Here is a 57671-nt window from a genome sequence, read left to right on the forward strand (position 1 = left end):
GATAATTCCATTAGCGCTAAAAATACTTTTGCTTGCTTCATTTTCTCTCGCAGTGTAAATCGATGATTACGAATTGTTGATGTACTCCCGCCATCCAACTCTTTTACAATTTCTTTATCATTCAGTCCCGTATAGAAAAACTGAACCATTTTCTTTTGTAAATCCGTTAATCCAGTAAATTTCTTATCCATATTTAGCAAATAATCAAACATAGACGTATGCTCATTTTGAATATGCAATTGGACGAACTTCTCTGCTTCATACAAAACTTGATTATCTTGATAAATAACACCTTTAATAAATGTTTCACCACAAGCTAAGCAAATGTACCCCTCTTTTTCTTCATCAAACACATACCCTTTCTTTAATTCCTCTATTGACGCATCCCAAAACTTCTCTGAAATATCGCTCATACTAAACACTCCTTCAAAATGTTTATTTAAAAACCAAACAAATCACTATATCGTTTATTATCACTTCATCATCTTATCACAACACAAACAAACATTTCAACGTTTCGTTTGCCCATTTTATAAACTTTTATAAAAACATCTATCGAAAGGATTTAATACAACGAAAAGCGAATATGTTTAGACAAATTCATTTTATAGGATGTAAAATAGAACATGAATATTCTTCAAGACCTATGGTTTACCGTTAAGTAAATTGCACAGAATACATATGCGATTAGTGAATATGAAACCGGTATTCACTCATTCCAAAACTTCAGTATTCAATTTTAACTACAAAAAAGATGTTTCCGTATAAGAAAACACCTTTTACTTTTTATTCCGCTATTTACCGGGCAGTAAGCCTCCCACTGATTAACGTTTCACTTTATATATTCTATTTACAGTCTCTACTAAAACCTTACTTGCTTGTACAAATGTATGCTTTCGATTTCTATCTTCAACAAATTTATTAGCACAACTACTCATAATCATCATACAACTAATTATGACTAACGCTATCTTTCTATTCTTGTAAGTCACTTTATGCCACTCCACTATTACAAAACTTCTTTTGAATTTATCCCATCAAGAAATTTTACATGAATAATAAAATGTATGAATATGCAATTCTGCATATTCACACGTTTTATCACAATGTTATGATTTAATTTAGTTAAAGGACAAGTATACTGAGGTGACTAACTTGAAGTTTAAAGCGAAAAAAAATCCATTCCACGTCATTTTCATTACATTATTTATAATTATTTTTTTCATTTCGCTATTCTTCCAAAATGAAAATTCTATTTTTTTCACCCTCATGATGCTATTAAACATCGTGAATCTTTCTTCATTCTATTTCTCTCACTACAACATAACGGAATCATCTCTTGTTGTAAAACACGGTTTCATTTTTCATACTGAAATTCCATTTGAAGATATTCGTCACGTTAAATACTCTGGTAAAAAACTTCATTCAAAAAAATGGACTAGACAACAATTAGAAATCCATTACAATTTATTTGACTCAGTGACCACTTTCGTACCACTAGAAGAAGAAAAATTCATTTCACTCTTAAAAGAGAACTGCCCACAGATGAAAGTAATGAATACGCCTGCTAACAAATAATATATTTTGAAGCTTGTAGTATTGCAAGTAGATGAAACATAAAAATGAACATCAAAAAAGCCAAGATTCTATACTAAGAACCTTGGCTTTCTCTATTACTCTTTTGGAGCAATCATTTTCTTCGGATCTACAATTTCATCAAATTGCTCTTCTGTTAGTAGCCCAGATTGCAATGCTGCTTCTTTTAAAGTTAACCCTTCTTTATGAGCATGCTTCGCAATTTTCGCTGCATTTTCATATCCGATATGTGGGTTTAGCGCTGTTACAAGCATTAGTGAACGATTCACATTTTCATTAATTACTTCTTCATCTGCTTCAATACCAACTGCACAATTGTCATTAAAAGAAACAATTGCATCCGCTAATAAGTGAGCTGATTGTAAGAAGTTATAAGCAATAACAGGTTTAAATACATTTAACTCAAAGTTACCTTGGCTCGCAGCAAATCCGATTGTTGCATCATTCCCCATCACTTGCGCTACAACCATCGTTAATGCTTCACTTTGCGTTGGATTTACTTTCCCTGGCATAATAGAGCTTCCCGGTTCATTTGCTGGAATAATAATTTCTCCAAGACCACTACGTGGACCACTTGCAAGCCAACGTACATCGTTAGCGATTTTCATTAAATCCGCAGCTAATGCTTTTAATGCACCGTGAGTATATACAACTTCATCATGGCTCGTTAATGCATGGAACTTATTTGGTGCAGAAACAAATTGTTTACCTGTAAATTGACTAATTTCCTCTGATACCATCTCACCAAATTTAGGATGAGCATTGATACCTGTTCCAACCGCAGTTCCACCAATTGCTAACTCTTTCATATATGTATTGCTCTCTGCAATCATACGCTCTGTTTTTTCAAGCATACGGTGCCATCCGCTAATTTCTTGCCCTAAAGTTAACGGCGTTGCATCTTGTAAATGTGTACGACCAATTTTTATAATATGTTCAAATGCAGTTACTTTTTCTGCTAAAGTTTCTTTTAATTTCGTAATTGCTGGTAATACGTGATTTTCTACTGCGATTACACAAGCTACATGAAGCGCCGTTGGAAATGTATCATTTGAACTTTGTGACATGTTCACATCATCATTCGGATGAATATGTACGTCAGATCCCTTCTCTTTCAAAATTTGATTCCCACGATTTGCAATTACTTCATTCACATTCATGTTTGACTGTGTACCACTACCTGTTTGCCATACGACAAGCGGAAAATGTTCATTCCATTTCCCTGCAATCACTTCATCCGCAGCTTCTACAATTGCTTCTGCTTTTTCTTCTGATAGCTTTCCTAATTTTTGATTGCTAAGCGCTGCACTCTTCTTTAAAATTGCAAATGCTTTTACAATTTCAAGTGGCATTTGCTCTGTTCCAATTGGAAAGTTTTCTTTACTACGTTGTGTTTGTGCTGCCCATAATTTATCAGCTGGAACTTTTATTTCTCCTAATGTATCTCTTTCAATTCTGTACTCCATGTTTTCATCCCCTTGAAAATATAATACCTACATCTCTTATAATAACAGACTTTCTCTTAAATGATAAGAATTCTCACTCTTATATATAGATATTCTATATTTATTTTTAAAAATTCCTCTTGACCTAAACTTAAGTTTAGGCTGTATCCTTTCCATTGTAACCTACTATAACACTACTGGAGGAATTCAATATGAAAAAATATGCTTTTATAACAGGTGCAAATAAAGGAATTGGATATGAACTTGTTCGTCAATTAGCAGAAAAAGATTATCACGTATTTTTAGGTGCTCGTAATGAACAACTTGGACAACAAGCAGTAGAATCTTTAAATGTTTCAAACGTTTCCTATATTCAAGTAGATATTTCAAATTCACAATCCATTCAAGAAGCAATAAAGAAAATTTACGAAATGACTGACCACTTACATTTATTAATTAATAACGCAGGCATAGCGCTAGACTTCAATACACTACCTAGTGAATTAAATATTGAAACTTTACGCCAAGGATTTGAAGTTAATTTTTTTGGAACTTTCCAAATGATGCAAGCCTTTTTACCATTATTAAAGAATTCAAGCAACAGTAAAATAATAAATGTAACAACTGACATGGCCTCACTAACAATGTTTGCTAATGGTGAAACACATCCAATTAATACACTAGGATATAATTCTTCCAAAACAGCTATTAATGCTTTAACATTAGCTTTTAGTAAAGAATTTTCCACTAACGGTCCCGAAGTATTTGGGGTAACTCCTGGTTTTACAACTACGGATCTTAATGGAAATTCCCCCGGTGGCCATACAACCACTGAAAGTGCTAAAATTATTATTAAATATGCATTAAGTGAAACAAACTATAATGGTAAAATACTTAACAAAGATGGCATTATACCTTGGTAATAAAAGGATGAATGATATGTATTATACAATTGGGCAAGTCGCCAAAATGCAACATTTAACTATTTCTCAAATACGTTATTACGATAAACAAGGACTGTTTCCTTTTCTGCAAAGAAACGAAAAAGGAGATCGAGTTTTTGATGAAGAAGCACTGAAATATTTAGAAATGATTTTGTGTTTAAAAAACACCAGTATGCCAATTCAAAAAATAAAACAATTTATCGACTGGTCTATGGAAGGAGAATCTACCATCCTTCAAAGGTTAGAATTAATGAAACAACAGGAGACCAATGTCTTACAGCTCATGCAAGACACCGAAAAAAACTTAAAAAAGATACAACAAAAAATTGCTAAATATGAGAATGAAATAACTTCAGCAAATGCTATTAAAAAATAAAAAAATCACCTTCTACATATTGTAGAAGGTGATTTTTATTTTATGATGCTTGCTTTCCTTTATCTGCATCATCTACATACCAGATGAATTTGCCTGTATATCCGTAAATAACTGCTAAAATTAACGATACGAAGCTTAACCACATAAACGGAACGTATGAGAACGTTGCTACACCTAAAATACCAGCCATAAAAATACCATTATCAGACCATGGAACCATACCTGAAGTTAACGTTCCACCTACTTCTGAGTTACGCGCTAATACACGACGGTCTATTTTTAATTTATCATAGCTATCTTCCATAATTTTTGGTGTTAAAATTAGTGATACATACATCGCACAACCAAATATATTAGCTAAGAATGCCACGATTAATGTAGACAATGTTACATTACCTGCAGAATTTAATTTCTTCTCAAATTTTGATACGATTACTTTTAAAACACCTAGTTTTTCAAGTAATCCACCAAATCCTAAACCGAAAATAATAACGGCTACTGAGCCAAGCATGCCGTTAATTCCACCACGGTTTAATAACTTGTCAACAAACTCAACACCAGATTGAATTGAGAATCCGTTATAAGCTGTTCCAATCGCCTCTCCAAAGTTCATCCCTTGGAAAAGAGTTGCCCAAATTGCACCAATTAAAGCTCCCATTGCAATTGTTGGCATAGACGGTTTCTTCATCGCTAATAGAACGATAACAATGACCGCCGGAACAAGCATCCATATTTTAATATCAAATTGCTTTAATAAAGCTTCTTTTAAAAATTCTACTCGATTCAAATCTACATTATCGCCGCCATACATCCAACCAGCTACAGTAAACATAATACTAGTAATAATATAAGCTGGAACATCTAATACGAGCATAGCTCGAACGTGAGCAATAACATCTACTTTCGCCATAGAAGCTGCAAGAACTGTGCTATCAGAAAGTGGTGATAATTTGTCGCCGAAATAAGCTCCTGAAAGAACTGCACCAGCAACAAGCGGAAGTGGTAAACCAAGTCCTTCACCAATCGCCATCATAGCAATACCTGCTGTTCCCACTGTTCCCCAAGACGTTCCTGTTGCGATAGAAGTTATAGAACAAATAATTAATGTTGCTAATAGGAATATGCTAGGGTGAATAAATTCTAATCCATAATAGATTAATGTTGGTACTACCCCACCAGCAATCCATGTTCCAATTAAAGCACCTACTGCAACTAAAATCAGTATCGCTTCTAATCCGTTAGAAATCCCTTTCGTAATTGCATCTTGCAATTCTTGATAACGAAATCCTAATCTTAATCCAAGCGCAATTACTAAAAACCATGAAATAAATAGCGCTAATTGAATTGGGAGATCAAAAATCGTTTGGAAGGAAAAGACAACAGCAAGAAATAGTAATAAAAGAACTATGATTTCTAGCATCGATGGTAATCTTACACTTTTCATTTTTTTCTCTCCTTACAAGTCGATAACATGACGTATGTCGTCTTACATGTATGTAATATACAATTAGCGAAGACAAAACAAAATTTTCATATTATTTCGATTTATTTTTCCAGTATAATATATTCACAACCCTTTCTATTGTAAAAGTAGATTACGTTTTTCGCAATGAAAAATATAAAAAATGTTGTATTTTTATTTATCCCGATATTTTCGGCCAATAAGACCTCCGCCTTAAAATTCAGTAAGTGCAAAGCACTTGGGTAAGAAATTAACTACTGTAAAATTCCGAATCGATATGAACATATTAAAGCTTCACTTTATTTACAAGGTACAATCCCATACTAACTTTTTTAATATTTGTTGCAACAAAACTTTTTACAACTATCTTCACTTTTTAATTAACACCATTATTTTCCACATAAAGATAGGGCACACATCCTTAAAATGATGTGTGCCCTATCTTTATTTATACATATTTTGTATTTCTTCTTTATTTTTAATTATTTCCTCAAACTTATCACTACAACCCTTCGGAAATAACACTCCCAGTCCATATGAATGCGCAAATTGAAAATGAGGGCACTTCGCTTTTACCTCATCCCAAAACTTATACACGCCGAAATCACCACTTCTAACTTCAATATCATGAAATAATACAATACCGTTTTTCGCGACTTTCGGTAGCCATGTATTATAATCGTGAGAAACAGCTTCATACGTATGATAGCCATCAATATGCAACAGATTTATCGTTTCATCTTGAAACCGGTCTACAGCATCATCAAAAGTAGATCGAATTAAATTTCCTATATTAAGGTAGTTATCGCTCACTACTTTTTCTACTATTTGAAAAACCCCTTCTCCATATGGACCTGTATGCCCATCTCCAGCCCAAGTATCTACTGCAAAGCATTTAGTCGATAACCCTCCATCTTTTACTCCTTGACAAAAACTGAAGAAAGAAGCACCTAGATGTGTACCTAACTCAACTAAAGTTTCTGGTTTTTCAAATCGTACTAAGTCATATGCAAAATCTAAATGTCCACTCCACGCAGATTGTGACCGAATAATAGGACTAAATGTTTCAAATTCAAATGATGGTTTATGAGTAACCCAGTTCATCGCATAACTCCTTCTGCACATATTTTTAACAAACCAAATTACTCTTATCTTTATTTTTTTATTGCCATGATTATGATTCTATTTCATGAAAATATGAAGAATTTATTCTTTTCTATTGAGGTAAAGCATCATATACATATGGGTCAGTTGGCTTATTAATTTTCTCGATTTTGTTTACTTTTACAAGTGGAAAGACTGTTCCTTTATATGTCGTTTCATCTAATAATCCTGTTATTTTCACCCATGTTTCTTCTGGAATTTTTTCAACATTTTTCCCGGTAACAATCATCCCCCAGACTGATGCATCCGCAATACAACAAGTTATACCATATCGAGCCACTACTGCTTTATTACCCGTCACATCTTTATCCTTATATATAAACCCTAAGAATGTAATTTCTTTCCCTTTAAACCAATTGACATTTTGACCAATTACATTCATTGTTTGAACATAATCCTTATCCTTTACTTGTAGTTTACGCTGTCCTAACATACTTTTTACTACTTGCTCTTCCGTTTTATAAGTCGTTGCTAAATTTGATGTTTCTTCTGGATCAACTGATACTTCTCGCCCATCAAACTTAACCTGTTTCCCCTCTTTTTCGTTCCTTTCCAGACTTCTCGCCTGTACACTTTGATTCATACCCCTTTTTCCTGCTAAACTTCCATCAATTGTTACACTTCCAAAGAGAAAAGCACTAACTATCGGAACAACAAATAAAACATATACAAAGAAACTTTTTATCCCTGATTTTGATGTTGTATGATGTTTACAACAATTACAATCATGCTGTTTTTCTCTTCCATCTCCCCAAACTTGTACAATACCAAAAATTAAAATTACTACAAAAGCTATATACGTAAATTTGATCATTTTTGGAGCAATAAAATTATAAATATTCCCTGTTACAAGTAGTTTAAATAAGAGCATTGCTAAACCAATTAAAATAATGCCACGAATATAGCAATGATATGCCTTCTGCTCCTCGTTCCCCATTCTTTCTCACCTCCTATAACATTATGATTTGCAGGATGGTATACACAGATACAATGACAATTCCCATCAAAAAGAATACAAATCTCTTTTGAAAATACGCAAATAGCATTAACGTATTTTTCATATCAAGCATAGGCCCAAACACAAGAAATGCAAGAAGTGCCTTTACCGAGAAAACATGTCCAAAAGATGCCGCTATAAAAGCATCGGCTGCAGAGCAAATTGATAAAACATAACCAAATCCCATCATAATAAAGGGGGCAATTACTTCGTTATGTGCTACTGCATCCAGTATATTCCGATCAAAAAACGTTTGAAATACACTTGCTAAAAAAGCACCAATCAATAAATACTTACCAGTATCAAAAAACTCATCTACAATGTGATTCATAACATCTTTCCAACTCTTTTTTTTGCTTGTTTGAACTGAAACCTCTACGTCTTTTAAAATATTTCTTTCGCGATAGCAATAATACACAATTAGACCTATAAATAGAGCAACTAGAATTGTTATCCCAAAGCGTGCATATACAACGTAATCATTTTTTGGAAACGCATATACAGTAGATAAAAGAACAACTGGATTCATAATGGGTGCACTCATTAAAATAACAATGCCTACATGAAGTGGTAACCCCTTTTGAATGAGCCTTCTTACAATTGGTATAATGACACATTCACACATTGGAAAAAGAACTCCCACAAATACTGCTGGAATCATTGCAACAATTGGAGATTTCGGCATTACTTTTTGAATCATATCTTCCGTCACAAACACTTGAATACATGAAGAAACAATGACCCCTAATAAAATAAAAGGTATTGCTTCAAAAATGATACTTAAAAATACCGTATTCACATTCAACCATTCCTGCGGCATATTTTTATGCAAATTTACTAGACTTGTAAAATCTACAAAAAATAATAAAAAGAGAAACATAGCGATAAGAGCTATGCCTACTACTTCTTTTGAAACTCTATTAAAGACCAAGCTTCCCGCCTCCATTTTATTTATATGTAAACATGTGCTTGTCCAAATGCTTCATACTACAGCACAAATTTTATAGTCTATTTCTATTCTTAAATCGTAATCATTATGATTTATTATTGATTTTTCTTTTCCCATCGTTTAATATAAAACGTAATCATTACGATTTAAAGGAGAGATCATTTCATGAAAAAAGTACCTATCACTGTATTAAGTGGTTTTTTAGGATCTGGAAAAACTACCTTACTACATCACATTTTGACTAATAAGAATAACTTAAAAGTAGCTGTTATCGTTAATGATATGAGCGAAGTAAACATTGATGCATCTCTTATAAAAAAGGGTGGTTTTTCACGTACGGAGGAAAAACTAGTAGAAATTCAAAATGGCTGTATTTGTTGTACACTACGAGAAGATTTAATGATAGAAGTGAATCGTCTTGTGGAAAATGGTGATATTGACTATATTATTATTGAATCTTCTGGTATAAGTGAGCCTATTCCAGTTGCTCAAACGTTTACTTATACAGACGAAGTTCTTAACATTGATTTAACGAAAAATTGTCGCCTCGATACGATGGTTACAGTTGTAGATGCAAATAGATTTTGGGATGATTTTGCAGATGGAGAAAGTTTATTAGACCGAAAACAAGCAATCGATGAGAATGATACCCGGGAAGTTATTGATTTATTAATAGATCAAATTGAGTTTGCAAACGTAATTATTCTTAATAAGATAGATTTGCTAGAAAAAGAAGATGTGATAGAGCTTCATCATTTACTAAAAAAATTAAATCCTAATGCAAAAGTTCTTGAATCTTCGTTTAGCAAAGTACCATTACAAGAAATTTTAAACACAAATCTATTTAATTATGAAGAAGCCAGTCAATCGGCCGGCTGGATACAAGAATTAAATAGTGACCATCATACACCGGAAACGGAAGAATACGGTATCAATTCCTTTGTTTACCGTCGCAAATATCCTTTCCATCCCAAGCGCCTTATGAATTGGCTAGAAAAATGGCCTTTAGATGTTGTAAGAGCGAAAGGATTCTTCTGGCTGGCATCTCGTAATAATATGATAGGGCTTCTATCTCAAGCAGGTTCCTCTATTACAATTCAAGGAGCCGGTGAGTGGATAGCGGCATTACCTGAAACTGAAAGAAATCAAATGATTACAGAAGAACCAGAAGTATTGAAAAACTGGGATAAACAATATGGAGATCGAATAACCGAACTCGTATTTATCGGAATTGATATGAACCGTTCTTTAATTGAACAATCATTAGATAGTTGTCTACTAACAGAGAAAGAAATGAAACAAAACTGGAATACATTTATTGATCCTATCCCGGCTTTTACTTATACTTCATAACAATTAATAAAAGGCTTCAGTAGAATGAAGCCTTTTTACTTTATAGCACTCTTATTTAATAGGTTTGCTTTAATTATAAATACAATTGTACCTAAAACAATTAATATAGCATATACGATACCAACTACCCCCCCTATTTTTTCTAAGCCAAGCGGTAATATTATAGTAGCAACTCCAACTATATAAGAAAATGCTCCTGAAAGCTTCGCTAATTTATTTTTATCTCCAACAAACGTTTCTTCTTGATATCCTGCTAACAAAAATAACCTCTTTTTCACATGTATTTGATACCCTAAAAAAATGATAAGTAACCCAACAAATAAACAAACTAAAAATCCAGCTAACATATCCTCCCCCTCCTCTACAATATTTTACTATACATAAAAAAAAATAAAATTAGAAATTTCAGTTTATTAACGAGTCATTCTGTGATATATTGCATATTGTATTCAATTTGTATTTTTAGAAAGGAGAACTTTAGATCATATGGATTCAAATCGATTAAAAGGAATTATAATGGTCATAATCGGTGCTTGTTTATGGGGCTTGTCTGGTACAGCTGCACAACAACTTTTTCAATATGACAATGTTTCAACCGAATGGTTAGTTACGATCCGTTTACTTATATCTGGAATTATTTTGCTCATTATTTCCTCATTCGGAACGAGAAAAAAAGAGATATTTGGCATTTGGAAACAAAAATCTGATGCTATTAAAATGATTTTGTTTGGTCTATTCGGTATGCTTGCTGTACAGTATACGTATTTCGCTTCAATTAAAGAAGGAAATGCTGCCGTGGCAACATTATTACAATATTTAGCTCCTATATTCATCACTGTATACTTACTTTTCAAATGGAACGTTCGTCCATCAAAAATTGATTTCATTTCAATTACCCTTTCATTAGTAGGTACTTTTCTCTTACTAACAAACGGGTCTATTCATAACTTGGCTGTTTCTACACCGGCTATTATTTGGGGGATTTTATCTGGATTATCTCTCGCTTTTTATAGTCTATATTCAAAGGGATTACTAGAAAGATGGTCTTCCTCTGTTATCGTTGGATGGGGCATGATTATTGGGGGTATTGGGGTAACGATTCTACACTTTATTACTACAAATGAATTCATTTTATTATCAACTATGAAATATGTAAAACTAAGTACCCTACCGCTCATCACATTTGTCGTCATTTTCGGGACACTTATTGCCTTTTATTTATACTTAGACAGCATACGATACCTGACTCCGAAAGAAACAACATTATTTGGTTGCACAGAACCACTCGCAGCTATTATTTCTTCTGTACTTATATTGCACGTGCCATTTCAATCTTTTCAGTTATTAGGCGCTTTTTGTGTCATTGTAATGGTGCTCATCTTAAGCCAAAAGCCGGATGAAGGGAAACAAAAATTAAAGCTTGTTCATGCAAAAAAGGAAAATATACAATGAAAGGATTGAATTCACTATGCCTGTCCCTCAAAATTATAAAAAACCAGGAAGAATTTCAGCAAAATCACTCGTTTTAAATCAACTACAAAATTGGATTATTGAAGGTGTACTGAAGCCCAATGAAAAAATTAATGATGGGGAATTGGCTGAGGCACTAGGAGTAAGCAGAACACCTGTAAGAGAAGCACTTCAAATATTAGAGCTTTCTGGATTAGTGGAAATGGTACCAGGGCAAAAAACGAAAATTGCTCCTATTAAGTTAGACGACGTATCTATCATTTATGAAACGATGGCTGGTCTTCACTCTATTATAGGAAAGCAAGCTCTTCACAACATTACAGACGCTGATATTCAACTACTTTCTGAAATAAATGATCATTTTCAGCACTCTATAGAGAAAAAAAACGCAAAACAAGCTTTAGAATTAGATATACAATTCCACAATACAATTTCTTCTATTGCTAAAAACCAATATATTGAACCCTTTTTAGAAAATATGCAACTTCACGTTTTACGTCTTGAATATTTGTTTTTCCAAAACTTTGTTCCAGCAAGACAATCTATTGAAGAACATCACTCTATCATTCAAGCATTACAGAAGCAGGACGAAAAACAAATGGAACAAATAATGACCCAAAACTGGCTCCGTCCCATGAAAGAAATACAAAAAATAATTTCTACGAAATAAAAGGAGAGCTGGTTACACAAAATCGTAACCAGCTCTCCTTTGACTAATCTATATAGCTATGCCTGAACATTTGCATAATCTTCCATATCTTCGTACTCTTTTTCCAATTCCTCTAAAGACAGCTCGTATAATTGTCGGTCGCGAATCTTAAACACACCTGCCCCAATTAACTCATCAATTAAATGCCTCTTACGATTTTCAACAGCAAAACGGAGTTGACTACTCATCTTTTAAAAAACTCCTTTCTACGATCATTGAAAATGATAATCTCTATCAATTACCACTTTTGATTATAAAAGATGACTCTTTATAAGTAAAGTAATTTCATGAAATATTTACCTTGCAAAGTATTTGTGGCCACATTATATATATGTATGCCGTGCGAAAAATGTTATGACACTTTTTCTTATCCTTTTTCTTTCATACTTTGCAAGTTGTCTCATCGTGATGAAATTCACCATCTATTTCTACTTGAATGGTGACATGTTCTACATGAAATTTCTCCTTTAATACATACGTAGCCTCTTTTAATACACTTTGCGTTTCATTCCCTTTAATAATAAGATGACATGTTAATACTTGAAAATCTGATGTGACAGACCATATGTGCAAATCATGAACTTCTTTGACAATCGGAATATTTAATAACGTACTTTTTACCTCTTCAACATTTATGTGCTGTGGTGCACCTTCCATTAATATATGAACCGTATCACGTGTTACACGCCATCCACTAATAATGACTAAAATAGACACAAGAATACTAGCAATCGCATCTGCAGCAGTCCATCCGAAAAATTTAATAAGTAACGCAGCAATGATTGCTCCGACGGAACCCAATAGATCGCCTAGTACGTGCAGGAAAGCACTTCTTAAATTCAAATTACCTTTCACATCTCCGCCTCTCATTAATATCCAAGCTGATAAAATATTAATAAGCAGACCAAGGACTGCAATAATGAGCATCCCATTACTAGCAATCTCAACTGGTTCTTTAAAACGACGGATTGCTTCAATAAAAATGTATACCGAAATGACAATAAGAACGACACCGTTACATAATGCTGCTAACATTTCGACCCGCTTATACCCGTATGTTTTCACAGTTGTTGCTATTTTTTCTCCGAGCTTAAACGCAAGTAAACTTAAAGCTAAAGATACTGCATCACTTAGCATATGCCCCGCGTCAGATAGTAGTGCTAAGCTATTTGTTACAAATCCACCAACAACTTCTGCAATCATAAAACTTGTTGTTAGTAGGAAGGCAATTAGTAACGCCTTTTTATTTTTTGAATGACCATGATCATGCGAATGTCCCATACTTATACTCCTTTAAGTACAATATCTGTATGTTAGTATGAAACAAACTCCCCGTGTTTATCCCGAATTAACGCCCATAAACGTCCGCTTCCTCTATCTATACATTTCGCTATTTTTCAAACAAGTCCTTTTTCTCAATAAAAAATAAGACTACTTCTTTTTCAGCTTCATATTGTTTACTAATGAAAGAAATTTGAAGGAGGTTATGGAATTGAAACGACTATTTCTCTGTATGGAACGTGAACTTATTGTTGTAAAAGAACGCTACGGTAACTATGAAGCTTCCTATCACTTACAAAATATGCAACCTACCTGTATTGCTGTTGATCCATTTCAAAAGAATCGTGTATATTGCGGAACATTTGGACGAGGTCTATGGTTAAGTGACGATAGTGGGGATTCATGGAGACCAATTGGAGATTCTTATCGTTACTTTGATTTCCCTAAAGAAGATGGTATTTTGCACTCCTCTATCACTTCCATAACAATAAGCTCAAATGAACAAGTTAACGGATATGGTGTCGTTTATGTCGGCACAGAACCAAGCGCTTTATTTCGCTCTGAAAATGGTGGTGAAACGTGGACTGAACTTAAAAATATGAAATCATTATTATCTTCTTATACGTGGGCATTTCCGCCTAGACCTTTTACCCATCACGTACGCTGGATTACAGTTGACCCAAACAACCCTAATACAATACACGTTTCAATCGAAGCTGGTGCTGTTATTCAAAGTAACGATAAAGGGCATACATGGATTGATAAAAAATTCGGTGCTCCTATCGATGCTCATCAATTACTTATGCATCCTGAAGCACCAAATCGCCTTTATGCATCATGTGGTGACGGATTTATGGGCGGACCTGATCGTGCATACCTTGAAAGTTATAACAATGGAAACAGCTGGATCTCATGTAGTGAAGGACTTGAACATCATTATTTATACAGCATGGCAATTGATCCAGCTGATTGTGATACGATTCTCGTTTCTGCCGCGCCAAGTGCTGATCTCGCTCATCATCGTATCCCTTATGAATCTTATATTTATCGAAAAACGAAAGATACTCCGTTCCAGCAAGTACAACAAGGACTACCATCTGCAATCGGTACAGTCATTTCGATGTTTGCTACAAACAAGTTAGAACCACATACGTTTTACACGTTAAATAACAATGGCGTCTTTCAATCCAATGATAGCGGCGAATCGTGGGAACAACTAAACATTCCGTGGAAAGATGAATATAAAACGCAGCATCCGCATGCATTGCTCGTTACTAGTTCTTAACGAAAAAAGACTGCCTAAATGATTTTAGGCAGTCTCTCTTTTATTTCTTTAAATCAATGACAATATCATCTAATACAATATCTTTACTCTTCGCTTCTTTTTTCGGCACTTCTATTTTCTTCTCTTTTCCATTCACATACTCCACTCCACCATGATTTTCAGGTGTATGAACTCGCAAGTGTACACGAGGTGTAACGATAAGCTTTGTTGCATTTTCGTTTAGTTTTTGGAATGTAGCACTCCAACTACTTTTATGCGGTTCTGCTACTGTACTAGTTCCGCCATTTCCTTCACCTGCATATTTATTTCCTAAATCATCTTTTATTTCTAATTCCACATCAGCGCTATCCCATATACTTCGTAATGCCTTAGATTCTTCCTGATTGTAAAAAACGATAAAGGACATCGGGTTTACTTCCATTTTGTCTATATTTACTTTTATTAATTCATTTTCAGAAACCCCATTAACCTTTATTTCCTTACTATTCATTGCCTTTAAACTAAGTGCGAAATTCCAATTCCCCTTAATTGAATTACCTTTATAATCCATCTCAATTTCTTCCATATCCCACCAAACATTTGCAACATCTAACCTTTTACTACTATTCCCACTCATCGTAGTCATACCTACGTACTTTTTCTCTCCAACTTTTGTTACTTGAGAGCTTCCTCCCCCGCCATTAAACCCCATCACCTGCGGATACCCAAATATATTTGGCTTCTCCCCTAAATCTTTATCACTCTCAATAGAATATGTGATTGTAATTGTTCTACCATCGAACACCGCATCATTAATGGTAACCTTAACCCCATTACTCTCTCTCGTCATATTCAATTCAGTCGAAAACTCTTTATAATTTTCATATAACCCTGTTCTACCATTATCTAAAAATCGGAATATGTCCCCTACAATTGGCAATCCCCCGGCATATGTAGGAAAACCGATACCAAGAGTTGCAACTGATAATCCTACTAAAATAGATGCAGCAGCGACACCTTTTTTCCAACTTTTCATCTTTTTCTTCGTACGTATCGATTGTTTTACATTTCGTTTTACTTTTTCCTTTTCAATTTCAGAAGCCTCAATTTCTTCTAGTTCTTTTTCGTCTATATCAATATCATTTAATAGTTCATAAATGTCTTTCATATTGCACTACCTCCAAAACTAATATTCGTAGCATTTTGTTGTAGTTTCTTTTTCCCCCGGTACACTCGATTATCAATTGCTGCCCGAGTTAATCCTAACTTGTCACCTATTTCCTCTGTCTTCATACCAAGTAAATATTTCATAATGAACACCTTTTGATCTAGCGGTTCTAATTGATTAATGAGCTTCAATAATTCTTCCCTATCTTCCATAACGATTAATTCGTCTTCTGCTGATTTTTCTGTACTGATATGAAGCTCATCTGAAATGATTTCTACTGTTTTAGTAGATTTCCGGTAATAATCAATTGCTTTAAACTTTGCAATCGCTGCAATCCACTTTTTAAAATCACTCGGCTCTCCATGAAATTTATTTGCGTTATTCCAAATGGAAAGAAATATATCGTTTATACATTCCTCTATGAGTCCATCATTTTGAATGGGAAGTAGAACTTTATGCGTGATCCCCTTTATGAGTGGTAAGTATGTATCGACAACAAATTCTAACGCGTCTTCTTTTTGCCGCTGTAATCTTTTTATAAAATTTTTCTCATTTGATTTCATGTAGCGATTCCCCTTATTGTTTTGTAAAAGCTTTTACACCCTATATAACGTCTGAGAAAATTTTTTCTCTCATCTTTTTTATTTTTTGTATGTAATGGAATACTTTCCCTTAGCCATTGTCTCATATAACTATGCGTTCAAAGAAAATTTTCTCAAGTCTGTAATTTAATTCATGTAGTACACTATTTATATAGTCATTTTTTAACTTGGTGTACATTTTATTTCGTTAATCTACTATTTTAATTTAGGAGATGAGATGTGTATGTGTGGAATTACAGGTTGGGTAGATTGGAAGGAAGACCTTTCAAATCAACATGTTATTTTAAAAAAGATGGCAAATAGTATTCAGCATCGTGGTCCAGATGCTGAAGGATTTTGGTTTTCACCTCATGCGGCCTTTGCACACCGGCGTTTAATTGTAATTGATCCAGAAGGCGGTACACAGCCGAAGACATTCCGTGCTGGTGATTATACGTATGCTCTTACTTATAATGGAGAAATTTATAATTTCCGTGAACTTAAAGAGCAGCTTCAAAAATGTGGGCATGCATTTGAAACCCATTCAGATACAGAAGTGTTACTACATGCTTATTTAGAATGGAAAGAAGACTGCGTGCGATATTTAAACGGAATTTTCGCTTTTGCCTTATGGGATGATCAGAAGCAACAATTATTTTTAGCGCGTGATCATTTAGGTGTAAAACCACTCTTTTTTACAGAAAGAAATGGCAGTATTATTTTCGGCTCTGAAATTAAAGCATTATTAGCGCATCCATCTGTCCCTGCTGAACTTGATGCGGGTGGAATAAATGAAATATTTGGATTAGGCTTATTTCGCACTCCAGGATGTGGCGTCTTTAAACATATTCAAGAAGTACGTGCTGGACATTCTATAACATTTACACGTCATAAAAAAGTAGTTACGAAGTATTGGAATTTAGAAAGTAAGTTCCATACAGACTCTATAGAAGATACATCTTCGCATATTTTATCTATTTTACAAGATACAGTAAAAAGACAATTAATTGCCGATGTTCCTCTCGTTTGTATGTTATCAGGCGGATTAGACTCTAGCGGTATTACTGCACTTGCTGGTAAAGAATTTGCTGCTGAAAATAAAACACTTCATACGTATTCTGTTGACTTTGTAAATAGCGCAAAAGATTTCGAACTGACATTTGCTCGCACTGGTTTAGACGCACCTTGGGTAAAACGCGTTTCTGAACATGTCGGGACAGCGCATCATGATATTATTGTGAATGCTGAAGAATTAGCAAATCACTTATTCGTTCCCCTTCATGCAAAAGATTTACCGAGTGCTGGTGAAATGGAAACTTCACTATATTTACTATTTTGCGAAATGAAAAAAGATGCGACCGTAGCTTTATCCGGCGAATCGGCTGATGAAGTATTCGGTGGATATCCTTGGTTTCATCAAGAAGAACTACTATATGTAGATAAGTTTCCTTGGCTAACAAATTGGAAAAATACATCTTCTCTTCTACTAAATGAAGTAAGCAACCAATGTAATTTAGAAGACTATATTGATACACGATTCCAAGAGGCGATACTTGAAGTACCTACCCTTGAAGGCGAAAGTAAAAAATCCGCGAAACAACGTCAAATGTTTTATTTATTTTTAACAAGATTCCTTCCTTTCTTACTTGACCGTAAAGATCGCATGAGTATGGCTGTTGGATTTGAAGTTCGTGTACCGTTTTGTGATTATAGATTAGTTGAATATTTATGGAATGTTCCTTTCAACATAAAAAGTATTGATAATATTGAAAAAGGCATTTTACGTAGAGCACTACAACCAGCTTTACCTGACGATGTACGCAATAGAAGAAAAAGCGCTTATCCAACTTCACAAGATCCACTCTACTTACAAACAATCCGTAATTTAACACTTGATATGTGTAACAATAAAAACAATCCTATTTTCTCACTTATTAACCATTCCATCTTACTTTCAATTGCTGATCAAAGTAATAAAGAGATTAACAATTTTGAAGCAAGAAGTGCCATGGAGTATATGCTACAAGTAAATGAATGGTTAAAAACATATCACATCCATATTGCTTAACAAAAAGGAGTTCAAGGATAAAAACCTTGAACTCCTTTTATATTAATTAGCACATTGTTTATTATCAGTATCAATAGACCATCCAATAATCGTGGCACAGTCTCTACCTTTCCACTGCAGTACATTTGTTAATACAGGCTCAATCTGCAAGCTATTTCCGTCGTGTAATATTTCTACTAAAGATTGATCATCATCAAATCTTCGTTTGTCACACTCTAAAATACCGTCCGTTGCCATTACAATGTGATTCATTCCTTTTTCTAATCCTCTTACACCTGACGTAAAGCAAGGTGTATTTGCTGCAAAAATATTTTTCCTGCCAATATATTCGTAATTTTTCCGTTTATTTAATCGTCCTTTTCCATTTTTCGTTTTCTCAGAATGGAATAAATACGCGAAACAATCACCAACTGATAACCAATATAAAAATTCGCCTTTTCGTAAACAAATTAAGCAAGCGAGTTCCTCATCATCTTGATCACACTTTTTAATAAATAACTCATCTGTAAATAACGCTAATAAGTACATATGTGTATGATGAAAAGCTAAATGTATTGGATATGAGAATAACTCTTTTAGTTTTTCTTTTCTTTCCGAAATCGCTTCTATTATATAATCTATATTTTTTGTTTTGTGATGTGTATCAAAAATCATAACAAATTCAAATTGTAATTCAGGATCCCACCAAGCCAGCACCGCATCTCCTCGTTCATATGCATCACTCTCTTGATTTCCCCCATATACGCCGACTGAAAGAGGACCACATTTTTCAACATGTATTTCATCTACATACATCTGTTCATGACTAATCCATTTGAATGTATTCACAGCTATCATCCTCTCTCTTGCTAAATGTATACCTTTACACATAGATTACCTTATATTTCAATAAAAATAAACTTTTTCAACATTTTTTATCCAAATAAAAGGGTTTTATTTCTAAAATGACGAATATATCTTACTATACGATATAAAAAGGAGATTTATTATTATGAACAACATTAATCAACATTGGGAGAGCATTTATTATCACTTACGATACGAATACGAGGACAACCTTTCCCACCAAGCAATTCGTATTTTACAAATCGTTTCTCGTGAGAAAGATATAACAATTGGAAAAGTCGCTACTGAGCTTAGTCTTTCTCATAACACAGCATCTGAACATATAAAACGCCTTATTCAAAAGGGTTTCATCGTTAAAGAGAGAAATAAAAAAGATGAAAGAGTGGTAAACCTTACATTAACAATTGAAGGAATTGGAGTATTAGAAAAACATACTTTACTAGATAAAGAAAAGATAAAAATATTAGAATCACAGTTATCAAAAGAAGAACAACAATTAATTGAAAAAGCATTTTCCTTATTAGCGAAGGAGGCAAAATATGCATTTCCTCGTTAAAGTAATCGTTTCGGCACTTATTATCGGCGTTATCACTGAAGTCGCTAAACATTACAGTACGATAGGTGGCTTTATTGCTGCCCTTCCTCTCCTGAGTTTACTTAGTCTATTTTGGATTTCATTCGAAGGCGGGAATAAACAAGAATTGAGTCAATTTGCTTTAGGGGTATTATATGGATTCCCCGCATCAGCACTACTATTATTTATTGTCTATATTGGTTTAAAAAATTCATTTACACTTAGTACATCTGTCCTACTCGGTATAGGTGTTTGGTGTATCGTTTTTGCTTGTCAAAAATTATTTCAAGCTTAGGAGGAATTAACATTCATAAATTTGTAGAAATAATGGGGCAAAATATAGAAGTACATATAAAAGGAGATGGTAAACAAACTGTAGTCATTGAAACCGGAATGACTTGCTCATTTTATGATTGGTTTCCTATTATAGAAAAGCTTTCAGAGCACTTTACAGTTGTTTCATACCATCGCCCAGGTTACGGAAAAAGTGATTTAGGCAATCAGCCGCGTACAATAAGGCAAGTTACAAAAGAGCTACATATGTTACTAAACAAACTAGCTATTCAAGAACCATTTATTCTAATCGGTCATTCCTATGGAGGATTATGTGCACAACATTTTGCGATGTTACATGAAGATAAGCTGCAAGCACTTATTTTAGTTGATTCTACTTCGATGAACTTACACCGTTTAGATGAACTTCATTTACCAATTTCTGATCAAACTGATTCTGATGATGTTTGGTTTCACAAATATAATATATATTCCAAAATGGATGTAGACACACTTTATAATGAACTAAAACCTATTCTCACCGATCAATCAAAACAGCAAATTGAATTCTCTACCTCGCCTTCATTATATAAAGCGACAGCTTCTGAACTATCGGCGTGGAAAAACTGTGCTCTCTCACTAAAAGAGCTATGTAAAACATTAGAAATACCATTAATCGTTATCGGTAGAGATCCTCAATATTCTATTACTCAATTGACTAATGGTGGCATGCCAAAAGAGGAAGCAACACAACTTGAAGCAATGTGGCAAGAGCTAATTCACGAACAATTACACCTCTCAACTAACAGCCAATATATTCTTGCCAAACATGCTAGTCACGGTATAGAAAATGATCGACCAGATATTATTATTGAGGCGATTCATTTCTTACAAATAAAAAAAGGAAGCAACTAAAGCTGCTTCCTTACTTATCTATTCATAATCTTCTTCATCATCGATTTCTTCGTAATATGAACTTCCATTACTTACATATATAGGGCCATTCGCAACATCAATACGTAGTACCCACGCCCACGGCACAGCTAAACGTTTATGTATCGCTCGCCAAAAGCTCATTGATTTTCTTTCGTACTCCTGGAACTCCTGAAGTAACTCTTTGTAGGAGGAACCGTCTAACTGAATATTTGCTTCTAACAAACGAGAATGGGCATAGTACTGTAACTCTAGTTCAGCAGCAATTTCCATTTCTTCTTCCGTTGCCATACCAATGATTGTTCCATCTTCTGGTGCAATTTCATATACGTTTTGAACTTCAATAAGCCCTTCTTTCTCTTTCTCAAACATGTAAACAGCCTCCTTTAACATATATTTTTTATGTTACAAAGTCATACTTCTACAATAACTTCTCTCTTTCCTCTTTTTTTGATAAACTTTTACAAAATATTTAACCGATGACCTGTTTTCTCTATTCTTTCAGCAGAAATGAAACGATTTTTATCAAAATTTAATTTATACACATCAGGCATATGAAGTGTTTTCCAAAACTCAAAATCATATTTCGAATTAAAATAATTCATGAGTAATACCATAATATTTCCATGCGTACCTATTACAATATTCTTACCTTCATATTGTTTTAATATATTTTGCATACATATTACAGCGCGCCTTTGTGCGATATCATTCGATTCTCCGCCTTCGTATGCAAAACTCCAATCCTCCCACACATTCTCGATAGCATCATTAAAATTTGATACTGGCTCTGTGCTCAATAATCTTTCACGCAAATCTTCTTCTGTTTGTATTGATAATTTATATGTATTCGCAATTCCTTGTACAGTTTGGATTGCTCTTTTGTACGGACTAGAAATAACAACATCAATATGTTTATCTTTTAATAAATGTGTTACATTCTCTGCATCACAGTGCCCTTTTTCAGATAAAGGTCGTTCCCGTTCTTCTTTTGTATATGTAGAATGGGCATGGCGAACGAAATATATTGTTGTCATTTTTCAACCTCCTTTCTTATTTTCAATTTATATTCAATAATAAGATTGGAAAATCCTGTATTACAAAAGAGCACTTTTCATAAGTGCCCCTTTGTTTACATAATAAAATTATTTCATTATAATTTATTTCTGAATTCCTCACTTATGACAATATCTCGAATAAAGTAATCCATATTACTTAGAAGCTTTTCAAATGCTTTTTCACTCAAATTGTTCATCATAAAGACAATCTCAATCTTATTCCCTTTTTTATCAGTACCATAGAAACTATTTGTTAATACAAATGCAGTAGAACCACCTTTCTGTCCAGCAAATTCGAACATACCCTCTCCTACGGTTCCTTTAAATATATTCTCAATCTCACCTTGCATTTGTGGTGTAAAATAATTTCTGCTATTTATCTTTTCCAGTAAACTCATGTAATCCTTCGCATTTGCACCTATAAACCGATCTGACCAAATACGCTGAAAGTCCATATCGGCTTTTAAAGATATCTCGCGTTTTGTCCATTCTTTCTCGTCTTTCATCCATTCATGTATTTGCCATACATGCTTAACATATTCATCATTAGACATATTACGTAGCTTGTCCAATGCTTTATTTTGAGGAATATGCAGTTCTTTTTCAACATAGCCCCTCATATATAATGCCCCTGTATACGTTGGATAAAATTCATCGTGACTATTTAAGCCTAACTCTTTCAAACTTTCATTTATCCGCGCTGCTCCAAGCTTGTCTAATAAATATGATGCATTCGCATTCGAACTATAATGGATCATTCCTTTCACTACTTCTTCTAAAGAAGTTTGACCACCCTTCACTAACTCTTTAACTTTTACATCATCTAGCCATGCAGGGTGTGCACCACCATCAGTATTTTTCACATAGTATTTTTCTAATTCTTTCAATGAAATTTGCTCGTCTTTTCTTATTTTCCCTTCAGCTACTTGCTTAGCATATTCAATTGCTATAACGATTTTCGACATACTTGCTAGCGGTAGTTTTTCTTTTTCATTTATTGATGTCAATGTTTCACCATTTCTTTTAACAATTAAAGAAGTTGTTTTATCATCCTTATGTTCTTTTATGTAATTTAGCACATAATTAGAGTTTTCTTTGGAATTGACATATTCCTTCACTGAAAAGAAAGCTATACAGCCTACTATAGTAATTCCAGCTATAATTCCAACAACTTTTAATCCCCTCATGATACTCCCCCTAAAATAAACATATTATATATTATACTAAATAAATTTCCCTTTTTAAGTAATAATTAGATTATTTATACAAAAATACTTTTTTTCTTAAACAACAAAAAAACATGCCTTCATTAGGAAAGCATGTTTTGTGATATCCTTCACATTGTTTAGTTAAAAAATAAATGTTTACTTACCATGATGTAACATTAAATCACTAAGTTCTTCTTCAATGTGATTTAATTTCGCAACGCCTTCTTTCCATTTATGAATATAACGTGAAACCCCAACAAAAAACAAAACAATAATTGTGGAAAGAATAATACCATATACGATTGCTACAGTACTCATAGTTACACTTCCTTATAATTAGTAATGTGGTTATTAGTTATATTTTTATTATAAACCTTTTTCTTTTAAAATACTTCGATTTCAACTTTTTGTAACAAAATTGATTTTTCTAACATTTTGTTCGTGAAAATGGCATATTTTTCACAAATTATACAAAACTTCACCATATGTACTATTACCATATGAGTTATATTATTAAATAGAATAAAGGGGATGATATACTATGACGACTTGGTTTATTGTAATGTTAGTTGTATTTGGAGCATTTAAAATTATCGTTTCTAGCCTTCCTAACTCTGTTATTGAATCCATTATTAGTCGCTTTGAAACACATCCACAACTCGAAGAAGAGAATGTGACTGTTACAATGAACGGAAATAACTTAGTAGGCGAAAAGAAATCAAAAATTATTCATGATTTTAACGAAGGTTTATTTTTAGATCGCTATTATGCACCACCCCATAATGAAGGCACACCTTTAATTATCAATGCAAAACGTGGTAAAAAAGATTTTACATTTTATATTTATAGTCATGAAGAGCATGTTGATGTTGTAAAACAATATAAAAAGAAGGTAGTTGCTTATAGTTTACGCTCTAAAAACCTTCAAAATAGTGATATGTTCGTGTCAGCTGATTTAGCTTAATACTCATATATAAAAAGGAATCCATGGCATATGGATTCCTTTTTACTATTTACTGAAAAATAAGCTCTGTCTTTAAACTATCTTTCGGTAACAACCAGCCTTTTTTCTCTAAACTCGCTATTAATAATTCCCTTTGTTTTGTCGCAATACTTTCTTCATTTGTTTTAAATGACACTTCTATTACGAAGTCATCTTCTAATTTCCCAGTATTACTTAATGGCCAAATTTCAATATTTGCTTTTATGTTTTCAAAATCTCCTGTATATCGCTTCATTAATACAGGACCGTAAATACGGGAATTCTTTAACATCTCTTCTCCCCAATTTGTATACAACCATTTGTTCATTTTCCCTGGTAATTTTTCTATTAACATGTTTTGAGCAGCTTTTTCGTTTGGTAAATCAAGTACTCCATATCCTTTCGCACTGTAACTTTTCTTATTTGAAATACTTAACGTTTTCTTCTCAAATCCCCAGTCTATTTCTGCCTCATAATTATCAGTTTTACTATCAAATCCATCTTTTTTAGCCAATTCTAGTGCATCTTGAATTACACCGTTTTGAATAGGGTATCTTTTTTTATATGTTAGCTCAAAATCTTTACTAAATTCTTTCTTTCGTATTCTAGCAAACCAGCCCTCATTACTTAAATTTTTATTTGCCGTATCTAAAAACTGTACTCGTATTCTTTCATAATTTGTACCAGCCTGGAAATGCTCTAGTACATCTTGCTTCATCTCTTTGTTAGGACCTAATACTTGTTCTGGCTTCAATAATAACTTTACTTCAAAACTAGGTTTCATTGGACTAGCAGCAAACCCTTCCTTAACGTTATAAAGGAAACAACAAAAGAAAATGCTTACGAATACAAATACTTTTTTCATATACCTATCCCCTTTGCATTTTAAATGACTTCTATACGTTCCATTGCAAGTGAATATACATTTTCATATCCTGCTGTACTTAGCTTTTGTTGTAATCGATCCGTATCCTCTTTCAAAGCGTGCACTAACACCGTATGTTCTGGTAATAATGTATTTAGCATCTCTTTAACGTCTCTTATACTTTGGTGAACTTTATACACAACTCGCTTCACCCTACATGTACTCCTTACATGTTCTTTCATAACTTTTTCTGCAAAACTCCCTTTCGCAATATGCCCAGTAAAAATAACGGCATTTCGCTTTTCATTCCGAAGTTGTTCATAATATAACTGCGCTCGTTTCGTTTGCATATTCGCATCACTCACTACAACTATTCCGTAACTATTTTGCATACTAATGTCATTATCCATCACTATTATGTTTCTTTTTAAACTCTCCATAATCCATTTAAATTCTTCATTATTTTTTATCCAATCTTTATATACGAACATCTCTTCAAATCCAGCCAAAATTTCTTTATCTACTATAAGCGGAAATTCTTTATATCGTTCATATAAATACAATACTATATCTTGCGCCCTACCAAGTTGTGGAAGCGGTAATAATGCTATTCCTTTATTTTGCATAACTCGTTCAATTTCTGCACATAGTTCGTTTACACGTTCATTTTGCGAAACATCCTCTGTGTGATAAGCGGCATCCACAATTGCGATTTTTATATTGTAGCCCAATTTCTCAGGTAAATTAGCTCGTAGTATATTAGAATCTGCTGAATAGTCGCCTGAATAAAATACGTATGTATTACACATATCAACTAAAAACCAAACAGCTCCTAATACATGCCCACTATATCCCCATTGAAACCGCAATGTAGGAGTAATTTGTATCCATTCATTTGGATTACTAATCTCATCAATACATACATAATTTAAATCTTTTATATGTTGGTCGCTATAAGGTAAATTCCACCCTTGCATCACATTATAGTTTCTCCATTTTTCATAATATAACGGCAGTTGCTCCTTCGTATAACGAGTCGTCCAAATTTTTTTCTTATAGCCATACTTCGCTAATAAAGGTAAACCCATCGTATGATCTTCATGAATATGTGATAAAAATACCGCATCTAAAAATGGAACAGCTTCTCTCTCTATTTTTGGATAACTATCCTCATAAGATCGATTAATACCACAATCAAATACTATTTTCGTTTCTTTATTTTTTACGAAGTAGCAGGAGCGACCGTATTCTCCTGCTCCTCCCCATACTTCCACTCTCATCATGCTACCCCTTTTCGTTTTTGCTCCATATGTTGTAGCAGTAATAAGCATATTGTTGTAAGTCCAACAGAAACAACGGCCATCGCCATGCCTATAGATACTTCACCCTGTTCAAATTGAGCAAAAATAAACGTTGCTGACGTTTCTACTGATGGAGGTAATACGAGAAGTGATGCTACTAACTCTCTTATCGAAATTGTAAATGTCATCGCCCATCCAGCAAGAATGCCTGGGATAATAAGAGGCAATATTATTTTTCTAAAAATATAAATATAATTTCCAGAAAAAACACTTCCTGCCTGCATGAGAGAATCATCAATTTGTCCGAGTGATGATTTTACATATTGCACCGTGTAAGGTAAAAACAGCACAACATACGTTACGATAACCATGACTGGTGTATTGTAAATTGACATAGGCATATATGGTGAATTCCAAAATAGAATAAGACCTACAACCATCACTATTCCTGGTACCATATTCGGTAACATACCGCACATATCAAGCCATTTTTCAGAGGTTTTTTTCCCCTTTCGAATCATAAGTGCCAAAAAGACTCCAATCATTACCGCGATAATCGCTGTTACGAGTGAAAAAAGAAAACTATTCCATAAAGCCTCTAATCCCGGAGATCCCATTGTAAACAATGCCTCATAATGGCTTGTTGTAAAGTTATTTACATGTAAACCGCCGCCTCTTAATTTTGAAAAAGAAGCAATAAGTATAGAAAAGTATGGAATTCCAATTGATACAATTAATAAACCAATTACATACATCCATGCTACAACGCGCGTAAATATAGACAAAGTATATCTTTTAGATTTCACACCTTTTCCACTAACCATTGCATATGAATACTTTCGATTCAATACATTTTGCATATACCAAATAAGCATACAAGCACTAAGTAATAAAGAAGATAATGCTGTTGCACTACTAAAATCAATTGGCCAACTCGAAATAAATTTATGAATTTCTGATGTTAACACGTGGAATCCTATTCTACGTCCGAATGTAGCCGGTGTTCCAAATTCAGCAATCGTCTTTACGAAAATGAGTAAAGCACCCATTACATAACTTGATACTAATAACGGCAATATTATTTTTCTTAAACGATAGAAAAAACTTCCGCCATGAACTGCTGCAGCTTCTTCTTTACTACTCCCAATCTGAAGTAACGTGTTTTTCAACATGAAATAAAGGAATGGGAATAAATGCAGACTCATAATTAATACCATACCTCCTAAACTAAAAAACGATGATGAAACTGTCTTTAGCATCGGGAAAAATTGTTCAAAATAGCCGTTAGGTTGCATGAACAAAATCCAACCCATCGATCCAATATACGGCGGTGTCATAAATGGAATCATAAAAACAATATCTAACTTACTATACTTTCCTACATCTGTTTTGCTCATAATAAACGCCAATGGAAATGCAAATATTGTAGCTCCTATTACAACGAGTACACCTAGAAGCATCGAATTTAGAAAAATCCCCGCTAATCCATCACTCTGCATCACTTCAAAAGGCTTTAAAAAATTCCAACTGCTATTTTCATATACACTAGAAAATAAAATAAGAAAAAGTGGAATGACGATTAACATCGCCACAAGTAATAACGCTACCGTCATTCCAACTTGTCTTACTGATACGAATCGATTTACCATGGAATCACCATCTTATTGAAATACTTTCTTAAATTGTTTTCCTATTTTATCTTGCTCTTTCTCAACTGTTTTCCAATCAATATTTAATACTGGAATCTCTTCTACATTTGGTCTATTTTCAGCTTTTATATCTGTTCTACCAGGCAATAAATACGCTTTAGAAACTTGTTTTTGTACATCATCGGATAATAAATAATCAATAAACTCTTTTGCACCTTCAACATTTTTACTATCCTTCATAATCCCCGCTGCACGCGGACTAATAACTGTTCCGCTCTTTGGATATACGATATCAACAGGTTCACCCTTTGCTTTTGCGCTATACGTCATATAATCAACACCCGCAATGACCATATCTTTCGCACCTGTTACAACTGGGTCTAACGCTTCCTGGTTTGCTCCTGCTACTGTAACTTCATTTTTCTTAAGCTGCTCAAATAAATTCCATCCATCTTGTCCATTCTTTTTCACGTATCCTGTTACAAAGTCTAAAGCTGAACCTGAAAGTGCTGGATCTGGAAGATTCACTTTCCCTTTCCATTCTCCTTTCGTTATATCGCTCCAATCTTCAGGCGCTGTCTTCACATTTTTTGTATTGTACACAATCCCTAATGCTGAAGCACTATACCCGAAATAATGTCCTTTATCATCTGACCATTCAGAACGCAGCTTATCAGCTTGTTTCGCCTCTTTATAAGCTAACGTTTGACCCTCTTTCTTTAATCCTTCCATCGCTGGTAAGGAAGCGAGTACGACAACGTCAACGACTGGATTTTTCTTTTCAGCTTCCATTCTCGCTAAAATTTTACCAGTTGTCCCTTGAAACATTTCCACCTTTATACCAGTTTTGTTTTCAAAGTCTTTTTGAATTTTTTCTGCTAATCCTTTTGGCCCTGCACTATATACAACAATTTTCTTTTCATTCGTATTTTTACTTTTTGCATCTGCATTACCTGTCTTTGAACTACAACCCGTTACTACAGTAGAAAATAGTAAAGTACATACAAATAAAGACTTAAGCGAACTGAATTTCTTCATACGATTCTCCCCCTATATGATGAATACATTTTTTTGGTACATATAACGATACTGGTTTCCCGATGCTTAGCTTACTATTGTGATAGGCTGTCCAGATGCCTAAAGTCCCCATATTTACTTTCACTTCATAACGTTCTCCTACATATGTAACGTGCTGAATTTCACCTGTATACATTTCGCACACATCATTTTTTGTCCAACTCACATGCTCTGGACGAATCATTTTTTCACCCTCTACAAGCCAATTCGCCTTACCAACAAATTTGGCAACAAATTCATGAGACGGTTTCACATAAATATCTTCCGGTGTTCCTTTTTGTAATACTTCTCCTTGTTTCATGACAATAATTTGGTCTGACATTGACATTGCTTCTGTTTGGTCGTGAGTGACATACAGTGCAGTTAAACCAATGGAATGAACGATATCCATAAGCTCTATTCTCATTTCTTCTCGCAAAATTGCATCGAGTGCACTTAGCGGTTCATCAAACAAAATAAAATGAGGTTTTGTTACAATTGCTCTAGCGAATGCGACACGTTGTTGCTGTCCACCAGAAAGTTCGTGTGGATACCTTTTCTCCATACCTTGCAGGCGAACTCGCTTTATCGCATCTTCTACTTTTTCTCTTAAATGATTCGTTTGCTTTGTAGCTCTTAAACCAAATGCAACATTTTCAAAAACAGTCATGTGCGGCCATAAAGCAAAATCTTGAAATACCATACCGATATTCCGTTCATGAGGAGATGTCTTTATCTTTTTTGTAGCAGAATACATGCACTGGTCTCCAAAATATATTTCTCCCTTATCCGGTTCTTCAAGCCCTGCTATCATTCTAAGTAAAGTCGTTTTCCCACATCCCGAAGGTCCTAAAAGTGTAGTAAATTCCCCTTGTTTCATTACAATCTGCAACGGCTTTAACGCCTGTATTTTTCCAAATGTCTTTTCTAATCCACTAATTGTAATATCCATTGCTTCACCTCTCTCCCCTCATTCTTAACCTGCTTTCATTCTATATGGAAGATTTATACTGAATGTTAATGTACTGTAAAGATTAAATTAAAAAACTTCTAATAAACTATTTATTTCTATAGATTTTTTCTATAGTTAAAATAAAAAAGGTGGCAATTCATAATGAATCTCTTAAAATTAGAAATTGTAGTACTTATTAAGAAATACAAAAAGCTTACAATCGTTGCAGAAAAACTTGGCGTTAAACAACCAACTATTACATTTCATATAAAAAGCTTAGAAGAAGAACTCGGTGTGTCTTTATTCGAATTACGTTCTGGAAGGTATTTCTTAACAGAGGCTGGTGAGGCTTTGCACCATTATGCTTGTAAAATAGATGCGCTTATGAAAGAAGCTAGACGTGTCACGCAAGAGTTTAAAGATTTTCATAAAGGTGCTATAACAATCGGCGCTAGCTATGTACCAGCGACTTATCTTTTGCCAGAAGTCGTTCATCAATTTCAATGTGAATTTCCCAATATAAAAATAACGCTACTAGTTAAAACAGCCCCTGAAATTCGAATGATGCTACAAAATCACGAAATCGATCTTGGGATAATTTCCGCTGCTCCATTTGATGAACCTCTTTTAAAACAAACGAATATAATGCCCGATACACTTGTTCTTGCCTTTTCCAAAGAACATCATTTTTCAAAGAAAGACAATGTATCGTTACAAAATATCGAAAAGGAACGCATACTATTGCATCGTAATCCATCTACAACGAGAGATTTACTTACACAATGGACGTTGGCGCACAACATTACATTCCAATCTGAAATTGAATTAGACTCATTAGAAACGATGAAACAAATTTTAAAATATGGTAATGGAATTGCCTTTATTTCTAAACTTGCTATCGAGCAAGAAATACAACGAAATGAGCTATGCTATATACCAATCCCTGAATTTGAATTTCAGCGTAATATTTATACGATTCATCATGAGGACAGATGGAATTCTAAAATCATTTCTTTTTTACTACAGAGCATCACTTCATTTACAACAAAAAATTAAAAGGCTGTCGTTATGCACGACAGCCTTTTAAACTATAAATCTATTTATTTTTCTTTGCCTCAATTTTTGCTTGCGCCTCTTCAGCCTTATCTAATGCTTCTGATACTTTCTTCTCTTTTTCTTTCACTTCATCTATACTATCGACAGCTTTAATAAGTTTATCGATTCCTTCTTCTTCTACCTTTCTACGCTTTGCCACTCTTTCATTTACTTTCTCTTCCACATCTTTTGCTTTTTGAAGCATATTCTCTGCATTTGATGTTACAGCTTTTTCAAGTTCATCATCTTTTTTCTTTTGTAACACTTCATTTGCAATGTCTTTCGCTTCTAAATACTTACCGTCTTTTAATGCTGTTGCTCCGTGATCCATTTTCTCAGCAACTTCTTTATATGATTTCGCTTCGTTTCCTGATTTCTCTTTTTCTGCTTTTTCGAACCACATTGTTGCATCACTATACTTTTCATCTTTCAATGATTGCATACCTGTTTCAATATATGTGTCATAATTGCTACATCCAGCCATTACGACTAATAGAAAAAGCATAACAAAACTTAATTTTTTCATGCTGTTGTCTCCTTTTCTTTGCAAGCTCACTTTACTTTAACATACATGAAAAAGAGTTTCAAAAACTAAAATACTAATTCGGTCATTTTTATAATGATAAGTCGAATTTTCATTATTTTCTTATTTTTAAGCGGACACATCTACTTGTTTTTTCACCATATGTTGCTTTACTCCAACTAATACAACTAACAATAAACCTCCGCCTATTGTCATCATAACAATGCTAGTTGGCAACATATCTAATAGTAGTCCATATACAATCATACCAAGTGGTGCGATTGCAGTCGCAATTGTTTCAAGTAGGCCAAACACACGCCCTAGGTAGCTCGGATCTGTCGTTTTTTGCATATGTACTTGCATTGGAATGTTTACAATCATAATTGCTATACCAGTTAACATCATAAAAGCAATATAGTAAATAAAACTTGCTACTTTTGGAATGATAACTAACAACGGAAAGACTGTACATAAACTTAAACCTGCAAACAAAAACAGTCCAGTATAAATAGAACGAAACGGAGTATTCACTTCTTTACGCACTGATAAAGCAATCGCTCCCATTAGCATCCCGACTGCTAACATTCCTTCTACAGTACCGAGTTGCTTTGAAGATAAATGCAATGTATGGACGATAATGTAAGGAAGTGCAACTGTTAGACCACACGCAAAAAAGTTTACCCACAATGCTATTTTCATTAAACCATATATTTCATGTTGTCTTTTTACATATAAAAAACCTTCTTTTATACTCGTCAAGAAATGCTCTGTACTCTCAGCCACTTCTTTTTTATATAAATCAAATACGATAAATAATTGCAAAATAACCGCTAAAAAGAACGTAATACTATTTAATAGGAAAAACGATTTAATTGAAAAGAAACCATATACAACTCCGCCAATAATCGGTCCTAAAATATTTGATAAAGAAGCCGCCGTTTGATTTAAAGCACTCGCTTTTTGAATACGTCCTTCATCTACTAAACTCGGAATAGACGAAGTTAATGCAACAGAATAAAAACTTGCACAAATTGATAATAATGCTGCTGAAATATAAATAAAAAGAAGTGATGGTCCAAATATAGTAGCAAGAATAAACATACTAAGCATCGTTAAACTACTTAATAAATCAGTACCAATGACAAGCCATTTTCGATTCACACGGTCTGCTACAGCACCAGCAATTGGGCCACAGATCATTCTTGGAAGTGATCCGCAAACGAGCGTAGTTGCAAACCCCATCCCTGAACCAGTAGTCTTTAATACATATAACCCCATTGCGAACGTATAAATACCTGCGCCTAATAAAGACGTCATTTTTCCAATCATCATTAAAATGATATTTCTCGTTGCAATCTTCATTCTTGAATCATGTTGTCCTATACTTATATCTTCCATTTTTGACTCTCTCCCCTTAAAAGTTAAATTGTGTTAAACTTATTATATAATCAACTTTCCAATTTTCACAACAAAAAGTTAAATACAATTAAACTTTTTAAATATAAAGGAGCAACAATATGGCAACTCTCGGCGAAAAAATTAAAGCATTACGAAAAGAAAAAAAGCTTACGCAAACAGCACTGGCAGGTTCGGAACTGACAAAAAGTATGCTTAGTCAAATTGAAAATGGAAAAGCTACACCTTCTATGAAAACATTACAATATATTGCGGAAAAACTTGAATGTGAAACGAGCTTTTTATTAGAAGAAGATGAAGGAGAAATTGTAGAACTCATTCAAAAAATGGAGCAACTAATAAAGGCAAATAAATGCGATGAAGTATACAAGACTTTACTACCTATCGTTCAAACAGAGCTACCTTCTACTTTAAATACAGCTCGCTTATATAAACAGTTCCTAACAGGAGCAACTATTATGAACGATTATCATATTCAATATTACGTTGAAACTGCTGTTTCTATATTTGAAAAATATACTTTATATCGAGAAAGCACTGAAACGAAACTACTGTTTTACTATATGCTCTTCAAACGTAAAAAATATAAAGAATGTTTACAGATGATTGCTACAATTCGTGATGAATATAAAGCGAAGAATTTAGAAATGGATCTCATTACACATATACAATTATACTTAAAAGAAGCCATTATTTTACTCGCATACGGCAATTATGAAAAATGTGAAAAAGTCATTTTAGATGCACTTGCATTTTCAAAAAAACATCAAGTGTATTATAAAACAGATGAATTTTATCGCATTTTATCTTACCAAAAAGTCATTACAGCTGATAAAGAACAGTATTTATATTACATAAAAAAATCGGAGCAATTTGCCATTTTTACAGAAGATATTCTATCCATTGCGATTATTGATATTTTAAAAGCTTACTACTACAACACAATTACTAATGAATATACAATCGCATTAGAACATCTAGAACAATTCCGAGAAAAACTAAAAGATGAACCAATCTTTCAAGACGATGGATTATATTATCTTGAAAAAGGAAAATCTTTGTATGGCTTAAAACGTTATAAGGAAGCTTTGGCAATATTAAAACACGCTACCATACCAGATTATATGAGTCATCCACTTGATCAATCGTGGGTATTAACAGCTGGGTCTTATCGTGCCCTGTGTCATATAAAACTTCAAGATAAACCAGCTGCTCTGAAAGAAGCAAAAGAAGCAGTTCAAACGATAGATGGTTATCCTGATTCCATCTTTTCTTCATTTATTAAAGAAACATTACAAATAATACAAAAACTTTAAGAATGTCTCTAAATGGTATATTATTCCTCTTTTTTAGCAAAGATAATAATGATGGGAGGAATATAAATGAATATACAACGTGCAAAAGAGCTTTCTGTGTCAGCAGAGCAAGCCAATGTCAGTTTTCAAGGCATGCCTGTTATGATTCAACACGTCGATGAAAGCAATGAAACCGCCCGCATATATGAAGTAAAAAACCCAGAACGCGAATTAACTGTTCCAGTTAATAGCTTAGAGGAAATATAAGAAATGCCACTTCTCTTTTGAAGTGGCATTTTTCTTCTTTCAGATTACTTACTATAAATTTCTTCAACCCTTTATTTTACATGAGCTGAAAAAATAAGAATTTTCTACTTCTTTTCTTTTTGTGACCTGCTAAAATACAAACTATGGATTAATTATTCGTACTATACATTAAGGAGGAAAAATAATGGCATCTACTTTAGAAAAAAACAAGCCTTATTATGCAGTTATATTCACTTCTAATTTATCAAATGATACAACAGACTATAATACCGTTGCCGAAGAAATGGAGAAACTTGCAAAGCAACAACCTGGATTTTTAGGTGTAGAAAGTGCAAGAGGTAATTCTGGACTCGGAATCACAATTTCTTATTGGGAATCACTTGATGCGATTGAAAATTGGAAGAAGAACACCTTACATAAAGAAGCGAAAAAAAGAGGTCGTGAGCAATGGTATGAAAACTTCCATCTGCGTATTTGCCTTGTTGAGAAAGAATTTAAGTTTCATAGAGGTACTTTATAACTATGAAGGAAAAATTAGCTCTCGTTATTGTTCATGAAATATATGGTGTGAACGACCATATGCATCACGTTACCCAGCACTTTACTTCATCTCATATAGATGTATTCTGTCCTAATCTTCTACAATCACAACACGCATTTCATTATCGTGATGAAGAAAAAGCATATGAACATTTTGTAAATCATATTGGATTTGATGATGGAAAAAAGCAAATTGAAGAATTCATTTCTCATCTTTCTAGTAGTTATACACATATTGGACTTATCGGCTTTAGTGTTGGAGCTACCATCTCATGGCTATGTAGTAACAATCCGAAAATAGATTTTATTATCGGATGTTACGGTTCTCGTATACGCGACTATGTTCACATAAAGCCTACATGCGCTACATTACTTATATTCCCAGAAAAAGAATCTAGTTTTTCAGTATCCTCTTTCATTCACACATTGCAGCAACAAAAGAATCCTTTATTAGAAATCAAACAACTACACGGTGAACATGGATTTCTAAATCCGTACACTGAAAAATATAACGGGCACTCTACAAAAGAAGCATACAATGTAATAGATTCATTTCTTGTAAAAAACACTCTTATAAAGGAGATGTAAATGACACTTACATTACTCTTACTTATTTTCATATTCATTGCCTTTTTCTCAGTGCTAACTATTATTTTCGTAACCGTAAAAAAGGGGGAGTTTTCCAAACGGCCCTACTTACAATCTATTATCGTTTGCATTTTATTTTTTACAAATTGGATTTTATATTTATCAACTTTTTATGCGTTACTTCCCGAGAAAATTAGTGAGTTCCTATTCCTACCCATTTGGTTTTTCCTTTGTATTTTAGGTTTTATAACTTTCTGGCGCGAATGGAGAAATAATCGTGTATTTTCCATATGTATCGTTCTTCTTTCCTTTATTAGTTTTTTATTTGGGTTATTGTTGTTAGTTCTTTTGGGGATGTAATAGAAGAAGGAAGAAAAGCCAACTTTCAACTTTTCTTCCTTCTCTGTTTACCTTTAGTTTTCACTGTCACTGATTCACAAGGTGTATAATATATTTGAGGTGTCGCCTTATCAACAAACATCATAAACGTAACGAAACCGATAATAAAGAAAATAAACAACGTTAACAAAATTGCTCCTATCGTTAAAAGTATCATAACACCACCCCTATATTTTCATGTTATTACACCTTTCGCTATTATATGAGCGTAATCCTTTTTAGAAAAAGAAACGTAACAAAATAATCACAACCACTCCTGTTAATACTGTACCTAATAAACTACGAGTATATATGGCTACAAGAAATGTTGGAATTGCTGCGATCAGGTAATCCCACTGCATCGTCTCATGCATAAATAATACTTGTGCTAAAAGTGCTGCTAATATTGCAATTGGTATGTAATTTAACCATTTTAAACCCCAGTCTGGAATTTGTAGTTTACTAAATACGAGTAGAGGTAAAATACGTGGCACGAGTGTAACAGCTCCTGCTGCTAATAAAAGTAATAATACATCTAATCTCATTTCCATTTTTCAATCACCACTCCAATCGTCGCAGCTAGTAATGTTGCGATAATAACCGCTATACTATCTGGCATAAATAGGTGTGAAACGTATGCGATAATAATCGCTACAATTGCAACACTTAAATGAATTGCTAGCTTTGGTTTACTACTTATGAGCTGAAGTACAAATAATCCGATAAACATCGCTGGTAATGCATAATCCATCCCGTATGTATGTGGATCTGGTATCCACTCACCAAATAGCCCGCCAATAATAGTAGCAAGTATCCAATTTAAATACGCTGTTACGTTAAGCCCAATCATCCATCTTTCACCCAAATATCCTTTTTGCGCTGCATGCTGCACTGCGACGCCGAACGTTTCATCTGTAATTTGCGAACCAATAATGACGTTTTTTAATAGAGGTAGTTTCGTAAAGTACGGTGCGAGGGCAGCACTCATTAATAAATGGCGTAAATTAACAAAAAACACAGTAAAAATAATTGCGGAAGCAGGAGCACCGGCTGCATACATACCAGCTAATATAAATTGGGCAGAACCTGCATAAATTAAAGTCGACATAAATGCAATTTCAATGATAGAAAAACCTGCTGTTTTTGCAATTACACCAGCTGCTATACCGATGCTCAAATAACCAAATACAGTTGGTAAACAATCTTTTACTCCTTGCTGAAATGTATCATCGCTCTGCAAAGCTACATGTGCCTGAGCTTTACTCATCTCTATCATTCTCCATTCCTTCTAAAGTTCGTTTTCCTGTTACGACATGAACTAAATCTATATTTTCACGCCATAACGTATCTAACTTATCAGCTCCAAATTCCTTTGTGATTTCTTCAACCATAATATCGTGCCGCACATACTCTGTAGCAACGAGAACTAGCGCTGGGTCATACGTTGTAACGGCCCATGAAGTGCTATCATTTGAAAAGTTCGCAATTAATACCTCCTCTCCATCACGAGCAATAACAGTTAAATGACCACCCATTCTCTTTTCAACAACGTGGGGCGTCATATAATTATGGTGAAACGTCGCTCCTATTTTTGTTTCTGGAGCTCCAAATAAGATTGAAAATATATGTACGCCTTCCTCTTCCTTTTGATGAATGTATGGCTCAATTTCATGCACTTGATCTTCCCATACAGAAATCCATAACTCTTCCTTTGCCCTATTAATTATATTGCATATCTCTTTTAAAACACGATCATTTGAGCGAATATGCGAAATTACATCTATTTGTCGCTCTTGTTCTAAACAATTTAATTTCTCATCTAAAAATTCAAAGGACTTTTCAAAGTCTTTTCGCATTCGATTCATTAATTCGGTAGCTGGTACTGGTACATATTTAACTGGTTCAGAAGGTACAATATGCACTGCTCCTTTATCCATTAACTTACCGAGTACCTCGTAAATCATAGAACGAGGTACTCCTGTTTGTTTACTCACTTCATAGCCTGTTACTGGGGAATGTTTTAGTAGTCCAATATACGCTTTACATTCATACTGGGAAAATCCTAACTTTTGTAATTCCTTTATAATTTCATCCATCGGTAACCCCTCACAGTCTAAATCGCCCTTACTTCAAAACGACGATTTTGCTTCCCTTTACTTTTTACTTTATCAATAACAAGTGTTCCTATTTCACTCGTATTTTTCACATGTGTGCCTCCACAAGCTTGTTCGTCTAAATTTTCAATTGTAACAATGCGGATTTCTTGGATGGTAGTTGGCAGGAGATTTATTGCTGTTTTAATCATTCCTACAGCATTTTCTGCTTCTTCGCGGCTCATATAACGAGTGGAAATTTCTTTATTTTGCTTAATAAGTTTATTCACTTCCTCAACAATTTCTTCTACTTCCACGCTCGATAACTCTTGTAACTCATTAAAATCGATACGTGCTTTATCAGGATAAATTTGATTTCCGGTGCATAGAGCTCCATACTTTTCATAAACAACAGCTCCGATAAGATGCAATAAAGAGTGATGACGCATTAAATTATGACGTCTTTCCCAATTTATCTCTAATTTAACTGGACCTAATTTTACTTGAGCTTCATCTTTTATATAGTGAACTATTTCTCCCTGCTCCTTCTTTACTTTTTCAACCTCAAATACAGACCCATCTTGTACGATGACACCCGTATCACACTCTTGCCCTCCACCAGTTGGATAAAAAACTGTTTCTTTTACAAATACTTTATTCCCTTCTACTTTTATCACTTCTGTTTCGCAACTCGTTTTGTATGCATCTTCTAAATATAATGCCTTTGTCATACTCTCACCTCTTTAGTAGTTATAGTTATACCTACTAATATAAAAAAGAAGCTCCACAAAGTCAATTGATAATTCTGAAATTTAAAATTAATAAAAGACTCCTTTATTAGGAGTCCACTATCTCAATATTTCATTCGCTTCTTTTTCATAAATTTTATCAAATGACGTCATAACGCGCTGTGACGCCGAAATCATCTTTTGATCTGTCATAAGATCTGCCATCTCTTTCGTCATATCTACATTTGAATTTTCTAGCATATGATTTTTTACTATTCCTGTTCCGTTCGGTAAATTAGCAATGTTTCCTTCTGCTAGTGTAAAGCTTTTATTTTCACGTTGTACGAGACGTGCATTCGTTTCTGCATCTACTGTTTTTGTTTGCAAACGAGCAATATTATTTTGTGTTACTTCATCATATAATGTACCGTCTGCTTGTACAGCAACCTTTGCTCCTTCTGGAATACGAATACGCTCATTATTCTCTCCCATTACGAAAGCACCTGAAGATGTTTGTAAATATCGATCACTATTTAATGTGAAACTACCATCTCTCGTTAAAAACGTTTCATCATTTTTAGAAGTAACAAAAAATGATGTTGTGCCGGCCGCGCCGTCATCTAAAAAGAAATCTGTAGCGCTATTTGTCATTTGTATATTTCCTTGTACTAAATTCACATGCGTTGCAGCTGGTACTACAGCGTAATCGACCGAACCGATATTTGTTACCGCCCCATCTCCGCGGCGATATGTGTCTTGTACATCAAATACTTTAGACGTCATATTTTCTGCTTTAAATCCTGTCGTTTGAGCATTTGCAACGTTATTCGAATGAACATTAATACGCTGCATGTAATTCATCATGCCCATAGAACCTATATAAAGACCGTTCATATTCGTTTGAATAAGGCAAGCGCCTTATTCTTCACCTCTTTTCTACGATGTTTGTAACATTTGTTTTGCTAAATGTTCAGCTGTAGCGATATGTATATTTTTCTTTATGTCTTGGCCATCTGTCATTAATACAATAGGAGCTGATGATACTGCTGGAATTTTCAACAATTCGCCACTACTTGCTGTTTCATCAAATTTCGTAAACACAATACCATCTATATGAATATCTTTAAAGTTTGTAATAATTTCAATCATATCTTTACTTTTCATTGAAGCTGATAACGTTAAACAAATATAATCTGGTTCTACTTGTCCCATCGTTTCAATCATTTCTTCTACTGTTTCTGACGTACGATAATTTTTTCCAGCTGTATCAATTAAAATATAATCGACGCGTGCTTCTTCTTTAAAATACGTAAGCGCTCTTGTCATTGCAGCTTCATCACGCACAGCAATTACTTCCGATCCAATTGTCTTTACGTTATCTTGCAATTGCTGCACTGTCCCTATGCGCGAATGATCTGTCGTTATAAAACCAACTGTTTTGTTCTTACCGTGAAATTGCCATGCCATTTTCGCAAGTGTCGTCGTTTTACCAACGCCAGTTGGACCGATTAATGCAATTGTTTGTACTTCTTTTTCAAAGACGTTTTCCGTATTGAAATGAGATTTCATATCTTCCAATATGTACCTGATAACTTCTTCTTCCGTAATCATCGTTGCATTTTCAAACTTTATTTTTAACTTTTCAGCATATGCATGAATGAAATATTGTTCCACATCGTTTTGTTCTAGCATCCGAATTACTTTTTGAATAATAAACGGTACAGATTCTTGGTTTTCTTTCTTTGTAACCACTTCTTCTTTCTTTAGTGGAACGACTTGTTTCACAACTTTTTTCTTTTTCGTTACTTCCGTTTCTTTCATCGGTTTCACCACGACAATTCCTTTTTCAAACAGCTTTAATAGTTTCTCTTTTTTTCTTGCCCATTCTTCACTATTTCCTGTTTGCATCGCCGCGTATGACATAGGAGTCGTTACGTTTTCTAAATTGTGCAGTACTGATTGAATTCCATTCGCCTTCACAATTTGTTCTGAAGGATCATTCACAACATCCATTAACTGTTCATGAAATTGAGCTGTACCTTCATTCACTTCTTCCTGTTTTTCTTCTGGAAAAGCAACTAACATTTCATAATCCTTTTTCCAAAAAAACGGTATATTTCGTTTTACACTTTCATCGACAACGTAATAATAATCTGTACCATATTGGTCAAATAACTTTCGATACAATTCATTTTTCGAAGCTGCTTTTATTCGCATTAACGCTTCTTTCTTTTCTGTACTTTCCATTACTTCACCCCCTACTATTCAATATAGGCAATTTGATCCACAACAATTTCTGGTGCTAATTCGCTAATACAAAGTACTTGTGCTTCCACTTGATAACGTTCTAGCAGTCTTACAATCGCAAATCTAAAATCTTTTCTACGTGTTAATAACACTGGTTCTCTTCCCATTAAACGTGCTTGTTTAAAGACGCGCTGCACTTGCTCAACGACACGTGTTTCTAAATCTAAATCCCAGTTTAATAAGTAACCTTGATATGAATTATTCACAACATCCGCATCTAACTCAATTGAATCAGAGAAGAGCGCTGCATATATTTTTCCATCTGGATTTTTCGCATTTTCACAAATAACTTTTGAAATACATTCACGAACAAATGATGTTACACCATCCACGTGGTTTTGATAAATTTCTTTGCCGTCAATAATACCTTCAATAATTGTTGGTAAATCACGAATAGAAATACCTTCTTTTAGAAGTTGTTTAATAACATTTTGAACGAGTGATAAATCAATTTCTTTTTTCTTAATCTCTTCTAATAGAACGCCATTATCATTTTCAAGCGAGTTAATTAAGTCTTTTACATGTTGGCGCTGAATTAATTCATGAAGATTACGTCTAACGACAACATCTAAATGTGTAATTAATATGCTAAGTGGCTCTAACACTTGATAGCCTTTCATTTGTGCATCTTGCACCATATGCTCTAAAATCCAATATCCATCTTCACCGAAAATTGGATCTTTCGCTGGCTCTGCATCTAAATCAGCCATTACGTTTGGCGTTTTCAATGCTAATAAATAACCTGATTTTAAAACACCCTCAGCCGCCTTCGCACCTTTAATTCGAATAATGTAACGTCCGCGTGGTCTAAAACTCGTATTATCTTTAAAGTTAATTCCAGGAACGTTAATACCAAGGTCAGTAATAATTGACTTCCTCATAAGAACAACTTTATCACGCGCTGTTTCCCCGTTAATTTTCTGCTTTACAAGTGCTGCTAAATCTAAACCGAGTTCTACTATAATTGGATATTTATCCGTAAATACTCCAAATGAATCTTCCACTTGTTGCAGTTGCTCATCTTCGCCTTGAATCATTTCTATTTCTTTTTGAAGCTCGTCTTCTTTTTCTTTCTTTATTCGATTTTTATTACGAATGCCCAAGAAGATAATCATTCCGCCAACGAGTGCGAATGGTAGAAACGGTAGCGGAGTAAAAATACCCATTGCGATAAACAAACCACCGAGCGCATATACAACAACTTCATGTGCTAATAACTCTTTAAAGATTCCTTCCGTTACCGTATCCGGTGAACCATCAAATACACGCGTTACGATAATACCTGTTGAAATCGCAAGCATTAACGAACCGATTTGGTTTACGATTCCGTCACCGACAGTTAACTGTGTATAATGAAGAGCCGCATCTGCAAAGCTCATTCCTTGCTGCATCATTCCGACAATTAAACCGAAAATAATGTTTACGAATAAAATGACAATCCCGAAAATAACGTCCCCTTTAATGAACTTCCCGGCACCATCCATCGCTCCGTAAAACTCTGTTTCCATATTTAATTTTTTTCGTTTTGCTTGTGCATCTTTTTCTGAAATAATACGCTGGTTTAAATCAGCATCGATAGACATTTGTTTCCCTGGTAAAGAATCAAGTGTAAAACGAGCTGCTACTTCAGCTGTACGCGATGCACCGTTTGCAACGATAAACTGGAATATGATTAATACTGTAAAAATAACGATACCAATTAATAAGTTTCCGCCAATTACGAACTGGCCGAACTCTTCAATAACATGACCGGCATTTCCGTCTGTCAAAATCGCTCGCGTCGTCGAAACGTTAATCGATACGCGGAAAATCCCGATTAATAACAACATCGTCGGAAATGACTTTAATTCATCCCACTCGTTAATACTTGTCGCTCGCATATAAATAAGTACTGACATACTTAGTAGAAAAACGATAATGATATCAAGTATAAATGGTGGAAGTGGAATTAAGAGCGCCACTACGAATGACGCTGCTAAAAAGATAGAAAAATAGGTTCTTGCAGAATCTATCTTAAACAAAGAGATCTCCTCCAAACGCGCTATTATACTTCAAGTTCGTTCGTCTGAATTAAATAGCGCATAACTTCAATTACAGCTACGTATAAATCTTCTGGAATCGTCTCATCTTCCTCGACCTGATAATATAAAGAACGAGCAAGTGGACGGTTTTCCACCATTGGTATTTCTTGTTCACGGGCAAGCGTTCGTATATATAATGCGAGCTCATCTTCCCCTTTTGCAACGACAATTGGTGCTGCATCAACGTGTTTATTGTAACGAAGTACGACCGAAATATGAGTCGGGTTGTTTACAATAAACGTTGCGCCATCCATCTTCTTCGCAATTGTTCCTTGCAAGATTGCATGCATAAAGTTTTTTCGTTTCCCTTTAACTTGCGGGTCCCCTTCATTATCTTTATGCTCTTGTTTCACTTCTTCTTTTTTCATCTTAATATCTTGCTCGTACTCCCATTTTTGATAAATGAAATCAATAATAGAAAGAACGATTAAAATAATTAAAATTGCTAAGAAAATAAATTTAATTTCCCTAATAATTTCAGTAAGTGATGCAGTCCAGTTAAATCCAATCATACTGACAATTTTCTCTAAATTCTTTTTAAAGAGAACGTAAGCGACGTAACCGATTAATCCCATATAAAACAGTGATTTCAAAATATCTACTAAACTTTTACGACTAAACAGTCTCGTAAAATAGTTTTTCGGATTAATACGTGACGCTTTCGGTTTAATGACTTTAGAAGAAAATAGGAAGCCGACTTGAATCATATAATTGAATAAATGAAAAGCGTATACGAGTATTAATATCGGAGCTGATACTTTCAGTAATAAAATCCCCATTAAATAAAAATACTCGGTTGAATCTGTATTTTTTCCAATTTGATCAAACAGCACCGCTACGGAATTTGCAATCTCATACCCTAGCCAATCTCCGAAGAAATAAACGACAACTGCTAATACGAGAATGGAAAATAAATTATTTAAATCTTTACTCCGGGCAATATTCCCTTCTTCACGCGATTTTTTACGCTTCTGCGGGGTGGCCTTTTCTGTTTTATTATCCTTTGCCATGCGCGTCCCCCTACTTCGTTAAGAAAAAGTTAAATAGTTTCGTATATTCTTCAAGTAATACATCCGTCATATTTTTAAACACATAACCGAGCATCGGTACACTCATCGCAATAAACAAAATACCACATGTAATTTTAATTACGTATGCATTCATAAAAACGTTTAATTGCGGAGCGTTTTTTGCAATTAAAATTAGAACAAAGTTAATGATGAATAAACTTCCCATAAGCGGAAGAGCAATTTCAACCGCTGATGTGATCGCAAATAATAGCGTTGCGAGTAGACTATCTAAGAAACTAGTCGTCAGCAATTTTGAAATCGCCTCTGTATATTGAAACGACTTTAAAATCGTGGCAACGAAATAATTAATGCCGCCAAGTGAAATAAAAATAATGAGAAAAAATATATCAAAAATGGTTGATAGTAAAGTAGACTGTGAGCCCGCATTTACATCAAACAAACTTGCTTGTGATAAACCGATATCAAAGTCTAAAATATGCCCGGCCATTTTCGGAATGTTCCACAGCATTTCTACAATTTTTGAAAGTGATAATCCAATTACAATTTGCGTTCCTGCATAAGCTGCAACGTCCCAAACTGTCTTGATGTGAGAGACATCTACTTGATCAGCCACTGTAATTGAAAGAGCAAGTCCAACAGTAACCTTCGCCATTGCTGGAATGGATCGGCCTGAGAAAAACGGTAAAAAATATAAAAATGAAGTAATGCGACAAAACGCAAAAAACGTTGCCGCCCATAATTCCATATTCATTTCAGTTCACCTATCTTAGTACGAACGCAATAGCGATGGGATTTTATCAAATAAATCTAAAATAAGCATCGTTAACTCTTGGAACATCCACGGACCTAAAATGATAATAACGAGCACAATACTCGCCATTTTCGGTAAAAACGTCAGCGTTTGCTCTTGAATTTGCATCATTGCCATAATAACCGCGATAATAATAACGACAATCAGACTTACAACGGCAATCGGCATTAAAATCATAACCCCTTTATAAAAAAAGGTTTGGAAAATATCTATAATTGGTGACGTATTCATTTATATGACTCCTATCACATAGCATCAAACGCTTCAGGCGACCGTCTTAAACATAATATCGACAATTTTTGTATATCCACCTAAATATACGAAAACGAGTATTTTAAACGGTAAACTTAAAATCATCGGCGGTACCATCATCATCCCGAGGTACATTAAAAGTGTACTAATAATCAAATCTATAAATACAAACGCTAAATAAATGAACATCCCTGTTAGTAAACCTTTTTGAATTTGCGTTAACGTAAAGGATGGTACAAGTGTAAATAAGGAAAGATCTTTCAAATCTTTCGGCAACTCTTCTCCGCGTACTTTCAGCATCATTTTCAAATCATGCTTATACGTATGCTTTGACATATATTCTTTCATAATAGGAGCTGTCGTTTCCGCAGCTTGGCTTACTGTTATTTTCTCTTTCGTCATCGGATCCCACACATCGCTCTTCAGTTGCCCGAGTACAGGCTGCATCGTAAAGAGTGATAAAAATAATGCAAGTCCAACAAGCACTTGGTTTGGTGGTAAATTCATTACCCCAAGTCCTTGACGTGTAATCCCAAGAACGATCATAAAATAAGTAAAATGTGTAAATAATAGAACGATAGAAGAAGATAATGATAAAAGGGTAACGAGCGCAAATAGTTGTACACTTGAATTACTCGTAAACTCTTTTCCATTTTCGAAATTAATAAAACCGTTCGGGGCCGCATACGCTGGATTTACAAAAATAATTGAAAAAACGATAGAAAATACGAAAATAACGGCTAATAATGATAACTGTTTCTTTATTCTCATGATGGATCCTCTACTTTTTTCGTTTCAGTCTTCACCGCGTCTTCTAGTGCTTGTTGAAACTGATTTCCTGTTCCGGTTAATTGCACAGACTGCACACCGTTATTACTAATAACAGTGAACACTTGCTTTCCGTCCACTTCAAATAAAAAGGCACTCGTTTGATGATTCAAATACACGCCGTCTTTTACTTGAATATGGCCATTTTCACCCTGCTTAAAAAACTGCTGTTTGCGCGTCTTTTTCGTCATATAATATGCACCGTAACCGAGCGCACCAAACAGTAAAACGACTTGAAATAAGGTCGTCATATACGACATATGACTCCTCCTCTACTCTTTATCTTGCATTTGACTTTGGGCTTTCATAAGCGCCGCTTGTTTCTTATCAGCTTCAATTTCAGAAATGATAATACCGAATTTCTCGTCCATTACGATTGCTTCACCGATGCCGACTTTCATATTACTTAAATACACATCTACTTTATGTCCTAAGTTTTTCTCTACTTCCAGAACATCGCCAACTTTTAACTGCTTTACATCACCAAGTGTAATAGATGACTTTCCAAGCTTTACACCGAGTTCAATCGAAATATCTGAAACAGTATCAATATGTGCCTTACCTGCTTCATTTCGCTTTCCTGCAAAATCTTCTAATCCCATTAATGACACGGGAGATACTTCATGCTTCATATGGATCCTCCTACTCTACAAAACTTTTAAATAGGAGCGCCTTACGCGTTCCATCTTTTCCAATAAAACAATTAAATTTATGCTTTCCATCTACATAACCAAGTAATTCATCCGAAACTTTCGTATGAAGCGGAATAATATCGCCTTCTTCAATTTGTTCAATCTCACTCATTGTCATTTTCTGCTCACCAATTGCAACGTGAACAGGTTTGTACACTTGATTTACTTTCATTTCCACTTCAGACGTATACTTTTTACGTTTATCTGAAGAATGTTCGACAATATTTTCAGACGTTAACTTATCCATAATTTCTTCAACAGATAAGAATGGAATTCCGATACGCACCGTCGTATTCCAAAAATCTGTTTTCATATTTACGTTAAGTAATGAAATAATATCGCTCGCTGTCGTAATCTTTAGTGCATTCGGATCTGTTTCTGTCGTTACAAATTTCGGTTCAATCGCAACAACACTTTCAAATGATTGCTCTAAATTTTTACAAAGAAGCAAGAATATATTATCAAGCGTTAAAAACTCAAACGCTGTTAACGGTCTGCGCATCGTAAAGTTACGTTTACTATCTCCGCCAAGCCAACATTCATGAATATAAATAACGAATGCTAAATCAATCTCAATAACAATTTCTCCAAGCTCTGGTAAACCGAGATCAATTACGCAATATAAATAATAATCTTTCGGCATCTTCTCCACATACTCACTCGTAAATGGAACTTGCTCAACTGTTGAAGGTTCTAGTTCAATCGGAATACGCATACGCGCTGATAACGTCTGTGACGTCTGCTTTCCAAACGTAGAAGCAATCGCTTGCAAACTACGTAAATGCTCAACACCGAACTTCTCTGGTCTATTAAAATCATACTCTTGAAATTTCTCTTGCTTTCCTGCTTCTTGTGCGAAAGCTGGCATTTCCTCGCCTTCATTTACCGCCTTCAGCAGGGCATCAATTTGCTCTTGGCTTAATTTTTCGCCACTCATGACAATCCCCTTCCCTACCTTTTCAATTCAACGATTTCAACGTACATCTTTCCATTCTTCGTCAAAATCTTTCCGGTTCCAATCTCTTCATTCTCAAGCATAAGACGCACCGTATTTTTCGTTGAATTTTCAAGACGATACAATGTACCTTTCGTAATATGAAGCAGATCTTCAATTTTCTTTTTCGTATTTCCGATTTCAAAATAAATTGTTAACGGAATATCATCTTGTAATTTCAAATCTAGCCAACTCCCATATCATGTTCACGAAAATTTCATGTTCTCTCTATATATGAAACTTCTTATTTTGAAACGTCGATATTTAATATTTTTTTAATATATCCTTGCGTTTCTTTAAATGGCGGTACGCCTCCGTACTTTCTCACATTACCAGGACCAGCATTATAAGAAGCAAGCGCCAATACTAAGTCGCCGTTATTTTTCTTTAAATAACCGCTTAACTCTTTCACGCCACCTTCAATACTTTCAGCTGGTGAAAAGGGATTCTTCACACCCATCTCCTTCACATTCGCTGGCATAAGCTGCATAAGACCCATCGCACCGGCATGTGACACCGTTTTCGGATTAAAATTAGACTCTACTTCAATCATTTTTTGAATTAACGTTTTCGGAATTCCATATGTACGACTTACTCGATCAATAATATCCTCATACTTCCCTTCATTGGAAGAACGTATTTTTTGAATATTATACTTCTTCGTTAATTCCCACGTATCAGCGGCCTCATTTTTCGTTTCTGGGAAACGTCGTTCAAACTCTTTTTGCGCAACTTGCACTTCATCTGCTTTCTTCGTTTCAGCCTTTTCTTCAGGCTTACTCGCTTCCTCTACTTTATTAATAGTTTCTGCCGGTTTATTAACAACCGCTTCTATTTTCGTAGATTGTACCGGCTGACTCATATCTTCTACTTTTGCCGGCTGCGTAGTTTCTTTCGTCTCCTTCGCAGGTTCACTCTGCAACTTCTCTTGAAAACGACTACTAACGAATGCTTGTGGACTACTTAGCTTTTGCTGAATTTGCCCTTTCTTATATGCAAGCACTTCTTTTACTATATTTCCAACTATCATAATATCACCTTTTCGGTAAACAAAGATAATCTAATATTAGAGTTTTTTTTTAAAGTTTGCAATAATCCTTTTAATAATTATGTAATAAAAAAATGAATATATTGTTAAACTGTTATTTTTTTATATTTATTAATTCGAATTTTTAGTTGACACCCGTTGTGGCAAGGATTACAATAAATCTCGAAATTGATTTTTTCGCATATTACCGTTTTTCAATTTGCAGAAAAGTCAATATAAAAAAATGGGGGTTTCTTAACATGAGAATTAATACAAACATTAACAGCATGCGTACTCAAGAGTACATGCGCCAAAACCAAGCTAAAATGAGCAACGCTATGGACCGTTTATCAAGCGGTAAACGTATCAACAACGCTTCTGACGATGCAGCAGGTCTTGCAATCGCAACTCGTATGCGTGCTCGTGAAAGCGGATTAGGAGTAGCAGCTAACAACACTCAAGACGGTATTTCATTAATCCGTACTGCTGATTCAGCAATGAACTCAGTATCTAATATCTTACTTCGTATGCGTGACCTTGCAAACCAATCTGCAAATGGTACAAATACTAACGAAAACCAAGCTGCATTAAACAAAGAGTTTGATGCATTAAAAGAACAAATCGATTATATTTCTACAAACACTGAGTTCAATGATAAAAAATTATTAGATGGTTCAAATAAAACTATCGCAGTTCAAACATTAGATAATGCTGATACAAGTAAGCAAATTAACATCAACTTATCTAATGTGTCTACTAAAGAATTAGGACTTTCTACTTTATCTATTGGAACTGATAAAGTAGAAAAAACAGTATATGAAGCTACTGCAACATCATTTGACACTCTTGGAAAAACAACAGATGCCACTAAAGCGGATCTTGATCCACAAGTAAATGCTACTATGAAAGAATTTGAAAAGGTTAAATCTTTCATGTCTGCAGATGATGTGAAAAAAATCGAAGCAAAATTAGATGCCTACACTAAAGCAGATGATGCTGGATCAAAAGTTGCAGCACAAAACTTAGGTAAAGAATTTGCTACTTTAACAAAACTTGAGACTACAGATCTTAAAGCTAATGCTTCTGGTGCAATTGCATCGATCGATACAGCATTAAAAAACATTGCTTCTAACCGTGCAACTCTAGGTGCTACATTAAACCGTCTTGACTTTAACGTAAACAACCTGAAGAGCCAATCTTCTTCTATGGCTTCAGCTGCTTCTCAAATCGAAGACGCTGACATGGCGAAAGAAATGTCTGAAATGACTAAGTTCAAAATCTTGAACGAAGCTGGAATCAGCATGCTTTCTCAAGCAAACCAAACTCCACAAATGGTTTCTAAATTATTACAATAAGCCATTTGAGTTAGTTTCCTGAATAAACCTCTCTGCTTGCGGAGAGGTTTATTTTTTCTATATAGATAGATTATTTATAAAACTTTCTTTTTTATGTGAAAGAGAGTATCTGCCATGCATAGAAGCGGTCAGTGCTTATCTTGATCCCCTCTTATGCTAAAACACAAATAGCAAATAAGCATAAGCCTTTTATCTTTTCATGACCTTTTATTAGCTTTAGAACACTAACTATATCAATCTATAAGGGGTGTCTATTATGCGTATTGGTACGAATGTTTTGAGTATGAATGCTAGGCAGTCGTTGTATGAGAATGAGAAGCATATGAATGTGGCGATGGAGCATTTGGCGACTGGTAAGAAGTTAAATACTGCTTCTGATAATCCAGCGAATGTTGCAATTGTGACTCGTATGCACGCGCGAGCAAGTGGTATGCGCGTGGCGATTCGTAATAATGAAGATGCACTATCGATGCTTCGTACAGCGGAAGCTGCACTTCAAACTGTGACGAATATTTTACAGCGTATGCGTGATTTAGCTGTTCAATCCTCAAACGGTACAAATTCAAATACAAATCGTGATTCGCTGAATAAAGAGTTTCAGTCTTTAACAGAACAAATTGGCTATATTGGCGCGACGACTGAGTTTAATGATTTATCCGTATTTGACAGTCAAAACCGCCCTGTTACATTAGACGATATCGGTCATACGGTACATATATCAAAATCTATTCCCCCTTCCCCTACACAACATGACATCAAGATTTCAACAGAACAAGAAGCAAGAGCGGCGATTCTTAAAATTGAAGAGGCTTTACAAAGTGTGTCACTTCATCGTGCCGACCTTGGTGCTATGATGAATCGTTTACAATTTAATATTGAGAATTTAAATAGTCAAAGTATGGCGTTAACAGATGCTGCATCTCGAATTGAAGATGCAGACATGGCGCAGGAGATGAGTGATTTTTTAAAGTTCAAATTATTAACTGAAGTTGCCCTTAGTATGGTTTCACAAGCGAACCAAATTCCGCAAATGGTCTCTAAACTACTACAATTATAAAAATTAATCTTCCATCTTTGGAACGATTCCATACAAAACAAAAGGGAAATACATATAAACTATGTATCTCCCTTTTATTTTGTACCCAAATTTTATTACTGTGTTACCGTCATAACTTGTCCGCTACGGTCAACCATTATTTTCATTTTTCCGTCTTGTGCATTATATAGCCCAAGTTTATGTAATTCCATTTTACAATCTTGTACGAAAGTTGGTAATTTACGAATTTGATCAATATCAGAACTTGTAATGAAATGAATTAAAAGCTGCGTCATACCTTTAATATCTTGTACAAGCTCTTCTTTCTCTCGTTTTAGCCTTTCATTTTCTAGTTGTAACGACTGCAATTCACCTTCTAGACTACGTGTATTCTTTGCTTCCCTAGAACGCCCTGCTGCCATGCTAGAAAGCTTATAAATACCTTCCATAAACTGATGTAGTTCGTCTTCTTTCCTTTCACTACATTGATTAATTGTTTCAAAATTATCAACGATACCAGATATAACTGTTACAAGATTTTTTTCATCCTCTTTATGCTGGATTTCTTCTTTTAATTCGTACTCATTTTCTTGTTTTCTTGCAACGATTGTCTCTTTTACTGGTATATATTTTCGCTTTCGTCCTGGTTTTTGTTTTTCAATATTTTCAAACGGTATTTCACGTTTTTTCAATTTATAATACGTATTTTGCAATTGACTTTCTGTTTTTGGAAAAAGATTTAGTTCATTTTTACTTACGTATTTTGAAATATTTAAAATGTTTAACCCGTGACGTTGACAAAATTGATACACTTCATACAGTAGCTCTAGTTCAGACTTCAGCCATGTAATTGCTGATTTTTCATATGCTCGCATCCCGCCATTTTTTTCTATATCTATTTGAAATAATACCATTCTATTATGTAAATCAACTAATTCTTCATACTTTACTTGGAATTCTTTTTCTATTTTTTTAAATTCCACCTCTAGTTGCATATCGTTCATTTTATTATTTGACATGTTTTGTAAAAGACCTAATACATTAATTGCTGTGTGGTGATACATAATCTGTGCCACTCCCCCTCATCCTTTCACAATTCTCATCTGACTCCCATGTCTTTTAAGAAAATAGCAATTTTTACATATCCATATTATAACAGTTCGAAATTATCTGTCAAATAATAAACATACAAAAATGTATAGAAAGTATAAAAATTTGGAAAATGTTTTTTATTAATATGCAAAATTGCATATTAATTACATTTAATTATATTATATGGTATTTTGAATATTTTTTCACCGAAAAAATTTGCGCTACCACGAAATATTAATAAAATAACCATTGAAAATGCGTTTGCTTATATTTTTAAATCAAAAATCTTCAAATGAAGAATTTTCATACATACAGCGACAAACACCCCAGAAACCTTTCATTTTTCTACCAGCTTAAAGTATAGAATACTAAAAAGGAATTAGCCATATGTAGCATTGGCTAATTCCTTCCTCTCTCTAACAGAATAGAGTTATAAACCCAGTCTTCAAATCCTCAATCGAAGTCTCACTTCTTCTTACCTAAAACTACTTCATACCTCTGAACTCACATCGCATGAGACTCTATTAAGCACTGAAAACTTCCTTACATAAGTAGTTCCTCTATTCCTACTAAATAGAAAAATGTTATACACCAGCTCTTCTAGTTACCTATATCTCAACATCGCATAGGGCTCTATTAAGCACTGACCGCTCAACACTTGGCTAGAGCTTCTATTCCGGCTAAATAGAAACTTTTAAAGTACTAACTTATCAACTAAACCAATTAGCTCTTGAATATCTGGCTTACTTACTTGAGCATTTGCTCCTACAGCTTCACCTTTATGGAATAATTCATTTGTAATTAATGAAGAGAAAATAATGACTGGTAAACGATTCATTACTTCACTATCCTTAACCACTTTCGTTAAATGATGTCCATCCATTTTTGGCATTTCAATATCCGTAATTAGCAAGTGAATATGTTCAAACATTTTTTCGCCTTGCTCTTTCGCTAATTTTTCAATTTGTGCTAACGCTTCTGCACCATTGCTGAAGAAGTTCATTTTCGTATATCCAGCTGATGATAATGTTTCTTCTAATATTTGGCGAAGCATCGCTGAATCTTCTGCAATGTAAATTACTTTTTCAGCTCGATCTGTTTTTTGTTCTAATCCTGCAATTGATTTATTGTCATAACCAGTGCCGCTAATTTCACATACAATTTTTTCATAATCTAATAGTAAGATGATTTTTCCATCTAGTTTTACAATACCAGATGTCGTTTCTTCTAGTCCCATAGATAATGAAGCAGGTTCATCAATTTGTTCCCACGAAATACGTTGAATACGATGCACTTCATCAACGCGGAAAATAACTTTCATTTGGTTTAATTCTGAGATGATAAATTTCGTTTGATCAAGTGGCTTTGTTGACTTTAAATTAAGAGCCATTGCCAAGTTAATAACAGGTAAAATTTCACCACGTACTTGAACAACACCTTCAACTGCATGATGAGATTCTGGCACAGTTGTAACAGGGAATGGATTAATGATTTCACGTACTTTCATTACATTAATACTAAATAGGTTTTCACCAACAGTGTACGTAACAATCTCTAATTCATTTGTTCCGCTTTCTAATAAAATACTTTGTGCTTGTGACATAAAGGTGTCGCTCCCCTTCCATTAATTCCGTATATCTAATTATTAAGCTTTATAAAAGCGAAAAAGTCAACTACCTATATAAAAAATATAGATAGTCGAACGATTCATTTTATTAAAAAACAATTAATCTTGTATAAACGAAGCAAGTGCCTCTAATAACACTTCTTGTGCTCCTACAATTTCGGTCGGCATTGCTTCCCATTTTTTCGAAAGCTCCGTCTCTACTCTTATTCTCAGCTCAGAATTCATTTCTGCTAGCACATATTCTTTCGTTGCTATATCAACATCAAGTAGCGCAAGTGCATATAATTCCGGGTCATTTATTTCTTCGAATAATCGTTTTAATACTACCGGTGCTATATGTTTTAATTTTTCAATATGAATTTCCTTATCCGAAAATAGTAACTCATATTGAATAAACGTAACATTTTCTTTAATCACTTTAAAATAACAATTATTTTTTTTATCATTCACAAAATAACCGTTTGGATCTGCAATAATACTCTCTACTTTACGAATTAAATCTGGCAAACTATTCGCCGCCATTACAGTCCGCTGCTCTACCTCACTCGGCGAAATGAATGTAACGCGATACTTATTTTGCGCCATCCTCCTCACCTCTCCTTTTATAGAAATTCAGTCTAATTGTATACTACAACTACCTTAAATTAACTTAAAACTATTTTATATTACCACTTCTTACACTACCATACTACTCTAGTAACGCTACATATCTCTGGTCTTACACATCGGTCGGGACTCTATTAGACACTAACCGCTCCAAAACATCGCCAGGTCCTCTCTCAAAACCTAAAAAGTGCTTTTAAGAACCTTTCAATAACTCTATGTTATTAAACCAAAACGCTATCTGCTGATCCGTAATATTTGGCAACATAACAAAAAACTCACGACACTTCATCTCATCCTTAAACAGTTGATACTTCCAAACAGTATCGCTACCAACACTTATGAAATAAAACTCATGGATACGGCCAATGATTGCTTGTTTTTCACCAAATGAATACGGAGGCACTTGCTTAATTTCAAATTGATCTGGTAAATATACATGCTCTTCTCGTTCTATTTTTAATACTTGCTCGGCAAGCTCACGTTTATTTTCGAAAAAAGGCAATTGTAAAATTCGCTCTTGTCTTGTCATACGAATAAAAAACCCTTTCTACTCCATTACATTTTTTCCATGCGATATATTATCGAATTAAGTTTACAACTTCATTTAATACTTCATCTGAAACTTTAATAACTTTCGCATTTCCTTGGAATCCGCGTTGATATAACATTAAGTCAACGAATTCTACAGATAAATCTACGTTTGCACCTTCTTGTGCACCACCGCGTACTTTACCTGCACCATTTTGACCAGATGCACCAAGAGCTAAAATACCTGTTGTATTCGTAGCTGTATAGTTACCATTACCTGTTTTCATTAGTCCGCCTTCGTTCGGGAACATCGCAACAGCTAATTGACCTGCTGATTTCATACTTCCATCAGAATATTTTACCATTACATATCCACCGTCAGCAATGAAGCAATCTTTAACCGTCGCTGCTGCTCTACCATCTACGTCTGTTACTGATAATGTTTTATCTGTTGGATGATTTGTTAAATGACTTAAGTCTAATCTTATAGAGCCACCGTCAAATGGAATATTGGCTCCTTGCTCTTTCGGATTTGGATTTCCGACAGCATCAAATGTCATATTACCACCTGCACCTGGAACATCCTTAAACTCTGTTTCTTTTTTCGAGTCATTACGCATTTGTACTTTATATGTATAGTTATGTTCACTCGTTTGTTTAAACTCTACACGCATTGTCCATGTATTCCCCGCATTATCATATACAGGTAAATCTTGTGTAATTTGTTTTTCACCAGTTGGAATATTCCCTTTAATTGTCCCTTTCGATGTTCGAATACCACCAATTGCTGTTCCCATTGGAATTTGCAACGGTCCTGGAATTCCAGATAAATCAACTTCACCAGTTGCCTCATTTGCAGGGTATGCAAATACGTATTGACCTTCAGTATTCGTAATATAGTAATCTGAAGATATCCCAAACGTACCTTTACGAGTAAATTCCATATTTCCGCCTTTTGAATCACCCACAACGAAGAAACCATTACCTTCCATTGCCGCTTGTGTTTTACCACCTGTTAACGTAATTGTACCATCACTATAATCCGTAACCGTACCACTCATTTTCACACCGTTACCAATACTTTTCGGATTTGTTCCGGCATATTTACCGTCACCTTTTGCACCAATCGAATTGTTATATAGTAAATCATCAAACATTGCTTTTTGTTTTTTGTAACCTACTGTTTGTGCATTGGCAATATTATTTGAAGTTACACTTAATGCATTTTGTGTTGCATTCATTCCTGTAATACTTGTATATAACGCTTTAATCATAACGTATGGACACTCCTTATGAATTTGTAGTTTTTACTTCTTCAGTTACTTTTTGATCGTCTTTCTTTGCGTCTTCTGGATTCGTTTCTCCAATCGGTTTATCAGACACTCTCTCAACGAAACGAAGAGATACAACTTTATTATTAATAACGAGCTGCACATCGTTATTTTCTGCAAGGCGAACTGTCTCTACTTGACCAGTTACTTTGTTTCCTTCGCCGTCAACACCTCTTACGTATTTCCCTAAAAACTTCATTCCACCATCAAGTGCTGTTGAATACATCGTTGATTGCAGCTTATCTACTGCTTTCGTCATATTCTGTACTTGTTCCATAAGAGATAACTGCGCTGTCTGATTCATCATTTGATTCATATCCATCGCATTAAATGGATCTTGATGTTGGAAACTTGATAAAAATAATTTTAGGAAATCATCTTTCCCCATTACCCCAGGAGTCTTTTGCGCTCCTGCCGAAACTCCATTACTTTGTTGCACTGGCGATTGTACACCATTAACAGGTACATTACTTTTTTGCGCTCCTGCTTGTAACGGAATATGATTTGTACTCGTTGTATTTAATCCAACTGTTGGCACGCTTTATTCCTCCAATAATCCCGCAAATTCTGTTGATTGTTGTTTTTCATGATTTGTATTTGCTAATTTTTGTTTTTGCCTTTGCTCT

The 57671-nt window shown here is 34.4% G+C and carries 69 protein-coding genes (2 of these 69 only partly in view); 20 read left to right on the top strand and 49 right to left on the bottom strand.

Features of this window, described 5'->3' with window-relative positions:
- Together M1D66_RS18285 and M1D66_RS18290 are read right to left on the bottom strand one after the other, a co-directional pair.
- Positions 1-413 carry the 5' portion of a DUF2087 domain-containing protein gene (locus M1D66_RS18285; protein ID WP_001280279.1) on the bottom strand. Its footprint begins 352 nt before the window's first position, so 413 of the gene's 765 nt are visible here — the first part of the coding sequence; it begins with the start codon at positions 411-413; the stop codon falls past the left edge of the window.
- A gap of 411 nt (positions 414-824) precedes the next feature.
- A complete protein-coding gene (locus M1D66_RS18290) occupies positions 825-992 on the bottom strand; it encodes a hypothetical protein (protein WP_000221433.1) in 168 nt (55 codons plus the stop codon).
- A gap of 163 nt (positions 993-1155) precedes the next feature.
- Between M1D66_RS18290 and M1D66_RS18295 the strand changes: the two genes are divergently transcribed.
- The gene (locus M1D66_RS18295) at positions 1156-1578 is read left to right on the top strand and encodes a PH domain-containing protein (RefSeq protein WP_000669066.1); all 423 of its coding nucleotides are present in this window, start codon (positions 1156-1158) and stop codon (positions 1576-1578) included.
- A gap of 95 nt (positions 1579-1673) precedes the next feature.
- On the opposite strand, the gene fumC is transcribed toward M1D66_RS18295, so the two are convergent.
- A complete protein-coding gene (gene fumC / locus M1D66_RS18300) occupies positions 1674-3062 on the bottom strand; it encodes a class II fumarate hydratase (RefSeq protein ID WP_000456608.1) in 1389 nt (462 codons plus the stop codon).
- A 191-nt stretch (positions 3063-3253) separates the two neighbouring features.
- On the opposite strand from fumC, the gene M1D66_RS18305 reads away from it, so the two are divergent.
- Both M1D66_RS18305 and M1D66_RS18310 read left to right on the top strand, forming a co-directional pair.
- Positions 3254-3964 carry an SDR family NAD(P)-dependent oxidoreductase gene (locus M1D66_RS18305; protein WP_000759545.1) on the top strand — a complete coding sequence of 237 codons (711 nt, stop codon included), beginning with the start codon at positions 3254-3256 and terminating at the stop codon, positions 3962-3964.
- A 16-nt stretch (positions 3965-3980) separates the two neighbouring features.
- Positions 3981-4361 carry a MerR family transcriptional regulator gene (locus tag M1D66_RS18310; RefSeq protein WP_012593198.1) on the top strand — a complete coding sequence of 127 codons (381 nt, stop codon included), beginning with the start codon at positions 3981-3983 and terminating at the stop codon, positions 4359-4361.
- Between the two features lie 40 nt (positions 4362-4401).
- Here the strand turns inward: M1D66_RS18310 and nhaC are convergent, their stop codons facing one another.
- From nhaC to M1D66_RS18330, 4 genes are all read right to left on the bottom strand, one after another.
- Positions 4402-5805 (bottom strand): Na+/H+ antiporter NhaC, encoded by a 1404-nt coding sequence (nhaC, locus tag M1D66_RS18315; protein ID WP_000843992.1) that lies wholly within the window; start codon positions 5803-5805, stop codon positions 4402-4404.
- Positions 5806-6267: 462 nt separating this feature from the next.
- Entirely contained in the window at positions 6268-6927 is a 660-nt protein-coding gene (locus tag M1D66_RS18320; RefSeq protein WP_046392564.1) for a class I SAM-dependent methyltransferase, read from the bottom strand.
- A gap of 112 nt (positions 6928-7039) precedes the next feature.
- Positions 7040-7924 (bottom strand): TIGR03943 family putative permease subunit, encoded by an 885-nt coding sequence (locus tag M1D66_RS18325; RefSeq protein ID WP_025686973.1) that lies wholly within the window; start codon positions 7922-7924, stop codon positions 7040-7042.
- A gap of 13 nt (positions 7925-7937) precedes the next feature.
- A complete protein-coding gene (locus M1D66_RS18330) occupies positions 7938-8930 on the bottom strand; it encodes a permease (protein WP_242284993.1) in 993 nt (330 codons plus the stop codon).
- A 168-nt stretch (positions 8931-9098) separates the two neighbouring features.
- On the opposite strand from M1D66_RS18330, the gene M1D66_RS18335 reads away from it, so the two are divergent.
- Positions 9099-10286: a GTP-binding protein gene (locus M1D66_RS18335; RefSeq protein WP_006923257.1), complete on the top strand. Its 1188-nt coding sequence runs from the start codon at positions 9099-9101 to the stop codon at positions 10284-10286.
- Between the two features lie 35 nt (positions 10287-10321).
- On the opposite strand, the gene M1D66_RS18340 is transcribed toward M1D66_RS18335, so the two are convergent.
- A complete protein-coding gene (locus tag M1D66_RS18340; protein ID WP_006923259.1) occupies positions 10322-10633 on the bottom strand; it encodes a DUF3784 domain-containing protein in 312 nt (103 codons plus the stop codon).
- 139 nt (positions 10634-10772) lie between these two features.
- Here M1D66_RS18340 and M1D66_RS18345 point away from each other — a divergent pair, with 139 nt between their 5' ends.
- A complete protein-coding gene (locus tag M1D66_RS18345) occupies positions 10773-11738 on the top strand; it encodes a DMT family transporter (RefSeq protein ID WP_046392561.1) in 966 nt (321 codons plus the stop codon).
- Positions 11739-11754: 16 nt separating this feature from the next.
- Entirely contained in the window at positions 11755-12426 is a 672-nt protein-coding gene (locus M1D66_RS18350; protein WP_012593196.1) for a GntR family transcriptional regulator, read from the top strand.
- Positions 12427-12482: 56 nt separating this feature from the next.
- On the opposite strand, the gene fbpA is transcribed toward M1D66_RS18350, so the two are convergent.
- Entirely contained in the window at positions 12483-12653 is a 171-nt protein-coding gene (gene fbpA, locus M1D66_RS18355) for a Fur-regulated basic protein FbpA (RefSeq protein WP_000098303.1), read from the bottom strand.
- Positions 12654-12846: 193 nt separating this feature from the next.
- Entirely contained in the window at positions 12847-13746 is a 900-nt protein-coding gene (locus tag M1D66_RS18360; RefSeq protein WP_242554680.1) for a cation diffusion facilitator family transporter, read from the bottom strand.
- 211 nt (positions 13747-13957) lie between these two features.
- Here M1D66_RS18360 and M1D66_RS18365 point away from each other — a divergent pair, with 211 nt between their 5' ends.
- Entirely contained in the window at positions 13958-15031 is a 1074-nt protein-coding gene (locus M1D66_RS18365) for a WD40/YVTN/BNR-like repeat-containing protein (RefSeq protein ID WP_012593195.1), read from the top strand.
- A 40-nt stretch (positions 15032-15071) separates the two neighbouring features.
- Here the strand turns inward: M1D66_RS18365 and M1D66_RS18370 are convergent, their stop codons facing one another.
- Together M1D66_RS18370 and M1D66_RS18375 are read right to left on the bottom strand one after the other, a co-directional pair.
- The gene (locus tag M1D66_RS18370) at positions 15072-16178 is read right to left on the bottom strand and encodes a DUF4179 domain-containing protein (protein WP_000653126.1); all 1107 of its coding nucleotides are present in this window, start codon (positions 16176-16178) and stop codon (positions 15072-15074) included.
- Positions 16175-16741: a sigma-70 family RNA polymerase sigma factor gene (locus M1D66_RS18375; RefSeq protein ID WP_048534371.1), complete on the bottom strand. Its 567-nt coding sequence runs from the start codon at positions 16739-16741 to the stop codon at positions 16175-16177. The genes M1D66_RS18370 and M1D66_RS18375 overlap by 4 nt, the downstream gene beginning before the upstream one ends.
- A gap of 262 nt (positions 16742-17003) precedes the next feature.
- On the opposite strand from M1D66_RS18375, the gene asnB reads away from it, so the two are divergent.
- Positions 17004-18827: an asparagine synthase (glutamine-hydrolyzing) gene (gene asnB, locus M1D66_RS18380; RefSeq protein WP_242554681.1), complete on the top strand. Its 1824-nt coding sequence runs from the start codon at positions 17004-17006 to the stop codon at positions 18825-18827.
- A 42-nt stretch (positions 18828-18869) separates the two neighbouring features.
- Here the strand turns inward: asnB and M1D66_RS18385 are convergent, their stop codons facing one another.
- Positions 18870-19697, bottom strand: coding sequence for a PP2C family serine/threonine-protein phosphatase (locus M1D66_RS18385; protein WP_002040904.1), 828 nt, complete (start codon positions 19695-19697; stop codon positions 18870-18872).
- Positions 19698-19818: 121 nt separating this feature from the next.
- Between M1D66_RS18385 and M1D66_RS18390 the strand changes: the two genes are divergently transcribed.
- Genes M1D66_RS18390 through M1D66_RS18400 form a run of 3 tightly spaced genes read left to right on the top strand, consistent with a single transcriptional unit; the run spans position 19819 to position 21435 of the window.
- On the top strand, positions 19819-20229 hold the full coding sequence (locus M1D66_RS18390; RefSeq protein ID WP_242554682.1) for a MarR family winged helix-turn-helix transcriptional regulator: 411 nt from the start codon (positions 19819-19821) through the stop codon (positions 20227-20229).
- Positions 20213-20542, top strand: coding sequence for a DUF3147 family protein (locus tag M1D66_RS18395; protein WP_242554683.1), 330 nt, complete (start codon positions 20213-20215; stop codon positions 20540-20542). The genes M1D66_RS18390 and M1D66_RS18395 overlap by 17 nt, the downstream gene beginning before the upstream one ends.
- Positions 20503-21435 (top strand): alpha/beta fold hydrolase, encoded by a 933-nt coding sequence (locus M1D66_RS18400; protein ID WP_061113455.1) that lies wholly within the window; start codon positions 20503-20505, stop codon positions 21433-21435. Before M1D66_RS18395 ends, M1D66_RS18400 begins: the two co-directional genes overlap by 40 nt.
- 18 nt (positions 21436-21453) lie before the next feature.
- Here the strand turns inward: M1D66_RS18400 and M1D66_RS18405 are convergent, their stop codons facing one another.
- The 5 genes from M1D66_RS18405 to M1D66_RS18425 all read right to left on the bottom strand — a co-directional run bounded on the left by M1D66_RS18405 (position 21454) and on the right by M1D66_RS18425 (position 24219).
- Positions 21454-21825, bottom strand: a complete 372-nt coding sequence (locus M1D66_RS18405; protein WP_000461779.1) for a hypothetical protein — start codon at positions 21823-21825, stop codon at positions 21454-21456.
- A gap of 89 nt (positions 21826-21914) precedes the next feature.
- A complete protein-coding gene (locus tag M1D66_RS18410) occupies positions 21915-22490 on the bottom strand; it encodes a histidine phosphatase family protein (RefSeq protein WP_000208262.1) in 576 nt (191 codons plus the stop codon).
- A 116-nt stretch (positions 22491-22606) separates the two neighbouring features.
- A complete protein-coding gene (locus tag M1D66_RS18415) occupies positions 22607-23698 on the bottom strand; it encodes a serine hydrolase (protein ID WP_001214679.1) in 1092 nt (363 codons plus the stop codon).
- Between the two features lie 177 nt (positions 23699-23875).
- The gene (locus tag M1D66_RS18420; RefSeq protein ID WP_000108701.1) at positions 23876-24037 is read right to left on the bottom strand and encodes a hypothetical protein; all 162 of its coding nucleotides are present in this window, start codon (positions 24035-24037) and stop codon (positions 23876-23878) included.
- 65 nt (positions 24038-24102) lie between these two features.
- Positions 24103-24219, bottom strand: a complete 117-nt coding sequence (locus M1D66_RS18425) for a hypothetical protein (protein ID WP_012593193.1) — start codon at positions 24217-24219, stop codon at positions 24103-24105.
- A gap of 41 nt (positions 24220-24260) precedes the next feature.
- On the opposite strand from M1D66_RS18425, the gene M1D66_RS18430 reads away from it, so the two are divergent.
- Complete coding sequence (locus tag M1D66_RS18430) at positions 24261-24683, top strand: YfmQ family protein (RefSeq protein ID WP_000214579.1); 423 nt, start codon at positions 24261-24263, stop codon at positions 24681-24683.
- A 49-nt stretch (positions 24684-24732) separates the two neighbouring features.
- On the opposite strand, the gene M1D66_RS18435 is transcribed toward M1D66_RS18430, so the two are convergent.
- From M1D66_RS18435 to M1D66_RS18455, 5 genes are read right to left on the bottom strand one after another with little or no spacing between them, the layout of a single operon-like run.
- A complete protein-coding gene (locus M1D66_RS18435; RefSeq protein WP_242554684.1) occupies positions 24733-25566 on the bottom strand; it encodes a hypothetical protein in 834 nt (277 codons plus the stop codon).
- A gap of 20 nt (positions 25567-25586) precedes the next feature.
- Positions 25587-26849 (bottom strand): MBL fold metallo-hydrolase, encoded by a 1263-nt coding sequence (locus tag M1D66_RS18440; protein WP_242554685.1) that lies wholly within the window; start codon positions 26847-26849, stop codon positions 25587-25589.
- A complete protein-coding gene (locus tag M1D66_RS18445; RefSeq protein WP_242554686.1) occupies positions 26846-28516 on the bottom strand; it encodes an ABC transporter permease in 1671 nt (556 codons plus the stop codon). Before M1D66_RS18445 ends, M1D66_RS18440 begins: the two co-directional genes overlap by 4 nt.
- A 12-nt stretch (positions 28517-28528) precedes the next feature.
- Positions 28529-29554, bottom strand: a complete 1026-nt coding sequence (locus tag M1D66_RS18450) for an ABC transporter substrate-binding protein (protein ID WP_242554687.1) — start codon at positions 29552-29554, stop codon at positions 28529-28531.
- Complete coding sequence (locus tag M1D66_RS18455; RefSeq protein ID WP_000355541.1) at positions 29532-30524, bottom strand: ABC transporter ATP-binding protein; 993 nt, start codon at positions 30522-30524, stop codon at positions 29532-29534. The genes M1D66_RS18450 and M1D66_RS18455 overlap by 23 nt, the downstream gene beginning before the upstream one ends.
- A 162-nt stretch (positions 30525-30686) precedes the next feature.
- Between M1D66_RS18455 and M1D66_RS18460 the strand changes: the two genes are divergently transcribed.
- Complete coding sequence (locus tag M1D66_RS18460) at positions 30687-31580, top strand: LysR family transcriptional regulator (RefSeq protein WP_001050612.1); 894 nt, start codon at positions 30687-30689, stop codon at positions 31578-31580.
- 40 nt (positions 31581-31620) lie between these two features.
- Here M1D66_RS18460 and M1D66_RS18465 read toward each other — a convergent pair whose 3' ends face one another.
- Together M1D66_RS18465 and M1D66_RS18470 are read right to left on the bottom strand one after the other, a co-directional pair.
- Positions 31621-32145: a COG3014 family protein gene (locus M1D66_RS18465; RefSeq protein ID WP_000736438.1), complete on the bottom strand. Its 525-nt coding sequence runs from the start codon at positions 32143-32145 to the stop codon at positions 31621-31623.
- A gap of 126 nt (positions 32146-32271) precedes the next feature.
- Positions 32272-33540, bottom strand: a complete 1269-nt coding sequence (locus M1D66_RS18470) for an MFS transporter (RefSeq protein ID WP_000389504.1) — start codon at positions 33538-33540, stop codon at positions 32272-32274.
- A 119-nt stretch (positions 33541-33659) separates the two neighbouring features.
- On the opposite strand from M1D66_RS18470, the gene M1D66_RS18475 reads away from it, so the two are divergent.
- The 5 genes from M1D66_RS18475 (at position 33660) to M1D66_RS18495 (ending at position 36608) form a co-directional block, all read left to right on the top strand.
- Positions 33660-34874 carry a helix-turn-helix domain-containing protein gene (locus M1D66_RS18475; RefSeq protein ID WP_000212353.1) on the top strand — a complete coding sequence of 405 codons (1215 nt, stop codon included), beginning with the start codon at positions 33660-33662 and terminating at the stop codon, positions 34872-34874.
- 66 nt (positions 34875-34940) lie between these two features.
- A complete protein-coding gene (locus tag M1D66_RS18480; RefSeq protein ID WP_001025739.1) occupies positions 34941-35120 on the top strand; it encodes an H-type small acid-soluble spore protein in 180 nt (59 codons plus the stop codon).
- A gap of 184 nt (positions 35121-35304) precedes the next feature.
- Entirely contained in the window at positions 35305-35640 is a 336-nt protein-coding gene (locus M1D66_RS18485) for an antibiotic biosynthesis monooxygenase family protein (protein WP_000168851.1), read from the top strand.
- A gap of 2 nt (positions 35641-35642) precedes the next feature.
- A complete protein-coding gene (locus M1D66_RS18490) occupies positions 35643-36248 on the top strand; it encodes a dienelactone hydrolase family protein (protein ID WP_242554688.1) in 606 nt (201 codons plus the stop codon).
- Complete coding sequence (locus tag M1D66_RS18495; RefSeq protein ID WP_000176485.1) at positions 36249-36608, top strand: hypothetical protein; 360 nt, start codon at positions 36249-36251, stop codon at positions 36606-36608.
- Between the two features lie 25 nt (positions 36609-36633).
- On the opposite strand, the gene M1D66_RS18500 is transcribed toward M1D66_RS18495, so the two are convergent.
- The 17 genes from M1D66_RS18500 to M1D66_RS18580 all read right to left on the bottom strand — a co-directional run bounded on the left by M1D66_RS18500 (position 36634) and on the right by M1D66_RS18580 (position 49473).
- Complete coding sequence (locus M1D66_RS18500; RefSeq protein ID WP_086384950.1) at positions 36634-36804, bottom strand: DUF3951 domain-containing protein; 171 nt, start codon at positions 36802-36804, stop codon at positions 36634-36636.
- 61 nt (positions 36805-36865) lie between these two features.
- Complete coding sequence (locus tag M1D66_RS18505; protein ID WP_000425944.1) at positions 36866-37177, bottom strand: AzlD domain-containing protein; 312 nt, start codon at positions 37175-37177, stop codon at positions 36866-36868.
- Positions 37168-37893 (bottom strand): AzlC family ABC transporter permease, encoded by a 726-nt coding sequence (locus tag M1D66_RS18510; RefSeq protein WP_000030489.1) that lies wholly within the window; start codon positions 37891-37893, stop codon positions 37168-37170. The genes M1D66_RS18505 and M1D66_RS18510 overlap by 10 nt, the downstream gene beginning before the upstream one ends.
- Positions 37886-38722: a TrmB family transcriptional regulator gene (locus tag M1D66_RS18515; protein WP_000343353.1), complete on the bottom strand. Its 837-nt coding sequence runs from the start codon at positions 38720-38722 to the stop codon at positions 37886-37888. The genes M1D66_RS18510 and M1D66_RS18515 overlap by 8 nt, the downstream gene beginning before the upstream one ends.
- A gap of 17 nt (positions 38723-38739) precedes the next feature.
- Positions 38740-39450, bottom strand: a complete 711-nt coding sequence (locus M1D66_RS18520) for an alanyl-tRNA editing protein (protein ID WP_242285019.1) — start codon at positions 39448-39450, stop codon at positions 38740-38742.
- Between the two features lie 117 nt (positions 39451-39567).
- Positions 39568-40341 carry a flagellar basal-body rod protein FlgG gene (locus M1D66_RS18525; protein WP_086384953.1) on the bottom strand — a complete coding sequence of 258 codons (774 nt, stop codon included), beginning with the start codon at positions 40339-40341 and terminating at the stop codon, positions 39568-39570.
- A 42-nt stretch (positions 40342-40383) separates the two neighbouring features.
- On the bottom strand, positions 40384-41694 hold the full coding sequence (flhF, locus tag M1D66_RS18530; protein WP_016122232.1) for a flagellar biosynthesis GTPase FlhF: 1311 nt from the start codon (positions 41692-41694) through the stop codon (positions 40384-40386).
- Positions 41695-41708: 14 nt separating this feature from the next.
- Positions 41709-43775 carry a flagellar biosynthesis protein FlhA gene (gene flhA, locus M1D66_RS18535; RefSeq protein WP_242554690.1) on the bottom strand — a complete coding sequence of 689 codons (2067 nt, stop codon included), beginning with the start codon at positions 43773-43775 and terminating at the stop codon, positions 41709-41711.
- A 23-nt stretch (positions 43776-43798) separates the two neighbouring features.
- A complete protein-coding gene (gene flhB / locus M1D66_RS18540) occupies positions 43799-44845 on the bottom strand; it encodes a flagellar type III secretion system protein FlhB (RefSeq protein WP_001030111.1) in 1047 nt (348 codons plus the stop codon).
- Between the two features lie 10 nt (positions 44846-44855).
- The gene (locus M1D66_RS18545; protein ID WP_001055718.1) at positions 44856-45617 is read right to left on the bottom strand and encodes a flagellar biosynthetic protein FliR; all 762 of its coding nucleotides are present in this window, start codon (positions 45615-45617) and stop codon (positions 44856-44858) included.
- Positions 45618-45632: 15 nt separating this feature from the next.
- Entirely contained in the window at positions 45633-45908 is a 276-nt protein-coding gene (locus M1D66_RS18550; RefSeq protein ID WP_001098080.1) for a flagellar biosynthetic protein FliQ, read from the bottom strand.
- A 33-nt stretch (positions 45909-45941) separates the two neighbouring features.
- Positions 45942-46700, bottom strand: coding sequence for a flagellar type III secretion system pore protein FliP (locus tag M1D66_RS18555; RefSeq protein ID WP_001220582.1), 759 nt, complete (start codon positions 46698-46700; stop codon positions 45942-45944).
- Positions 46697-47017 carry a hypothetical protein gene (locus M1D66_RS18560; protein ID WP_000121178.1) on the bottom strand — a complete coding sequence of 107 codons (321 nt, stop codon included), beginning with the start codon at positions 47015-47017 and terminating at the stop codon, positions 46697-46699. The genes M1D66_RS18555 and M1D66_RS18560 overlap by 4 nt, the downstream gene beginning before the upstream one ends.
- Positions 47018-47029: 12 nt before the next feature.
- Positions 47030-47389: a flagellar motor switch protein FliN gene (gene fliN, locus M1D66_RS18565; RefSeq protein WP_000680010.1), complete on the bottom strand. Its 360-nt coding sequence runs from the start codon at positions 47387-47389 to the stop codon at positions 47030-47032.
- A gap of 10 nt (positions 47390-47399) precedes the next feature.
- Positions 47400-48386, bottom strand: a complete 987-nt coding sequence (fliM, locus tag M1D66_RS18570; RefSeq protein ID WP_000012356.1) for a flagellar motor switch protein FliM — start codon at positions 48384-48386, stop codon at positions 47400-47402.
- 14 nt (positions 48387-48400) lie between these two features.
- Positions 48401-48625, bottom strand: a complete 225-nt coding sequence (locus M1D66_RS18575) for a flagellar motor switch protein FliN (RefSeq protein WP_000775712.1) — start codon at positions 48623-48625, stop codon at positions 48401-48403.
- A gap of 62 nt (positions 48626-48687) precedes the next feature.
- The gene (locus tag M1D66_RS18580) at positions 48688-49473 is read right to left on the bottom strand and encodes a lytic transglycosylase domain-containing protein (protein ID WP_078385178.1); all 786 of its coding nucleotides are present in this window, start codon (positions 49471-49473) and stop codon (positions 48688-48690) included.
- 257 nt (positions 49474-49730) lie between these two features.
- Here M1D66_RS18580 and M1D66_RS18585 point away from each other — a divergent pair, with 257 nt between their 5' ends.
- Both M1D66_RS18585 and M1D66_RS18590 read left to right on the top strand, forming a co-directional pair.
- The gene (locus M1D66_RS18585; RefSeq protein WP_121868183.1) at positions 49731-50825 is read left to right on the top strand and encodes a flagellin N-terminal helical domain-containing protein; all 1095 of its coding nucleotides are present in this window, start codon (positions 49731-49733) and stop codon (positions 50823-50825) included.
- A 256-nt stretch (positions 50826-51081) separates the two neighbouring features.
- Entirely contained in the window at positions 51082-51882 is an 801-nt protein-coding gene (locus tag M1D66_RS18590; protein ID WP_242554691.1) for a flagellin N-terminal helical domain-containing protein, read from the top strand.
- Between the two features lie 95 nt (positions 51883-51977).
- On the opposite strand, the gene M1D66_RS18595 is transcribed toward M1D66_RS18590, so the two are convergent.
- The 7 genes from M1D66_RS18595 to M1D66_RS18625 form a co-directional block, all read right to left on the bottom strand.
- A complete protein-coding gene (locus M1D66_RS18595) occupies positions 51978-52925 on the bottom strand; it encodes a DNA-binding domain-containing protein (RefSeq protein ID WP_000274682.1) in 948 nt (315 codons plus the stop codon).
- 722 nt (positions 52926-53647) lie between these two features.
- Entirely contained in the window at positions 53648-54556 is a 909-nt protein-coding gene (locus M1D66_RS18600; RefSeq protein WP_000075943.1) for a chemotaxis protein, read from the bottom strand.
- Positions 54557-54679: 123 nt separating this feature from the next.
- Positions 54680-55165: a hypothetical protein gene (locus tag M1D66_RS18605; RefSeq protein WP_000068298.1), complete on the bottom strand. Its 486-nt coding sequence runs from the start codon at positions 55163-55165 to the stop codon at positions 54680-54682.
- Positions 55166-55379: 214 nt separating this feature from the next.
- The gene (locus tag M1D66_RS18610) at positions 55380-55715 is read right to left on the bottom strand and encodes a DUF3964 family protein (RefSeq protein ID WP_000198169.1); all 336 of its coding nucleotides are present in this window, start codon (positions 55713-55715) and stop codon (positions 55380-55382) included.
- 49 nt (positions 55716-55764) lie between these two features.
- Positions 55765-56988, bottom strand: a complete 1224-nt coding sequence (locus tag M1D66_RS18615) for a flagellar hook protein FlgE (RefSeq protein ID WP_086384958.1) — start codon at positions 56986-56988, stop codon at positions 55765-55767.
- Positions 56989-57004: 16 nt separating this feature from the next.
- Positions 57005-57583, bottom strand: a complete 579-nt coding sequence (locus M1D66_RS18620; RefSeq protein WP_001143463.1) for a flagellar hook assembly protein FlgD — start codon at positions 57581-57583, stop codon at positions 57005-57007.
- Between the two features lie 3 nt (positions 57584-57586).
- Positions 57587-57671, bottom strand: partial view of a flagellar hook-length control protein FliK gene (locus M1D66_RS18625; protein WP_000616450.1) — the end only. Its footprint extends 1025 nt past the window's final position; 85 of the gene's 1110 nt are visible here — the last part of the coding sequence; its start codon lies off the right edge, out of view — the gene reads right to left on this strand; the stop codon is at positions 57587-57589.

The sequence above is a fragment of the Bacillus sp. PK6-16 genome (genome assembly GCF_056530295.1).

Excerpts from the sequence above, each read along its gene's own strand:
- M1D66_RS18615 (WP_086384958.1), bottom strand. The coding sequence starts at position 56,988 with ATGATTAAAGCGTTATATACAAGTATTACAGGAATGAATGCAACACAA.
- M1D66_RS18480 (WP_001025739.1), top strand. The coding sequence starts at position 34,941 with ATGAATATACAACGTGCAAAAGAGCTTTCTGTGTCAGCAGAGCAAGCC.
- M1D66_RS18550 (WP_001098080.1), bottom strand. The coding sequence starts at position 45,908 with ATGAATACGTCACCAATTATAGATATTTTCCAAACCTTTTTTTATAAA.
- M1D66_RS18335 (WP_006923257.1), top strand. The coding sequence starts at position 9,099 with ATGAAAAAAGTACCTATCACTGTATTAAGTGGTTTTTTAGGATCTGGA.
- M1D66_RS18475 (WP_000212353.1), top strand. The coding sequence starts at position 33,660 with ATGGCAACTCTCGGCGAAAAAATTAAAGCATTACGAAAAGAAAAAAAG.
- M1D66_RS18385 (WP_002040904.1), bottom strand. The coding sequence starts at position 19,697 with ATGTGTAAAGGTATACATTTAGCAAGAGAGAGGATGATAGCTGTGAAT.
- M1D66_RS18415 (WP_001214679.1), bottom strand. The coding sequence starts at position 23,698 with ATGAGGGGATTAAAAGTTGTTGGAATTATAGCTGGAATTACTATAGTA.
- M1D66_RS18440 (WP_242554685.1), bottom strand. The coding sequence starts at position 26,849 with ATGATGAGAGTGGAAGTATGGGGAGGAGCAGGAGAATACGGTCGCTCC.
- fbpA (WP_000098303.1), bottom strand. The coding sequence starts at position 12,653 with ATGAGTAGTCAACTCCGTTTTGCTGTTGAAAATCGTAAGAGGCATTTA.
- M1D66_RS18520 (WP_242285019.1), bottom strand. The coding sequence starts at position 39,450 with ATGACAAAGGCATTATATTTAGAAGATGCATACAAAACGAGTTGCGAA.
- fliN (WP_000680010.1), bottom strand. The coding sequence starts at position 47,389 with ATGAAGCATGAAGTATCTCCCGTGTCATTAATGGGATTAGAAGATTTT.
- M1D66_RS18310 (WP_012593198.1), top strand. The coding sequence starts at position 3,981 with ATGTATTATACAATTGGGCAAGTCGCCAAAATGCAACATTTAACTATT.
- M1D66_RS18590 (WP_242554691.1), top strand. The coding sequence starts at position 51,082 with ATGCGTATTGGTACGAATGTTTTGAGTATGAATGCTAGGCAGTCGTTG.
- M1D66_RS18430 (WP_000214579.1), top strand. The coding sequence starts at position 24,261 with ATGACGACTTGGTTTATTGTAATGTTAGTTGTATTTGGAGCATTTAAA.
- M1D66_RS18515 (WP_000343353.1), bottom strand. The coding sequence starts at position 38,722 with ATGGATGAAATTATAAAGGAATTACAAAAGTTAGGATTTTCCCAGTAT.
- M1D66_RS18495 (WP_000176485.1), top strand. The coding sequence starts at position 36,249 with ATGACACTTACATTACTCTTACTTATTTTCATATTCATTGCCTTTTTC.
- M1D66_RS18605 (WP_000068298.1), bottom strand. The coding sequence starts at position 55,165 with ATGGCGCAAAATAAGTATCGCGTTACATTCATTTCGCCGAGTGAGGTA.
- M1D66_RS18325 (WP_025686973.1), bottom strand. The coding sequence starts at position 7,924 with ATGGGGAACGAGGAGCAGAAGGCATATCATTGCTATATTCGTGGCATT.
- M1D66_RS18320 (WP_046392564.1), bottom strand. The coding sequence starts at position 6,927 with ATGAACTGGGTTACTCATAAACCATCATTTGAATTTGAAACATTTAGT.
- M1D66_RS18345 (WP_046392561.1), top strand. The coding sequence starts at position 10,773 with ATGGATTCAAATCGATTAAAAGGAATTATAATGGTCATAATCGGTGCT.
- M1D66_RS18405 (WP_000461779.1), bottom strand. The coding sequence starts at position 21,825 with ATGTTTGAGAAAGAGAAAGAAGGGCTTATTGAAGTTCAAAACGTATAT.
- M1D66_RS18330 (WP_242284993.1), bottom strand. The coding sequence starts at position 8,930 with ATGGAGGCGGGAAGCTTGGTCTTTAATAGAGTTTCAAAAGAAGTAGTA.
- M1D66_RS18580 (WP_078385178.1), bottom strand. The coding sequence starts at position 49,473 with ATGATAGTTGGAAATATAGTAAAAGAAGTGCTTGCATATAAGAAAGGG.
- M1D66_RS18525 (WP_086384953.1), bottom strand. The coding sequence starts at position 40,341 with ATGAACGGTCTTTATATAGGTTCTATGGGCATGATGAATTACATGCAG.
- M1D66_RS18555 (WP_001220582.1), bottom strand. The coding sequence starts at position 46,700 with ATGAGAATAAAGAAACAGTTATCATTATTAGCCGTTATTTTCGTATTT.
- M1D66_RS18455 (WP_000355541.1), bottom strand. The coding sequence starts at position 30,524 with ATGGATATTACAATTAGTGGATTAGAAAAGACATTTGGAAAAATACAG.
- fumC (WP_000456608.1), bottom strand. The coding sequence starts at position 3,062 with ATGGAGTACAGAATTGAAAGAGATACATTAGGAGAAATAAAAGTTCCA.
- M1D66_RS18490 (WP_242554688.1), top strand. The coding sequence starts at position 35,643 with ATGAAGGAAAAATTAGCTCTCGTTATTGTTCATGAAATATATGGTGTG.
- M1D66_RS18505 (WP_000425944.1), bottom strand. The coding sequence starts at position 37,177 with ATGGAAATGAGATTAGATGTATTATTACTTTTATTAGCAGCAGGAGCT.
- flhF (WP_016122232.1), bottom strand. The coding sequence starts at position 41,694 with ATGGAAAGTACAGAAAAGAAAGAAGCGTTAATGCGAATAAAAGCAGCT.
- M1D66_RS18470 (WP_000389504.1), bottom strand. The coding sequence starts at position 33,540 with ATGGAAGATATAAGTATAGGACAACATGATTCAAGAATGAAGATTGCA.
- M1D66_RS18390 (WP_242554682.1), top strand. The coding sequence starts at position 19,819 with ATGAACAACATTAATCAACATTGGGAGAGCATTTATTATCACTTACGA.
- M1D66_RS18445 (WP_242554686.1), bottom strand. The coding sequence starts at position 28,516 with ATGGTAAATCGATTCGTATCAGTAAGACAAGTTGGAATGACGGTAGCG.
- M1D66_RS18485 (WP_000168851.1), top strand. The coding sequence starts at position 35,305 with ATGGCATCTACTTTAGAAAAAAACAAGCCTTATTATGCAGTTATATTC.
- M1D66_RS18510 (WP_000030489.1), bottom strand. The coding sequence starts at position 37,893 with ATGAGTAAAGCTCAGGCACATGTAGCTTTGCAGAGCGATGATACATTT.
- M1D66_RS18595 (WP_000274682.1), bottom strand. The coding sequence starts at position 52,925 with ATGTATCACCACACAGCAATTAATGTATTAGGTCTTTTACAAAACATG.
- M1D66_RS18410 (WP_000208262.1), bottom strand. The coding sequence starts at position 22,490 with ATGACAACAATATATTTCGTTCGCCATGCCCATTCTACATATACAAAA.
- M1D66_RS18395 (WP_242554683.1), top strand. The coding sequence starts at position 20,213 with ATGCATTTCCTCGTTAAAGTAATCGTTTCGGCACTTATTATCGGCGTT.
- flhB (WP_001030111.1), bottom strand. The coding sequence starts at position 44,845 with ATGGCAAAGGATAATAAAACAGAAAAGGCCACCCCGCAGAAGCGTAAA.
- M1D66_RS18370 (WP_000653126.1), bottom strand. The coding sequence starts at position 16,178 with ATGAAAGACATTTATGAACTATTAAATGATATTGATATAGACGAAAAA.
- M1D66_RS18545 (WP_001055718.1), bottom strand. The coding sequence starts at position 45,617 with ATGAATATGGAATTATGGGCGGCAACGTTTTTTGCGTTTTGTCGCATT.
- nhaC (WP_000843992.1), bottom strand. The coding sequence starts at position 5,805 with ATGAAAAGTGTAAGATTACCATCGATGCTAGAAATCATAGTTCTTTTA.
- asnB (WP_242554681.1), top strand. The coding sequence starts at position 17,004 with ATGTGTGGAATTACAGGTTGGGTAGATTGGAAGGAAGACCTTTCAAAT.
- M1D66_RS18500 (WP_086384950.1), bottom strand. The coding sequence starts at position 36,804 with ATGATACTTTTAACGATAGGAGCAATTTTGTTAACGTTGTTTATTTTC.
- fliM (WP_000012356.1), bottom strand. The coding sequence starts at position 48,386 with ATGAGTGGCGAAAAATTAAGCCAAGAGCAAATTGATGCCCTGCTGAAG.
- M1D66_RS18600 (WP_000075943.1), bottom strand. The coding sequence starts at position 54,556 with ATGTCACAAGCACAAAGTATTTTATTAGAAAGCGGAACAAATGAATTA.
- M1D66_RS18420 (WP_000108701.1), bottom strand. The coding sequence starts at position 24,037 with ATGAGTACTGTAGCAATCGTATATGGTATTATTCTTTCCACAATTATT.
- M1D66_RS18425 (WP_012593193.1), bottom strand. The coding sequence starts at position 24,219 with ATGGTAATAGTACATATGGTGAAGTTTTGTATAATTTGTGAAAAATAT.
- M1D66_RS18465 (WP_000736438.1), bottom strand. The coding sequence starts at position 32,145 with ATGAAAAAATTAAGTTTTGTTATGCTTTTTCTATTAGTCGTAATGGCT.
- M1D66_RS18610 (WP_000198169.1), bottom strand. The coding sequence starts at position 55,715 with ATGACAAGACAAGAGCGAATTTTACAATTGCCTTTTTTCGAAAATAAA.
- M1D66_RS18375 (WP_048534371.1), bottom strand. The coding sequence starts at position 16,741 with ATGAAATCAAATGAGAAAAATTTTATAAAAAGATTACAGCGGCAAAAA.
- M1D66_RS18340 (WP_006923259.1), bottom strand. The coding sequence starts at position 10,633 with ATGTTAGCTGGATTTTTAGTTTGTTTATTTGTTGGGTTACTTATCATT.
- M1D66_RS18450 (WP_242554687.1), bottom strand. The coding sequence starts at position 29,554 with ATGAAGAAATTCAGTTCGCTTAAGTCTTTATTTGTATGTACTTTACTA.
- M1D66_RS18350 (WP_012593196.1), top strand. The coding sequence starts at position 11,755 with ATGCCTGTCCCTCAAAATTATAAAAAACCAGGAAGAATTTCAGCAAAA.
- M1D66_RS18360 (WP_242554680.1), bottom strand. The coding sequence starts at position 13,746 with ATGGGACATTCGCATGATCATGGTCATTCAAAAAATAAAAAGGCGTTA.
- M1D66_RS18305 (WP_000759545.1), top strand. The coding sequence starts at position 3,254 with ATGAAAAAATATGCTTTTATAACAGGTGCAAATAAAGGAATTGGATAT.
- M1D66_RS18585 (WP_121868183.1), top strand. The coding sequence starts at position 49,731 with ATGAGAATTAATACAAACATTAACAGCATGCGTACTCAAGAGTACATG.
- M1D66_RS18435 (WP_242554684.1), bottom strand. The coding sequence starts at position 25,566 with ATGAAAAAAGTATTTGTATTCGTAAGCATTTTCTTTTGTTGTTTCCTT.
- M1D66_RS18560 (WP_000121178.1), bottom strand. The coding sequence starts at position 47,017 with ATGTCGTATATGACGACCTTATTTCAAGTCGTTTTACTGTTTGGTGCG.
- M1D66_RS18460 (WP_001050612.1), top strand. The coding sequence starts at position 30,687 with ATGAATCTCTTAAAATTAGAAATTGTAGTACTTATTAAGAAATACAAA.